A 57071-nucleotide genomic window follows, 5' to 3' on the forward strand; every position below is an offset into this window, starting at 1 on the left:
TCGGTGACGCAGGTGTCGTAGCCGCCGCATTCCTTGCGGGCCTGGAGGTAGGCGGCGTCGTTGTTGGACTGGTTGGCGCGTTTGGTGGTGGTCTTCATGGTGTCGGTTTTCGTGGTGGTGGTGGTCTTCTTGGGCGTGGTCCTGGTGCTGGTCGTGGTCTTCTTGGTGGTGGGTTGGTTCGTGGTGTTGCGGACGTTCTGTTGGCGCAGTTTGCGGGTGCGTTCGGTGACGCAGGTGTCGTAGCCGCCGCATTCCTTGCGGGCCTGGAGGTAGGCGGCGTCGTTGTTGGACTGGTTGGCGCGTTTGGTGGTGGTCTTCTTGGTGTCGGTTTTCGTGGTGGTGGTGGTCTTCTTGGGCGTGGTCCTGGTGCCGGTGGTGGTCTTCTTGGTGGTGGGTTGGTTCGTGGTGTTGCGGGCGTTCTGTTCGCGCAGTTTGCGGGTGCGTTCGGTGACGCAGGTGTCGTAGCCGCCGCACTCCTTGCGGGCCTGGAGGTAGGCGGGGTCGTTGTTGGAGCGGTCGGCCTGCTTCTTGAGCTTGGTGTCGAGTTCACGGAGCTTGCGGGTGCGCTCGGTGACGCAGGTGTCGTAGCCCCCGCAGTCCTGGCGGGCTCGCTGGTAGTTGGGATCGTTGTTGGACCGGTCGGCCTGCTTCTTCACCCTGGTGTTCAGTTCGCGGAGCTTGCGGGTGCGTTCGGTGACGCAGGTGTCGTAGCCGCCGCACTCGACGCGGGCCTGTCGGTACGCGGCGTCGTTGTTGGAGCGGTCGGCCTGCCTCTTGAGCTTGGTGTCGAGTTCACGAAGCTTGCGGGTGCGATCCGTGACGCAGGTGTCGTAGCCGCCGCAGTCCCGGTGCGCCTGGAGGTAGTTGCGGTCGTTCCTGGACCGCTCCGCGATGGTCTCGGCCTCCTGGTACTTGATCAGCGGCAGACCGATCCGCAGGGCCTCGGTCTGCCGGAAGCCCTTCGACGTGTCGAAGTCTCGCAGCGTCTTCTCCCACGGGCTGCGCTCGGCGTACTCCTTGTAGTCGTCGATGATGAGCCGGCGCAGCGCCGGATCCTCCATCGCACGGTGCAGCAGCTTCTCGTCGTTCACCCGGCCGTGCTCGCGGATCTCCTCGGCGATGCCCTGGCCGATCAGCTCGCTGGCCCCGCTGTCGACCCGCGGGCCGCGCGCCCGGAACACCGAGGGCAGGCGACGCGTGATCTTCGGGCCGACGGACCCCGAACGCTTCGGCTCGGTCCTGGTCGCGCCGGTCGGTGGCTTCTTCGGCCCCTTCGGTTCCTTGGGGCCACGGGCGGTGGTGCCGGAGGTGTCGCCGTCGTCGCCCCTGCGGCGGTCCCGGTCGGCCTTGTCCGCCTCGGCCTCGTCCAGTTCCGCCTGGGCGGCGTCGCGCTTCTTCGCCAGCTCCTTCTTCGCGCCCGGCAGCGCACCCCTCCGCTCGGCCTTGGCCAAGTCACGGTCCAGAGCCTTGACCGTGTTCCGCAGCCGCTTGATCTCGGCGTCGTGGTTGGGCTCGCCGGGCTTCGCCTTGAGGTAGTTCCGGCGAGCCTCCTCGAAGTTCTTCCGCTTCTGCGGCAGCTCGGCCGCGGCCCTGGCCCGCTCCTTCGCCGAGCGGGTCTTGTCGTTGGCGATCTTCGTCGCCTTCTGTAGCGCACGTTCGGCCTGTGTGAACGTCTTCTTCAAGCCCTTGAGGCTCTTCTGCGACTTACGGTGAACCTCTTCGAGGTCCTGGACCAGGGGGTAGACGTCCTTCCAACTGAAGCTGGTCTTGCCCTCCGCCACCCATCCCTGGATCCTCTTGATGGCCTGGTTCGCGATGATCTTCTTCGTGTAGTTCGGGTCGTCCGGAGCCGGCGAGCCCAGGGTCGAGACGTCGTAACCGAGTTGCGCGAGCATCCGCCGAGCGCGCGACATCGGGTCCCGGGAGTCGGCCGGGTCCGGCGTCGGGCTGGCCGCCGCCGGGCGCTCGTCCGGGTCTCCGGGGGCGGCCGACGCTGCCGAGGCCGGGGCGACGAGCATGAGGCTCGCCGCGACGGCCACCACCGCGACAAGTGGCACCAGCCACCCGCGCACCACCACCGCCCACCGCGCCAACAGCCATCCGGTCCGCGTGGAACGGCTTTCCGCACGCCTGGTACCCATCACTGTCCTCCACCTTTCGCCTGCCACGGTCACCCGCCGCCCAGTGGCGGCCGGCCCGGATCACCGGGCCGGTGGGCGTCGACATCGCGGCCGACGCTCACCCGTTCCATGACAGCCGTCCCCACCTCGTCCGAGAAGGGCAGCCGCGGGTCGGGACAGTCCCGGACAGCCCTGGACCGGGTACGCGGCAAGCGGGGGACAGGTAACGACGTGACCGGGTCAGACCCGGCGTCAGCGACCGTCGCGAGGGGCGAAGACGGCGAGCGCCTCGGCGTCGCTGTGCTGGGACCGCACGTACTCCTCGGCCCACTCGGCGGCGGCCGGGAAGGTCGATCCGGCGGCCACCCGGGCGCACGCGGCGTCGACATCGAAGCGGGTACGACGAAGCTGCACGCCGGGACCGAGCAGAGCCCAGTACGCCCCCGCGCCGCCGTACGGCATGCCGACGCTGCCCGGATTGACCACCAGACGTCGATCGACAAGCCGGGTGAAGGGCATGTGGGTGTGGCCGCACACCACTGTCGTCACCTCGGCCGGCACCTCGGCGAACACCTCCGCCCAGCGCTCCATCCGGGAGTCGACGAGAACGACCTCCTCGTCGTCGCGCGGAGTGGCGTGACAGAACAGCGTCGGCCCGAGGCCGTCGATCTCGAACGTCGCCGTCGCCGGCAGGGCCGCGAGACGGGCCACCTGGTCGTCGCGGAGCTGCCCGGCGGCCCAGTTCGACACCTCGATGGAGGCGGGGCGGCCGGCGCAGGCCTCGACGAGCTCCCGGTCGGCGTTGCCGCCTACCCAGCAGACCCGGTCGCCGAGATCAGTGAGCAGGTCCAGCACCTCGACCGGTTGTGGGCCGGCCGCGATGTCCCCGGTGAGCACGATCAGATCGGCGGTGGCGACGTCCGGCTCGGCCAGCACCGCCTCCAACGCGGGCAGTACGCCATGGATGTCGGACAGCACAGCAACGCGGTTCGCCATGGCCCCACCCTCACCGCTGGCGTTGCGCCGGGTCCAGGAAATCCGCCCTCGGCAGACAAGAACGTCCCCGCCTACCGTCGCTGACGGAAGGCGGGGACGGAGTGCTGTGCGGTCAGACGCGGGCGCGACGGGCCAGGCGCTCGGGGTCCAGGATGATGATGCTCTTGCCGTCCAGACGCAGCCAGCCACGTGAGGCGAAGTCGGCCAGCGCCTTGTTGACCGTCTCCCGGGAGGCGCCGACGAGCTGCGCGATCTCCTCCTGGGTGAGGTCGTGGGTCACCCGCAGGACGCCACCGTCGCGGGTGCCGAACCGGCCAGCCATCTGGAGCAGGTTCTTCGCGACCCGACCCGGCACGTCCGTGAAGATCAGGTCGGCGAGCGAGTCGTTCGTCCGTCGCAGCCGTCGGGCGAGCACCCGAAGCAGTTGCTCGGCGATCTCCGGGCGGTTGGCCAGCCAGGGCCGCAGCGCCTGCTTGCGCAGTCGTACGAGCCGGGTGTCCGTTACCGCGGTGGCGGTCGCCGTACGCGGACCCGGGTCGAAGAGCGACAGCTCGCCGACCATGTCCGACGGCCCCATCACCGCGATCAGGTTCTGTCGGCCGTCCGCTGCGCGGCGACCAACCTTGATCTTCCCGGACAGCAGGATATAGAGGCTGTCACCGGGCTCGCCCTCATTGAAAACGATCTCGCCCTTGCGGACCTCGATCGTCTCCATCTCCTTGGCAAGCGCCTCGGCAGCTTCCGGGTCGACACCCTGGAAGATCCCGCTGCGGGCCAGTACCTCGTCCATCGCGCACCTCCGGTTGCGCGTGCCGTCCGTCGGCCGGGGCCGCCGTCCGCTGATCCCCTCGCGCGCCGCCAAGTCTAGGCGCACGTGAGCTTGAATCAGAGGTCGGCCCTGGAATCTTGATCGTTGGGCGTAACCTGCCCGACGTGCTATGCGAGCCAACTCTGACCAGTCGCCCCGAGGGTGGGTGGGATATTCCGCTGCTCGTCTGGCACGCCGACGGACCCCTGCGAGCGGTCAGCAGCGGCCCACTGGGCGGCGGAATCGGAGTCCGGCACTGGGTGCTGAACGCGACCGTACCGATGTCGTACGACCGGGACGACCCGGCCGCCCACCTGGCCGGGCTGGCCGCCGACCTCGCCCTCGACGGACCCGGCGTTGGTCTGCTGACCGGCGTCGACGTGGCCGAGGTGGTCGCGCGGACCGACACCGGGGTGCGGGCCTGGGCGACGGTCGGGCTCGGCACGCCCGTGCTCGCGGCCGCGCCGGCGCCGGCCGGGCTCGTCCAGCGGGTCGGCACCGTCAACATCGTCGTGTACGTGCCGGCCCGACTCGCCGACTCGGCGCTGGTCAACGCGGTGGCCACGGCTACCGAGGCGAAGACCCAGGCGATCACCGAGCTCGGACTGCCCGGCACCGGCACCCCGACCGACGCGGTCACCGTGCTCTGCCCGGTCGACGGGCCGGAGGCCGCCTACGGCGGGCCCCGCTCCACCTGGGGCGCGCCGCTCGCCCGAGCGGTGCACGCCGCGGTGCTCGGCGGGGGCGCGCGGGCCGTCGTGCCCTGGTCAGAGCAGCTTCCCGACTGAACTTCCGACCGATCGGCTGTCGTCGGCGCGTTGACGGCCCGGTAGGGTCGCCAGCGATGTATGCTCCCGCCCCTCTCGTGTCCCGCCCGCGCCGCCGCGTCGTCCTCGGCCTCGCCGCGCTGCTTGCCGCCCTGCTCGTCGCGGGCTGCGGCGACCCCGGCGGCGAGGCCCCCGCGTGGGAGCCAGGCGCCGGGGGCGGTGGCACCGGCGCGCCGGTGACCACGGCCGGTCCGGAGGCCACCGGGTCGGCGGCCTCCGCCGAGGGCGGCGCGATCTCGCTCTCCGCCACCGGCGACATCATCATGGGCAACGCGCCGAGCCGGCTGCCCGCCGCCGGCGGCAAGGGCTTCTTCACCTCGGTCACCGAGGCGCTCAAGGCCGACCTGGTGATGGGCAACCTGGAGGAGCCGCTGACCGTGGACACCGGCACCGGCAAGTGCGGTGCCAACTCCACCCGCTGCTTCCAGTTCCGGGCCCCACCGGAGTACGCCGCACACCTGCGCGACGCCGGCTTCGACGTGCTCAACCAGGCCAACAACCACGGCTACGACTACGGGCCGAAGGGCTACGAGAACACCCAACGGGCGCTGGAGAAGTACGACCTGGAGCACACCGGCGCGCCGGACCAGATCACGGTCGTCGACGTCAAGGGCGTCAAGGTCGCGGTGGCCGGCTTCTCGTCGTACGTCTGGTCCAACAGCCTTGTCGACATCGCCAAGGCGAAGACCGTGGTCGCCAAGGCCGCCACCATGGCCGACCTGGTCGTGGTGCAGGTGCACATGGGCGGCGAGGGCGCGGAGAAGACCCGGGTCAAGCCGGGCACCGAGATGTTCCTGGGCGAAAACCGGGGCGACCCGGTCAAGTTCTCACACGCCATGATCGACGCGGGCGCCGACCTGATCGTCGGGCACGGGCCGCACGTGCTGCGCGGCATGGAGTTCTACCAGGGCCGGCTGATCGCGTACAGCCTCGGAAACTTCGCCGGCGGTGGCAACTCGCTGAGCAACGACGGCCGCCTCGGCTGGGGCGGGGTGCTGAAGGTGTCGCTGAAGCCGGACGGCAGTTGGGCCGGTGGCTCGTTCACCTCGACGTACATGAACGACGCCGGTAAGCCGACGATGGACCCGAACGGCCGGGGTCTGGGCCTGATCGGCGACCTGAGCCGCAGCGACTTCCCGAAGAGCGGCGCCCGGCTCGACGGGCAGGGCAGGATCTCCCCGCCGACGGGCGGCTGACCCGAGCAGGAACGTCCGGGGCGCGACGTAGGCTGACCGTCGTGACAAGTAGTCCCCCCGGCGCCGCCGAGACCGACCTCGGGCGCACACGCCGTGCCCGCAAGATCGGCCGGGTGCTGGCCGAGACGCATCCCGACGCGCACTGCGAACTGGACCACTCCAGCGCCCTGGAGTTGTCCGTCGCCACGATCCTCTCCGCGCAGTGCACCGACAAGAAGGTCAACGAGGTCACCCCGAAGCTCTTCGCCCGCTACCCGAGCGCCGCCGCGTACGCCGGGGCCGACCGTGGCGAGATGGAGGAGCTGATCCGGCCCACCGGCTTCTACCGGAACAAGACCGACTCGCTGATCAAGCTCGGCCAGGCTCTCCTCGACCGGTACGACGGCACCGTCCCCGGCCGGCTCGCCGACCTGGTGACGCTGCCCGGGATCGGCCGCAAGACCGCCAACGTGATCCTCGGCAACGCCTTCGACGTCCCCGGCATCACCGTCGACACGCACTTCCAGCGGCTGGTCCACCGGTGGGGGCTGACCGGCGAGACCGACCCGGTCAAGATCGAGCATGCGGTTGGGGCGTTGTACCCGAAGCGCGACTGGACCATGCTGTCGCATCGGATCATCTTCCACGGGCGGCGGGTCTGCCACGCCCGTAAACCGGCCTGTGGCGCGTGCACGCTCGCGAAGCTCTGCCCCTCGTACGGGACCGGCCCGACCGACCCAGCCGCCGCCGCGAAGCTGCTCAAGGGCCCTCGGGCGCGCGACCTCGCGGTGGCCGCCGGGGTCGACCCGGAGCTGGTGCCCGCCCAGGCGGTCGCCGCGGAGGTGCCGTGAACCGCGGTCCCGGCGCGGGTGCGGCGAGTCGGCGCCTCGCCCTGGTGATCCTGCCGCTGCTGCTGACCGTCGCCGCGTGCACAAGCGGCGCGGCCGACGACGATCCGGCTCCCCGCCGGGCCGCGGCTGAACGCCCATCGCCGTTCCGGGACTGCTCCACCCTGAGCGCCCCCGCCGCGGTCGCGTCGCCCGGCTCCGCCACGACTACCACCGGGTCGCCGCGCGCCACGGCTCCCGCCACACCCGGCGCGACGGCCCCCGCCGCCGGTGCCGCCACGACGGCCCCCGCCACCGGCGCCGGGACGACGGCTCCCCCCGCTGACGCCGCATCGACGGCCCCCGCCGCCGACGGTAAGGCGCTGCCGGAGCTGACGCTTGCCTGCTTCACCGGCGGCGCGCCCGTCGCCCTACGGGACGTGGCCGGGCCGGTGGTGATCAACGTGTGGGCCTCCTGGTGCCCGCCGTGCCAGAAGGAGCTGCCCGCCTTCCAACGCCTCAGCGAGCGGGCCGCCGGTCAGCTCCAGGTGCTCGGCGTCAACAGCCGGGACACCCGCAGCGCGGCCCAGTCCACAGGTGAGGACATCGGCATCCGGTTCCCGATCCTGGTCGACCAGGGTGAGGCCCTGCAACGGGAGCTGAAGCGCAATTTCTTCCCCATGACCATCTTCGTCGGCGCCGACGGTCGGATCCGACACATCGACGCCAGCGGTGCGCTCGACGACGCCCAGCTCGCCAAGCTGGTCCGCCAGCACCTCGGCCTGACGGTGCCGGCGTGACCCGTCGACCGCCCGAATGGATCGAGCCGTTGCTGACCCGGCTCGGCACCGCCCGCGCCGAGGACTTCACCCGGCTGACCACCCCGGCGGAGGGCGGTCGGGAGAGCGCCGTGCTGGTGCTGCTCGGCGAACAGCCCGGCGTCGGCCCCGACGTGCTGGTCCTGCAACGCGCCGCCACCCTGCGTACCCACGCCGGCCAGCCGGCCTTTCCCGGGGGTGCGGCCGACCCGGAGGACGCCGACGTCCGGGCCACCGCCCTGCGGGAGGCGAACGAGGAGGTCGGCCTCGACCCGAGCAGCGTGACAGTGCTGGCCGAACTGCCGAAACTGTGGATCCCGGTCAGCGACTTCGTGGTCACGCCGGTGCTGGCCTGGTGGCACGACCCGCACCCGGTGCACCCCCGGGAGCCGGCCGAGGTGGCGCACGTGGCCCGCCTGCCGGTGAGCGAGCTGGTCGACCCGGCCAACCGGCTGCGGGTCCGTCACCCGAGTGGTTGGATCGGTCCGGCGTTCTCGGCACGCGGGATGCTCGTCTGGGGCTTCACCGCCGGGGTTCTGGCCACCCTGTTGGAGATGGGCGGCTGGGCCCGTCCCTGGCCACGTGGTCGGGTGGTGGAACTGCCGCCGAGTGGAGCGACCCCAGCGCCGTCGGCGGGCACCGACGAGGCCGACGAGACAGCCCTGCGCTGACCGCACCCTCACTTTCCGCAGGCGACGGTCATCTGGCGGGCGCACTGCCCGTACGCTTGACCCGTGTCCGTCGTGGATCTGCTGCTGCTGCTGCTCATGCTCCTGTTCGCGATCAGCGGATACCGCCAGGGCTTCGCCATCGGCATCCTGTCGCTCGCCGGCTTCTTCCTGGGCCTCCTGCTCGGCCTTCAGCTCGGGCCGCTGCTCGCCCGGCAGTTCGTGGATCCCATCGCCCGGGTGCTGATCTCGCTGGTGGCGATCTTCGGGCTGGCCGTGGTCGGGCAGGCGCTCGCCGGCTGGCTCGGTTCACGGCTGCGCAAGACGATCACCAGTGAGGTGGGTAAGCGGGCCGACGACATCGGTGGGGCCGTCGTCTCACTGCTCGCGGTGCTCCTGTTCGCCTGGTTGATCGCCGTGCCGTTCGGTTCGTCCGCGGTGCCCTGGATCGCCTCCGCGGTACGCAACAGCGCGCTGATCACGGTGGTGAACCGGGCCCTGCCGAACCAGGCCCACGAGCTCACCACGGCGTTGCAGGACACGCTCGACACCGACGGGTTCCCGGACGTCTTCGGTGACCTCGCGCCCACGCGGGCCCGGCAGGTCGAGCCGCCCGATCCGGCGCTGGCCGGCTCCCAGGTGGTGGTCAACGGTCAGCGGTCGGTCGTCAAGGTGCTCGGCTCCGCGCCCAGCTGCTCACGCCGCATCGAGGGATCCGGCTTCGTGTACGCCGACGATCGGGTGATGACGAACGCGCACGTCGTCGCCGGGACCCGGTCGGTCGCGGTGGAGCTGGGCGGCGAGCGGTACGACGGCAAGGTGGTCGTCTACGACCCGGACCGGGACCTGGCCGTGCTGCTCGTGCCCGGGTTGCCCGGTCCGTCCCTGCGGTTCGCCGCCGGCAACGCGGGCAGCGGCTCGGACGCCATCGTGCTCGGGTTCCCCCTCGACGGCCCCTACAACGCGCAGTCGGCACGGGTCCGCGACGTCGATCGGATCAACGGGCCGGACATCTACTCCGCCAAGAAGGTGAACCGGGAGGTCTACACGATCCGGGCGCTGGTGCGCAGCGGCAACTCCGGCGGTCCGTTGCTCTCCGCCAACGGCCTGGTGCTCGGGGTGATCTTCGCGGCGGCGTCCGACAACCCGAACATCGGCTTCGCGGTGACCGCGGCCGAGGCCCGCCCGGTGGCGTTGGCCGGCGCCGAGCGCAACCGGCAGGTCGGCACCGGCGAGTGCACCTGACCGCCGCCGGTCAGCCGGTGGCCGGCGCGGCTCGTCGCGCCGTGGGCAGCTTCGCCCGTCCCCACCGCAGCCCGCGGTCCAGCACGGCGCGGGCCATGATCGCGACGCAGGTGCCGCCGTTGAGGAAGGACGCCACCACGTCGCTCGGGTGATGCATCCCCCGGTACATCCGGGTCAACGCCACCCCGAGCGGCACCATCAGCAGCAGCGTCCACCAGGCGACCTTCGCGCCCGTGCTGCGTGCCCGCAGTGCCATCAGCACGGCAATGCCGACGTAGAGCGCCACCGCGGCGGAGGTGTGCCCGGAGGGGAAGCTCGACGTGGGCGGCGAGACGTCCATGTGCTCCACCGCCGGCCGCTGCCTGTCGATCGCCAGCGTGGTCAGCAGGAAGACCAGCGCCTGGGCGGTCACGGCGGCGCACAGGAACAGCGGTTCCCGCCAGCGCTTCAGCCAGAGCCGCAGCGCCAACGCCACCAGGACGGTGACCACGACGATCATCTGGGTGCTGGCCAGGGTGCTGAACACCAGCGAGACGTTGTTCCAGCCGCCGGTACGGTCGCCGGCCAGTTCCCGGTTCACCGCGTCCTCGACGGTGAACGGCCAGGTCCGCTCGAAGACCCGGGTGACCAGCACCCCGAGCAGCACCATGACGCCGAACAGGAGGGACACCGGCAGCAGCACCCGCCGGATGATCTGGACCACGGTGTCGGACATGGCTGGGCCAGTACCCGGTGAGGCTTGTCGGCACGCCTCAGGCCGCGCCGGGGTGCCGTTCGACCTCGGGAGCGACACCGTCGCGGGCCGGCTGGACGGGCCGGAGACCGGCGTGCGCACGCCAACTGGTGAACGCGGCGGTGGTCGCGGCGACCACCGCCACGCCGAGCAGCCAGCCGCCCAGCACGTCACTCGTGAAGTGCACGCCGAGGGCCACCCGGCTCAACCCGGTCACCACGGTGAGCAGCAGCGCGGCGACCCAGAGCGCGACCCGTGCCACTCCCCGGCCGACGTACGGCAGAAACACCAGCAGCAGCACCCCGGCGGTCAGGGTGGCGTTCAGCGCGTGACCGGAGGGGAACGAATAGCCGGCGGCCCGCGCCACCGGGTCCAGCAGCTCCGGCCGGTCCCGGCCGACGAGCAGCTTCAGCAACGGGCCGAACAGCCCACCCACCACCATTGTCGTGGTGGCCCAGAGGGCCAGCCGGCGGGCTCCCCGGCGCAGCAACCAGATCACCACGAGCAGGGTGGCGGCCCGCAGCGGCATCGGCGCGAACACCTCGCTCCAGGCCCGCATCAGCACGACCCAGGCCGGGTGGTGGGCGGCGTAGCCGTGCAGGGACTCGGTGACCGACGTGTCCAGTCGGTGCAGCGGCGCCCAGGCGCCGAGCACCAGCAGCGCGAGCAGCGTGAAGGGCACCAGCACCAGGAACGCCGCCGTCGCGGCGAGGGTCAGCCGCAGGCCCAGCGAGTGGTCCGGGTCGAGTCGGCGGTGCCGCCAGGACGGGTGCCGGGCGGTGCCGAGGGTACGTGGGCCGGGCGCGCTCATGCGAACGGTTCTACCCCACCGGCCAACCCGTCAGGCCTGCCGGCGGACCTCGATCATCGGGACCGCTGGCGGAACCGGCGCACCAGCAGAGTGGCGCCGCCGGCCAGGGCGACGAGAAACATGAACCCGGTCCACAGTTGCTCCGGTGCCGACGTGTCCTGGCCACCTGCCGCCCGGGCCGTCCACCGGCTCTGCTGACGGGGAGCGGCGAGACCGAGCGGATTGCTGCCGGCCCCGGCCACCGAGTCGTCGGCCGAGCCGGGCGCCGGGCCGAAACCGGTCACCCCCGGGGACGTCTGATCGTCGAGCGGGTTCGCGGTCACCGGTGGCACCTCGGCGGTCAACGCGGCCACCGGGTCGACCATCCCGTACCCGAAGCGGTCGTCCCGCCCGGTCGGCCCGATGTCCCGGGCGGTCACCAGCAAACGGTTGACCACCTCACCCGCCGACATCTGTGGATAGCGGGACCGGACCAGCGCGGCGGTGGCCGCCACCAGCGGCGCGGCGAAGCTCGTGCCCTGCACCCGCCAGTACCCGTTCGGGGGTTTGGCGCCGACCAGCCCGGTGGCGGGAGCGCTGAGCACCGTCGCCCGGCCGGTGATCGACCCGGACCACAGGTCCTCGCTGCTGCGCTCCAGGCCGGCGACCGCGATCACCCCCGGCTCACGGGCCGGGTACCACACCTTCGTGCTGCTGGAGGTGGCCAGGTTGCCGGTGCAGGCGACCACGACCACGTCCCGGACGAACGCGTAGTCCAGGGCCGCCGCCAGGGCGGGGCTGTCGCCGCTGCCGCCCAACGACAGATTGATCACGCGGGCGCCGTGGTCGACAGCCCAGCGGACCCCCTGGGCCACGATCAGCGCGTCGTCGTAGCGGTTGTCCTCGTCGAGCACCCGGACCGGCAGGATCCGCGCATCCGGCGCGAGGCCGACCACGCCCCGCTTGTCGTCCTTGCGTCCGGCGATCAGGCCGGCGACGGTCGTGCCGTGCCCCACCGGATCCGGGCCCGCACCCCCGCTGACGCCGACGAGATCCTGACCGGGCAGCACCTGGCCGACCAGATCCGGATGGCTGCCGTCCACTCCGGAGTCGACCACCGCGACGGTCACGCCCCGGCCGGTCGAGCTGCGCCAGGCCGTCTCGGCCCGCAACTCGTCGAGCTGCCACTGTTCGTCGCGGACCTGATCGGTGCGAGCGACCGCGTCGCCGGGAGCGAACACCGTCGGCCCGCCGGCCAACTGCCCGCCCCGGCTGGGCGCGGCGACGGGCACGGCCGCCGCGGTCGGCGCGACGACGGCGAGTGCCGCGGCCACACCGAGCAGCGCCCGGACGGTCGCCCGTCGGGCCGCCGACGGACCGCTGTGCCGCACCCCTGTCACATCCCCAGCCATTCATCCCGACGGAACCATGACGATCGGAGATTACCGGTTTCCCCACCCGTCACGGGAAGAACCGGCGAGTCACGTCATTGCGGCGGCAATTGTGCGAGCTGAACGAGGCGTACGCCCTCCCGCCGGGTGACCAACCGACCACGCCCCGGCGGCAGCGGTCCCGGCCGCACCGGCCCGACCAGCGCACCCTCCTCCGGACTGCCCGCCATCACCAGACCGGCGGTGGACAGCTCCCGCAGCCGCTGCACGATCGGCTCGTACTGGGCCCGTCCCGCGCCACCGGACCGGCGGGCCAGCACCAGGTGGAACCCGACGTCGCGGGCGTGCGGCAGGTGCTCCTCCAGCGCCCGCAGCGGGTTGGCCGGCCCGGCCGCCACCAGGTCGTAGTCGTCCACGAGCACGAACAGCTCCGGCCCGGACCACCACGAGCGGTCCCGCAGTTGTTGTGGGGTGACCTCCGGCCCGGGGGCCCGCCGCTCCAGGTAACCGGCCGCCGACTCGACCAGGTCGGCGGTGTGCGCCGCGGCGGTGCCGTACCCGATCAGGTGCGGCGTCTCGATGGCGCCGAGCAGGCTGCGCCGGTAGTCGACGAGGATCACCCGGGCCTGCTCGGGGGTGAACCGGGTGATGATCGACGTGGCCAGCGCGCGCAGGAACGACGACTTGCCGCACTCCGAGTCCCCGAAGACCACGAAGTGTGGCTCGGTGGCGAAGTCGAGCAGCACCGGGCGCAGGTCCGCCTCCGCGATCCCGATCGGCAGCCGCAGCCCGGTCGTCGCGGACAGGTCCAGATCGGCGTACGGGAGCACCGGCGGGAGCAGCCGCACCCGGGGCGCCGACGGGCCACCCCAACTGCCGGCGACCCGTTTGACCAGATCGGCGGTGTCCACGTGGTCGGCGAGTTGGGGCAGCGCGGTGAGGAAGTGCAGGCCCTCCGCGGTCACGCCCCGACCGGAGCGCTCCGGCACGTTGGCGGCGGCACGCCGAGCCACGAGCGAGTCGGACGGATCACCGAGGCGCAGCTCCAGCCGGGAGCCGAACAGGTCCCGGATCGCCGGCCGGAAGTCCAGCCAGCGCAGCGCGGTGGCGACCACGTGCAGCCCGTACGACAGGCCCCGGGTGGCCAGGTCGGTGACAAGCGGTTCCAGGTCGTCGTACTCGCCCCGGACCGTGCTCCACCCGTCGATCACCAGGAACACGTCACCGAACGGGTCGGTGCCCGGCTGACTGCTCGTTCCCGCAGCGGCCCGGCGCTGCCGGTACGCGGCCATCGACTCCACGCCCAGCTCCGCGAAGCGGCGTTCCCGGTCGGCCAGCAGGGTGCTCATCTCGCCCACGGTGCGTCGGACGGCGGTCGGATCGGCCCGGCCGGTCACCCCGCCCACGTGCGGAAGCTCGCGCAGCGCGGCCAGCCCGCCGCCCCCGAAGTCCAGGCAGTAGACCTGCACCTCGACCGGGGTGTGGGTGAGCGCCAGCGCGCAGATCAGCGTGCGGAGCGCGGTGGACTTGCCGCTCTGCGGCGCGCCGACCACCGCGACGTGCCCGGCGGCCCCGTCCAGCGCCAGCCAGAGCAGGTCCCGGCGCTGCTCCAACGGCTTGTCCACGACGGCCAGTGGCACTCCGAGCGCGCCGTGCAGCTCCGGGTTGCCCACGGTGAGCCCGCGCCTCGGGTCCACCTCGACCGGACCGAGCAGCTCGTCCAGGGCCGGTGGCGGACCGAGCGGCGGGAGCCAGACCTGGTGTGCCGGCGGGCCCTGCCCGACGAGCCGGTCCACAAGCAGGTCGAGCAGTGTCTCCCGGCCCTCCTCCTCCGCCACGACGGGCACGACCGGGGTCACCGGCTCGGGCACCGGCACGACGTGCGTGGTGAAGGTGAGTAGCCGGGCGCCGCCCTCGGCGGGCGCGCCGGCCGGTACGGCCCGACGCCGGACGGCGCCGGAGACGTACGCGGCCTTGAACCGGGCCAGGGGGTCGGTGCCGGAGCGCAGGTAGCCGTGACCCGGCGAGCGGGGCAGCTCGTGGGCGTCGGCCACCCCGAGCACGGTGCGGGATTCCAGCGCGGAGAAGGTACGCAACCCGATCCGGTAGGACAGGTGGGTGTCCAGCCCGCGGAGCCGTCCCTCCTCCAGTCGCTGGCTGGCCAGCAGCAGGTGGACGCCGAGCGACCGACCCAACCGGCCGATCTGCACGAACAGGTCGATGAAGTCGGGTTTGGCGGAGAGCAGTTCGGAGAACTCGTCGCAGATCAGCAGCAGCGACGGCAGCGGGGCCAGTGGGCTGCCGGCCGCCCGCGCCCGCTCGTAGTCGCGCACGCTCGCGAAGTTGCCGGCGCGACGCAGCAGCTCCTGGCGGCGGACGAGTTCTCCGTTGATCGCGTCGACCATCCGGTCGACCAGGGGCAACGCGTCGGCCAGGTTCGTGATCACCGCCGCGGTGTGGGGCAGCCTGTCGAACGACGCGAAGGTGGCGCCACCCTTGAAGTCGACGAGCACGAAGTTGAGCTGCTCCGAGCTGTGCGTGGCGGCGAGCCCCAGCACCAGCGTGCGGAGCAGCTCGGACTTGCCGGAACCGGTCGCTCCGATGAGCAGGCCGTGCGGGCCCATCCCGTCCTGGGCGGACTCCTTGAGGTCCAGCTCGATGGCACCGCCGTCCACGCCGACCCCGATCGGCACCCGCAGCCGGTCGCGTGCCGAGCGCGGCAACCAGCCCTGCTCGGCCGTGAAGCTCTCCGGGTCGCCGAGCCCGAGCAACTCGGGAAGACCCAGGTCGGCCTGGAGCGGGGCGTCCGGCCCGCGGGCCGTGCCGGCGAGCCGCAGCGGCGCCAACCGTCGGGCGATCGCCTCGGCGTCGGCGAGGTCGAGCTGGTCGGCGGTGCCCACCTCGGCGTGCCCGTCGGACGACCACGAGTGCAGCCGCCGGCCGTGCAACTCCAACAGCAGCGCGTACCTGTCGAGCAGCCGGGGCGGCGGAGTGTCCAGGTCCACCACGGTGACCGCGTCGATGCCGCCGTCACCGGTCAGGTCACTGGCGCCGGTCAGGTCGCCGCCATCGAGCACCACCACCACGTGTGGCCCGTCGGTGGCCGGGCCGGCCGGGCTGAACCGCGACCGGCTGGCCAGCACGTCGGCGAGCAGCCGTTCCAGGTCGGCGGCGGAGCTGGTGACCAGCCGTACCGGGCCGAGCGCGTCGGTGCGGCTGGGGTGGTGGGCGTGCGGGAGCCATTTCACCCACTCCCAGCAGGTCCGGCGTTCCGGGCCGGCGCAGACCGCGACGAGCAGCTCGTCGGGGGCGTGGAAGACGGCGAGTTGGGTCAGCACCGCCCGGACCAGCGCCTGCGCCGCCGGGTCACCGGTGGGCGACCCACCCGTGGTCGGGGTGCCGCCCCCGCCGCGGCCGGCGGGCCGGACGTGCACCCGGGCGAAGCTGCGCAACGACAACGCCACCGGCAGGTCCGGCACCACGGAGTACGCGTCCAGAAAGCGGCGCAGCGCTCCCGCGGTCATCGGCTCCAGTTCCTCCAGCGGCCGGGTGACAGGTGGGACGAGCGGGGTGGCCAGGGTCTGCGGCCCGACGGCGACCCGCACCACCGCGAAGTCCGGGTCGGCGGGGCGTCGTTCCCAGACCCGGTGGCTGTCCACCGTCGACCAGAGCCCGCCCGGGTCCGGGTGCCGGTAGTAGAGCCCGGCCCGCTGCTGTCCCGCGGTCCGTCGGACCCGCCGCCGCAGCGTGGCCAGGTGCCGCAGGTACTCGCGGCGGGCGGCCATCATCTCGGACTTCTTCGGCGTGCCGGAGGCGCTGCCCCAGGAGGTCACCAGCATCGCCAACGAGGAGAGCCCGAACATCCCACCCACCACGTACGAGTAGGCGCCACCGCCCCGGCCGAACATCATCGCCATCGCCACGGTGCCGCCGAGCATGGGCAGCAGCATGAGCATCTGCTGCCACCGCCCGCCGGCCACCACGGGGATCTCCGGCGGCGCCTCGACCGGCAGTTCGCCGGCGGGGATTTCCGGCGCCGGTCTACGTGGCGGGCGCTTGATGACGACTGTCGACACTCGGCCTCCTGACAGCGGTAAGTAACCCGAGCCGGACTCATGGTAGGTAAAGTCCTGTCGTCCGCGCAGCCTCCGATCCCCCTCGATATGGAGTCCAGTCGATGACTACCGGTCTGGCCCGCGTCACGATCAGCGCGCCGCAACGACGGGTGGACGTCGCCCTGCCGGAGCAGGTGCCCCTGGCCGAGCTGCTGCCCGACGTACTCCGGCACGCCGGCGTCGGGCTGGCCGACGACGGCGAGCAGCACGGCGGCTGGGTTCTGCGCCGCACCGACGGCGCGCTGTTGGCGACCGCCCAGGCGCTGCTGCCACAGGGGGTCCGCGACGGTGAGGTGCTGCACCTCGTGCCGGCCCGCGCGCACTGGCCCGAGCTGGAGTACGACGACGTGGTCGAGGCGATCGCCGACGGTGCCCGCCGCCGCGGCGGCGCCTGGTCGCCCACCGCCACCCGGGCCGCCGGTCTGGCCGGTGCGGCCGTGCCACTCACCGTCGGGCTGCTCGCCCTGCTCGTCGGCGGCCCGACGTACCAGGCCGGCTGGCTGGCCGCCGCCGTGGTGGCGCTGCTGCTCACCGTGGCCGGCGCGGTCGCCTCCCGCGCCAACGGCGACGGCACCGCCGGGGCGGCACTCGGTGGCTACGCGCTGCCGTACGCGTTCACGGCCGGCGCCCTCGCGGTCGGCTCCGGCGACCCGGTCGGGCTGTTCGGGCCGGTCCGCTGGGTGGGCGCGCCCGAGCTGCTGGCCGGTTCCGTGGCGCTGTTGTTCGTGGCGCTGCTCGGCCTGCTGGGCGTGGCCAGCCGGCTACGGGTCTTCGTGGCCGGTGTCACGGTCGGCCTGATCGGCGCCGCTGCGGCGCTCGGTGGGCTGCTGCTGACCCCGGCCAGCACGGCGGCGGTGCTGCTCAGCGCACTGGTGTTCGCCATCGGCGTGATCCCGCTGTTGGCCATCCGGCTGGGCAAACTACCCCTGCCACCGATCACCCTGCCGACGTCGACCCCCACCGAAGGGCCGGAGCGGGCCCGGGACCTGCCGGACCGGAGCCGGGTACACGCCGCGGTGACCCGCACCGAGGAGGTGCTCACCGGGATGTTGATCGGCCACGCCCTGCTGGCGGTGGCCGCCGCGGTCGTACTCGGGGTTGCCGGGGCGACGGCCGGTCGGGTGCTGCTGGCGGTCACCTCGGCGGTGCTGCTGCTGCGGTCGCGGCTGTTCGTGGCGTTGCGGCACCGGGTCCCGACGGTGCTGGCCGGGCTGGCCGGCTACACCGTGCTGGGCGCGGTGCTCGTCGGCCGGGCCGACGACGTCGGGCGGCTGGCGCTGGTCCTGGGTGGTGCGGCGCTGGCGCTGGTGGCCGCCGCCAGCGGCACCGGATACGCCCGGCGGCCGGTCTCGCCGTACCTCGGTAGGGTCGCGGACCTCACCGACACGGCCCTGGCGGTCGCGGTGGTGCCGATCGCCTGTGCGGTGCTCGACCTGTACGACCGGGCCCGGGGGCTGCTCGGTTGAGCGGCCCCCGGGCCCGGTGCGTCAGCAGTCGTCAGTGCATGGATTCGCCGCGCGCCTCGGCGTCGCGGGCCCGCTTGTAGGAGGCGTGGATCTCGGCCTCGGCCTCGGTGCGGCCGACCCAGGTCGCGCCCTCCACCGACTTGCCGGGCTCCAGGTCCTTGTACACCTCGAAGAAGTGCTGGATCTCCAGCCGGTCGAACTCGCCGAGGTGGTGGATGTCGCGCAGGTGCTCCTGGCGAGGATCCTCGTAGGGCACGCAGAGGACCTTGTCGTCCCCGCCCTTCTCGTCGGTCATCCGGAACATGCCGATGGTGCGGCAGCGGATCAGGCAGCCCGGGAAGGTCGGCTCGGGGACCAGCACCAGCGCGTCCAGCGGGTCGCCGTCCTCGCCCAGAGTGCCCTCGATGAACCCGTAGTCGGCCGGGTACTGGGTAGAGGTGAAGAGGGTGCGGTCCAGCCTGATGCGGCCGGTCTTGTGGTCCACCTCGTACTTGTTCCGGTGACCTTTGGGGATCTCAACCGTCACGTCGAAATCCATCTGCACGCTCCCTCGTCTGCCCACGCTGGCTAACGGAACCACTGGCGGCCCCTCCGGACAGGTGAATGCCCACCCGCCGACTCCGGCCGCCGCATAGTCTTCGGACCGAAGTAGTGTCACCCAAGCCGATTTTCGCTGGGGGAGGAGGGGGTCGTGGGGAGGGAAGATTCACACTACCGCCCGGACGGGGGCTCCGCGCACGGTACCGGACGATCCGGCCCCGGCGGCGCCACGGGTCGGGTCCCCGTACCCGAGGCCCACCTGCCCCGGGCGCCCGAGCCGGGGACGCCGGCACCCGCGACACCGCCGCCACTGCCCTGGCGTCCGCCGGCCGGCTCACCCCCGAACAACCGTCGCTTCCCGGCGGTCGACGCTGACCGACCGACGAGCGGCCCACCGCGCGGCAGCGCGTCGGTTCCGGTGAGTCCGGCTCCGCCCGGCCCGGCCTCGGGTGGCCCGTCGCGCGGTAGCGCGTCGGTTCCGGCGGGCCCGGCTCCGTCCGGTCCGACCTCGGGTGGCCCGTCGCGCGGTACCGCGTCGGTCCCGGTGAGCCCGGCTCCGCCCGGTCCGTGGCCTGGCCCGAACGCCGCCCCCGGTGGCGTCCCGCCGCTGGGTCCGCCGATCTCCGCGCTGCCGTCGTCCGCCGGTGCCGCGCCGGCACCCACGCCCGACGCGCCACCTCGTCGGCGGCGGCTGCCGCTGGTGCTGGCCGTCGTGCTGCTGCTGGTGCTGGCCGGCGTCGGAGTCGTCGTCGCCCGACCCGGCCCGGTCGCCGGGTGGCTGGGCGACGATTCCGGGTCCGCCCCGAACGCCGCTGGCGTGCCCCCGGAGCCAAACCCGTCGGACGTGCTGCCCGGCCCGGACCCGAACGCTCCGATTCCCACCCCGGACGGGGTTCGTGCCGCTCTCGACCCGCTTGTCGGAGTCGCCGCCCTGGGCGATCGGGTGAACGTCTCGGTGGCCGACGTCATCTCCGGCCAGACGCTGTTCGGCAAGGGGGCGGACGACGGCACCGTGCCCGCCTCGGTGACCAAACTGGCGACCGCGGTGACGGCACTGGCAGCCCGAGGACCCGGCTACCGGATCCCCACCCGCGCGGTGGCCGGCACGAAGGCCGGCGAGGTGGTGATCATCGGCGGTGGCGATCCCACCCTCGCGATCGGCAAGAAGGGCTACTACCCGGGCGCGGCGCGGCTCGACGACCTGGCCGCCCAGGTGCGTACGGCGCTCGGCGGCACCACCCCGACAAGTGTCACCGTCGACGGTTCGGTCTACTCCGGCCCGGTCTACGGCCCGGGCTGGGACGACGACATCCCCACCGGTGGGTCTGGTGGCGCGGTGACGGCGCTGATGACCGACGGCGCTCGCCGGGACCCCAGTGTCCCGCACGGGGCCGCGGAGCGGTTCGCCGAGCCGGATCTGGCCGCCGGCAGGTCGTTCGCCCGGTTGCTCGGCGTGCCGGGCGACGCCGTGAAGCGTGGCACGGCGCCAGCGCCCGCCGCAGCCGGTGGCACGTCCGCGCCGGGTATCGAGCTGGGTGTGGTGCAGTCTCCGCCGATGATCCGTCTGGTCGACATCATGATCAGCGAGAGTGACAACCTGGTGGCCGAGGCGCTGGCCCGGCAGGTCGCGTTGGCCCGCAACCAGCCGGCGTCGTTCGACGGCGGCGCTGCCGCGATGGACGCGGAGGTGGCCGAGCTGGGTCTGCCGGCCGACGAGATCACCCTCTCCGACGGCAGCGGCCTGTCCCGCAACAATCGGATCAGCCCGTCGTTGCTGACCGACCTGCTCCGACTGGCGGCCAGCCCGGACCATCCGGAACTGGCCGGTGTCTTCGGAGGTCTGCCGGTGGGGGGCTGGTCCGGGACCCTGAACGAGCGCTACCGCACCGCCGCCGGTACCGCCGCCGGGGCGGGCAGCGTCCGGGCGAAGACCGGCACCCTGACCGCCGTGCACTCCATTGCGGGCCTGGTCACCACCGCTGACGGTCGGCTACTCACCTTCGCGGTGCTCACGGATCGGGTGCCTGGCGAAAAGGAAACCGCCCAACCGGCGCTGGATCGGATCACCGCCGCGTTGGCCGGCTGCGGCTGCCGCTGATCGAGGTCTCCGGCCCCCTTGTCGGGGCGGCCATCGCCGTCGATCGCGGACGCGAGCCCGGGCCGGGGTGTCGCGGCGCGGGTACGGTGGGTTCATGGCGCAGTTCGTGGACTGGGATCTGGCCGCCGCCACCGCGGGGGCGTTGAGCAAGTCGGGCCCTCGGGTGTCGTATGCCGAGGCCACCGACGTGGTCGGTGACCTGCGCCGGCTGACCGAAGAGGCGGCCGGGCACGTGGCCGACTACACGGGGCTGCGGGCGCAGGTGGCGCATCCGCCGGTCCGGGTGGTCGACCGGCGCGACTGGGCCGCGACGAACATCGCCGGCCTCCGCGAGGTGATCACTCCACTGGTGAGCCGGCTGTCCGGCGACAAGCAGCCGAGCGCGTTGACCGAGGCGGTCGGCTCCCGGCTGACCGGGGTGCAGGCCGGCACCGTGCTGGCGTACCTCTCCGGTCGGGTGCTCGGGCAGTACGAGGTCTTCTCGGCCGACCCCGGCCAGCTGCTGCTCGTCGCACCGAACATCGTCGAGGTGGAACGTAAGCTCGGTGCGGACCCGCGGGACTTCCGGCTCTGGGTGTGCCTGCACGAGGTCACCCACCGGACCCAGTTCACCGCCGTCCCGTGGATGCGGGCCTACTTCCTCGGCGAGGTGCAGGCGTTCGTCGACGCCTCGTCCAGCGGCAGCGAGCATCTCGTCGAGCGGCTGCGGCGCGGGGTGGCCACGCTGTCCGAGGCGGTCCGTGACCCGGAGAGCCGCACAAGCGTGCTGGACATCGTGCAGACCCCCGCGCAGCGGGCGGTGCTCGACCGGCTCACCGCGTTGATGACCCTGCTGGAGGGGCACGCCGAGTTCGTGATGGACGGCGTCGGTCCGCAGGTGATCCCGAGCGTGGAGCGGATCCGAGCGTCGTTCAACAGGCGTCGGGAGGCCGGCAACCCGCTGGAGAAGGCGATCCGCCGGCTGCTCGGGGTGGACGTCAAGATGCGCCAGTACGCCGAGGGGCGCAAGTTCGTGCACGGCGTGGTGGAGCGGGTCGGCATGGAGGGTTTCAACTCGATCTTCAACTCGCCACTCACGCTGCCCCGACTGTCCGAGTTGGGTGACCCGGATGCCTGGGTGGCCCGGGTGCACGGCCCGGCCGGCACCATCCCGGCCGCTGGCTGACCGCCCGCCGGTGGCCGCGCTCGCCCCACCACTGGCCGCGATCCGGGTCGCGGTGCGTCGCGCCCTGACCGCTCTGCCGTCCGGTGGGCCGGTGCTCGTGGCCTGCTCCGGCGGCGCCGACTCGCTCGCCCTCGCGGCGGCCACCGCGTTCGTGGCGCCTCGACTGGGCCGCGCCGCCGTGCTGGTCACGGTGGACCACGGATTGCAGGACGGCTCCGCCGAGCGTGCCGAGGCGGTGGCCACCTGGGCCGCCGGGTTCGGGTTCGCGTCGACGACAGTCGTGCGGGTGGAGGTGGCGGGGCGTCCGGGCGGGCCGGAGGCGGCCGCCCGGGAGGCCCGTTACCAGGCGTTGACCGAGGCGGCCCGGCAGCAGGACGCGGTCGCGGTGTTGACCGGGCACACCCGCGACGACCAGGCGGAGACGGTGCTGCTCGCGCTCGCCCGGGGCGCCGGCCCACGCGGGTTGGCCGGGATGCCCGCCCGGCGGGACCTGAACGGCGTGCCGCTGCTGCGTCCGCTGCTGGAGATCGGTCGGGAGCAGACGCGCGCCGCCTGTGCCGTGCTCGGGTTGAGCCCGTGGCAGGACCCGCACAACAGCGACCCGTCGTACGCCCGCTCCCGGGTCCGGGTCGACCTGCTGCCGGCGCTGGTGCGGGCGCTCGGGCCCGGCGTGGTGGACAACCTCGCGCGTACCGCCGGGCTGGTGGCGGCGGACAACGCCGCGCTCGACGAGTTGGCGGCGGCGGCGCTGGCCGGGGCACGGTGCCCCGACGGAGGGCTGTCCGTGCCCGCGCTTGCCGCTCTGGTTCCCGCGGTGCGCGGCCGGGTGTTGCACTCCTGGGTGCGTGAGGTGGGCGCCCGGCCGGGAGCGCTGTCGCACCGGCACGTCAACGCCCTGGACGCGCTTGTCACCGCCTGGCATGGCCAGGGCCCCACCGATCTGCCCGGTGGCGTCCGGGTGCTCCGCCGCGCCGACCGGCTGGCGGCGGTCACCCCCGCCTGACGCCGGTCCCACCGGCACCGGCCCGGATCTCAGCCGCTGTGCGCCCGGTCCCGGAAGGTGGTCCGGTAGCTGTGCGGGGTGGCGCCGACCCGGCGGGTGAAGTGGTGGCGGAGCGCCGCGGCGTCGCCGAAGCCGGACTGGTCGGCGACGGCCTCCACGCTCAACGGGGTCTCTTCGAGCAGTCGCCGGGCGAGCAGCACCCGTTGGTTGGTGAGCCAGTCGTGCGGGGTGGTGCCGGTCTCGGCGCGGAAGCGGCGGGCGAACGTCCGGGGCGCCATGCCGGCGCGCGCGGCCAACTCCTCCACGGTGGTCGTCCGGTCCAGGTGACCCATCAGCCACTCCAGCACCGGTTCCAGGGTCGGTGCCTCGGGCGCCTTCGGGATGGGTGCCTCGACGTACTGGGACTGGCCGCCGTCGCGGTGCGGCGGGACCACCATCCGCCGCGCCAGCCGGGTCGCGGTGGCCGAGCCGTGCTCCTGGCGGATCAGGTGCAGGCAGGCGTCGATGCCGGCCGCCGTGCCGGCGCTCGTGAGCAGCCGGCCGTCCTGGACGTAGAGCGAGTTGCAGCGCACCCGGGCGCGTGGGTGCCGGCGTTGCAGCTCGTCCACGTACCGCCAGTGGGTCGTGCACTCCCGGTCGTCGAGCAGGCCGGCCTCGCCGAGCAGGAAGGCGCCGGAGCAGACGCTGAACAGGTGCGCTCCGCGGGCGTCGGCCCGGCGCAGCGCGTCGAGCACCGGCCCGGGAACGGCGGTGCCCTGGCTGTGCGCGGGGACGGCCACCAGGTCGGCCTCCTCCAGGGGGCCGAGGTCGGCGTGCGGGGTGAGGTGGAAGCCGGACGACGTACGCACGGCCTCGCCGTCCGGGCTGCACAGCTGGAAGCGGTAGCCGGGGAAGCCGTCGGCGGTGCGGTCGGTGCCGAACACCTCGGCGAGTACGCCGAGCTCGAAGGGGGCGACCTGGTCGAGTGTGAGGACGGCGATGGACCGCAGCATGTGACGAGGGTAACCCGACAGGTGGCAGTAAATCGATGACCAATGGCATTGCTGCCACTGTCCGGTCGGCGCGGGAGGTCGCAGACTTGTCTCAGTCCGGTGCGCACCGGCGGCGAAACCGACAGCAATCATGCGAAAGCGAGCGCCGCCATGGAGTTCCTGCTCTTCCTCCTCTTCCTCGTCCTCCTCGTCGCCGCCTCGGCGGCCGGCCTGACCGTCGACAGTCACGATTCGGCGGACTGGAAGCCCAGCGACGACGGCCGCCGCTGGCGGTCGCGTACCAACTGATGTCATTAGCGCTGTTTGTGCGGAAAATCCCGGGCGGGACCGCGCCAAAAGGTGCGGCCCCGCCGACGGAGGCCATCGGACGTACGGCAGGCTAGGAGTCATGGCTGACGGCTCCTGGTACGACGCCGACATCGACCACGTGATCATTTCCGAGGCGCAGATTCGCGAGAAGACGGCGGAGCTCGCCAAGCAGGTCTCCGCCGACTACTCCCACGTGAACGACGGGCTACTGCTCGTGTGCGTGCTCAAGGGCGCGGTGATGTTCATGGCGGACTTCGCCCGGGCGCTGGGCCGCAACGGCCCCCCGGCCGAGCTCGACTTCATGGCCATCTCCTCCTACGGCCAGGGCACCACCTCGTCCGGGGTGGTCCGCATCCTCAAGGACCTGGACCGGGACATCGCCGGCCGGCACGTGGTGGTCGTCGAGGACATCGTCGACTCCGGGCTCACGCTCTCCTGGCTGCTGCGCTACCTGGAGTCCCGCTCGGCCGCGAGCGTCGAGGTCGTCGCGCTGTTCCGCAAACCGGACGCGGTAAAGGTGCCGGTCCCGGTCAAGTACGTCGGCTTCGACATCCCCACCGAGTTCGTGGTCGGCTACGGCCTGGACTTCGGTGAGCGTTACCGGGAGCTGCCGTACGTCGGGGTGCTCAAGCCCGAGGTCTACGCCCGCTCCTGACGCCTGTCGCGAGCCCGCCGGGGTGGCCCCGAAGGGGCGTGAGGTCGACTCGTATCGGCATTCATCGAGCCGACGTTCAGCGCGCTCTCAGCTCTTGCGGCTACCGTGGACCCGGTGGCCCGGAGGTTACTCCGCGCCCGACCCCCTCGGCCGCGTGATCGGGCTCGTCGGGTGGCCGGGTCGGACTCCCCGCCACGCCGGTTTCCACCCGGACCCGCCGTACGCGGGTCGCGGGGCTGGTGGGCCTGCCCACGGTGCGTGCCATCGATATGAAAGGTGCGCCCAGTGCGGGGCTCGCGAGCTCGCTCCTCGCGTACACGGTGTACCGTCGAATGACCGCGGCGCGGCAGTTTCAGCGTCTCGGGGTCGAGGCCGTCCCGCATGGCAGCTCCGACCGCCGCTCACCGCGGCGACACCAATCAGATGGTCAGGACGTCGATCAGGAGGATGCGGGCGCTCCGGCGCTCGACAACAGTATGGAACGTACGCGTTTCTTCCGCCGACCGGTGGTCTGGATCATCCTGGTCATCCTCGGCGCAGTTGTGCTCAGTCAACTGTTCACCGCTGGTCCCAGCTACCACCGCGTGGACACTTCCGTTGCGCTCGATCAGCTCCACACCGCCAAGATCAATAAGGTGGTCTTCCAGGACAAGGAGCAGACGCTCCAACTGGACCTGGCCCAGAAGACCAAGTTCGGCAAGACCGAGACCAACAAGATCGAGGCGCAGTTCCCGTACCAGGTCGGTGACGAGGTCTGGAACGAGGTGCTGGACGCCAAGGCGAACAACCGGGTCACCGGCCCGGCCGACGCCAAGGTCTCGTCGGACAGCATCTGGGTGAGCCTGCTGGTCAACCTGCTGCCGATCGCGCTGCTCGTCCTCCTGCTGCTGTTCTTCATGTCGCAGATGCAGGGTGGCGGCTCCCGGGTGCTCAACTTCGGCAAGTCCAAGGCGAAGATGATCACCAAGGACACTCCGAAGACGACCTTCGCGGACGTCGCGGGTGCCGAGGAGGCCGTCGAAGAGCTGTACGAGATCAAGGACTTCCTGCAGAACCCGGCGAAATACCAGGCCCTGGGCGCCAAGATCCCGAAGGGCGTGCTGCTCTTCGGCCCGCCCGGCACGGGTAAGACGCTGCTGGCCCGCGCGGTGGCCGGCGAGGCCGGGGTGCCCTTCTACTCGATCTCCGGCTCGGACTTCGTGGAGATGTTCGTCGGTGTCGGCGCCAGCCGCGTCCGTGACCTGTTCGAGCAGGCCAAGACGAACGCCCCGGCGATCGTCTTCGTCGACGAGATCGACGCCGTCGGCCGGCACCGTGGCGCCGGCATGGGTGGCGGTCACGACGAGCGCGAGCAGACGCTCAACCAGCTCCTCGTCGAGATGGACGGCTTCGACACCAAGGGCGGCGTGATCCTGATCGCCGCCACCAACCGGCCGGACATCCTCGACCCGGCGCTGCTGCGCCCGGGCCGGTTCGACCGGCAGATCCCGGTGGACGCCCCGGACATGGAGGGCCGCAAGGCCATCCTGCGGGTGCACGCCAAGGGCAAGCCGTTCACCCCCGACGTCGACCTCGACGCGGTGGCGCGACGCACCCCGGGCTTCAGTGGTGCGGACCTGGCCAACGTCATCAACGAGTCGGCCCTGCTCACCGCCCGCAAGGAGCAGCGGGCGATCAGCAACGACTCGCTCGAAGAGTCGATCGACCGGGTGGTCGCGGGACCGCAGCGACGGACCCGCGTCATGAGCGACAACGAAAAGAAGATCACCGCGTACCACGAGGGTGGGCACGCGCTCGTCGCCTGGGCGCTGCCGCACGCCGCGCCTGTGCACAAGGTGACGATCCTGTCCCGTGGTCGCTCGCTGGGCCACACCCTGGTGCTCCCCACCGAGGACAAGTACACCCAGACCCGCGCCGAAATGATCGACACCCTGGCGTACGCGCTGGGCGGCCGGGCCGCCGAGGAGCTTGTCTTCCACGAGCCCACCACGGGTGCCGGCAACGACATCGAGAAGGCCACCCAACTGGCCCGCGCGATGATCACCCAGTACGGCATGAGCTCCAAGCTCGGCGCGATCAAGTACGGCACCAGCGGAGACGAGCCGTTCCTCGGCCGCAACATGGGCCACGAGCGGGACTACTCGGACTCGGTGGCCGCCGAGATCGACGGCGAGATGCGGGCACTCGTCGAGCTGGCGCACGACGAGGCCTGGGAGATCCTGGTGGAATACCGGGACGTCCTGGACAACATCGTGCTCGAGCTGATGGAGAAGGAAACCCTCTCCACCGCCGACATGGCGCGGATCTGCTCGCGGGTGGTCAAGCGCCCGCCGCTGGCGCCGTACAACGGCTTCGGCAAGCGCCAGCCCTCCACCGAGCCGCCCGTGCTCACCCCCTCGGAGAAGGACAAGCTCAAGGCACAGGCCCAGGCCGACGGCGCGCAGGCGTCGGTTGGCGGTGGGGCACCGTCCAACAACTCGGACGGCACGCACTGAGCAACGACCCGACGGCCAGCTCCCCCCACCGGGAGCTGGCCGTCTCCGCGACCGAACCCGACGGCGACGACGAGCTCGACTACGTGGCCGCGCGGCTGATCAGCGGCAAGCTGACCGGCCGCCCGGTCGAGGACGCCGTCGACCTGGGCCGGATCGAGAAGGCCGTCCGCGAGATCCTGATCGCGGTCGGCGAGGACCCGGACCGCGACGGACTCCAGCAGACCCCGGCCCGGGTCGCCCGCGCGTACGCCGAACTCTTCGCCGGCCTGCGGGTCGACCCGGCCCAGGTGCTCAGCACCACCTTCGAGGCCAACCACGAAGAGCTGGTGATCGTCCGGGACATCGACGTGATGAGCCTCTGCGAGCACCACCTGCTGCCGTTCCGCGGCAGCGCGCACATCGGCTACATCCCCGGCCCCGACGGGCGGATCACCGGCCTGTCCAAGCTGGCCCGACTTGTCGAGGTCTTCGCCCGCCGGCCCCAGGTGCAGGAGCGGCTCACCTCGCAGGTCGCCGACCTGCTGATGAGCAAACTCGCACCCCGCGGCGTCGTCGTCGTGCTCGAGTGCGAGCACATGTGCATGGCGATGCGCGGCATCCAGAAATCCGGTGCCAAGACCATCACGTCGGCCGTGCGCGGCATCCTGCAGACGGACTCCAAGTCCCGTGCCGAGGCAATGGCCCTGATCATCCCCCGCTGACAACCCGACGTGCTCCGGCCGGCCGACCCCTGCGGGGGCCGGCCGGCCGTTGCCTTCCCGCCGTCCGCTCTCCTGCCCGGCGCCGACCAGCCGGGCAGGTCAGCCGGCGAGCAGGACCAGCAGCAGGCCCGCCGTCACCAGCACCGCCGGCACCAGGCACACAAGCGCGCCGAAGCGCACCGTGCGGTCCAGCCGCTCGGCGGGGCTCACCCGGAACAACCGTCCGATGCCCACCCAACCGGCGACGAACGCGACCGCCGGCATCGGCAACCCACAGATCAACGCGGCCACACTCGCCGCTCCCACTCCCGTCGCCGCATACACCGCCACCTGGATCAGCGGCACCACAAGCGCCAACGGCCCGTACACCAGAAGGTTGCGCAGCCGTGCCGGCCACGACCGGGGCCGCAAGCGGCGCCGCGCCGCCAGGGCCGCGTCCGCCGCCTCGGCCCGACCCCGCGCGGCCCGCAGCGCCGCCAGCACGGCCGCCGGACCGCCCGCCATCGACCGGGACGCCTCGGTCAGCTCCGGCGGTGACGGCACCAAAGACATCGCTGGTACGCCCAACTCGCGCAGCCGTTCCTGCTGGCTCGCCAGCCCGGTACGGACCACCGTCAGCTCCTCCCGGGCGGTCTCCGCCGACCGGGCCTGCTCCCCGGCGGCAGCGGCCGCACTGCGGCGTACCCCGTCCAGCTGGCGGGCTGCGGCCAGGTATTCCGCCCAAGCGGTGGTGGGCTCGGCCGCAGCCTGGGTGACGGCCCCGCTCGCCGCGGCGACCCGCTGCCGCCCCGGCCCGGTCACCGTCGCCTCCGGACTCATCTCGACACCCCCTGCCCGCGCCACCGGATCACCCGGCCTCGTCGGCGAACGGCACCAGGACCGTGCCCCGCTCGTCCGGACCGTCCCAGAGCACCGCCCGGTCCGGGCGGGCCCGCCACTCCACCGCCCGGCCGAAGACGGGGGTGAGCTGCGCGACCGGCACGTCCAGCACGACCACGGCGGCCAACTTGTCGACCTCGCCCGCCGGCTCGAACAGCGCGGCGAACGGGGGCACCGCACGCCACCAACCCAACAGGTGTCGCCCCGTCGGCGGCCCGTTACGCAGCAGCGCACGCAACCGCTCCACCGGCAACTCCCGGGGGCCCGGCCGGTCCAGCCCGAAGGCCACCAGATACGTCGGCAGCTCGTCGGCTGGGGCCGCGAGCAGCGTCGGCAGATCCACCAGCTCGGCCGGATGCCGGGCGGCCAACTCCGCGGTCAACGCCTCCGCCAGCGCCCGCGCGCCCGGGTCCGGCACCGCCACCAGGAAACGTGCGGTGCCCGGCGCGTGATGGTCCGCGGTGCTCCGGGCCGCCGTCGCCAGCAACCCGCCCGCCGCGGCACCCGAGCCGAGCACCGCGAGGTTGCGGCCCGCGGCCGGACCCAACGGTACGGCGACAGTCGAACGGGCCACGTCCACCGCGCGGCCCAGGAGGGCCGCCGGCCCGTGCGACTGCCCCGCCAACGCCGCCCGGTACCGCGGATCGTTGCCGAGCAGCGGGCGGGCATATCCGGCGAAGACGACCGGCGGCACCGACCCGGCCGGCCGTGCCGCCCACAGCTCTTGCCGCAGCCCCTCCACCACCGCCGGGTGGTCCTGCGGATCAGGGTGCCGGATCAGCCGTTCATGACCTCGGATCGCACCCCGGGGGCCTCCGAGCCCGCCTGCGGTGTTCACCACCGCGCTGCCCACCGGCAGCCCGGCGGCCGAGTCGTTCGTCGGCTCCAGCACCGGACTGCCGCCCGGCAGCGCCACCCGCACCGGAAACTGCCCGAGCACCGAATCCCGGTGACCCCCATCGGTACGGGCGCTCAACCCCAACTCGCCCGCACCGGCCAACACCAGGTGCACGCCGTACGCCCGACCAGCCCGAGCCAACCCGTCCAACTGGGCGGACACCTCGGCGGCCAGCCGGTCCCGCTCGGCGAAGAGCAACGGCACGTTGTCCAACACGCAGACGATCCGGGGCAGCGACCGGTGCTGACGCAGCTCGGCGAAGCGTTGACAACCGGCCCGCGCCCCAGCCTCCGTCCTCCGCTGCACCTCGGCCGTCAACTCGTCGAGCAGGTCCCGGACGTACTCCCGATCCGCGGCCATCGCGGCCGCGCGCACCTGCGGAATCCACGACCGGTCCCGCTCGGTCTGCAGAAACTCCACGAACGACTCACCGTCGCCGAGATCCACCAGGTAGAGCGTCAACTCGTCCGGTCCGTAGCGAGCGGCCAACCCCAGCAACGCGGTCGTCAGGAACGCCGCGCGACCAGCCGCGGACCGTCCACTGACCAGCCAGTGCGGGGTCAGCTCGGTGAAACCCAACGGCACCGACCGGCCCCCGGCATCACCGACAGTTGTGGTCAGCCCGTCCGCGGAATCCGACTCCCACAGATGCTCACCCGTCGGCGGCAGCAGAGCCGCCAACCCCAACCGCGAGCCGGCCTCCACCTGCTCGGCCAGCCGTCGACACACCGCGTCGACCAACTCGACCGGCGGGTCCGCCTCGACGAAGACCGGTGAGTTCAGTCCGCCCGGCGGATCCGCGCCCGGACCCGCGAAGGACGCGCTCGGCGGGTCACCGAGCAACGCGTACGCGTTGCGCAGCGCCAGCGATGTGGTGTGCGGCAGCGCGGCCCGGGTCGCGTACGGGCCGGCCGGAGGCCAGCCGGCCACCACCAGATGCAGACCCGCGGCGGGCCCCTGCTCGGCGAGCGCCTCGATGCGCGCCAGATCGGCCGGGCCCGTCGACTCCGGCAGAGCGGCGAACACGAGCAACAGCGTGCGGTCGTGCCGACGTCGTCCGCTGGCCCCCGGAGTCACCCACTGCTCCGCCTCCGTCAGCACCGCGCGCAGCCCCGCCACGTCCACCGCCGGCGGCGGCAGCAGGCCAGCATCAGCGAGCGCTCCGAACGGGGTCAGCACCGCACCCGTGGCATCCACCGCGCGAATCAACAGCGCACCCGCGGGCGTCGCCGCCAACAACCGCAGGAGTACGGCCCGGAGCAACCCGGCCACCCGTGGTTCCCGAGCGTCAGCGTCCACGCTCAGATGGCCGGTGCCCACGAGTGGCACCAACGCGGGAAAGCGGGCATCGTCCAACGGCGCCGCCGTGCCGACCCGGACGAACGGCGGCGGGCCGTCACCCGCCGGAGAGTCCACGGTGAGCGAGTCCAACGCGGCGCCCGCCCACCCCGGGGCCAACCGCGCGGCGGCCGTCCGAAGACGATCGGCCAGCTCGTACTGCCGGCGCTGGTCGGCAGGAGCTGGTCGCGTCTCGTCCAGAATGCCAGCGGCAGCGGTCGCGACGGCCGCCGCCCGGCGATGTAGGGCAGCGGCGCGGTTCGTGCGTGCCTTCGGACCGGCCACCGCATCCACCCCCTCTGCCCGAGGTTGGCAACCCCTCCCGAGCAGAGACGGTATCCCAGCCGAGGCCGCTCCTCCGGGAGGTGCCACGGCGCTGCGCCGGTGATGTCGTGGATCTCACCGATGGGTAGGGGTCCGTCACGATCCGCTGGATCTGGGGCATTGGCTCCGGGCCGTCCAGCCGATAGCGTCAGGAGGTGGAATCAGTGCAGCCCCCCGCCGGTTCCCAGGTCTCCCACGTACCGGCCCAACGGGCACCATCCGAGCAGTTGCCACCCGCCCCGGCGCCGCCGGCACCGCAGCCGCCGCGCCGCCGAACGCGGACGGTGCTCACGGTGGTCGCCGGTGTGCTTGCGCTGCTCTGCATCGGCGGGCTAACCATGGGCCTTGTGCTGTACCACCGCGCGTCCGCCCCGGACCGCAGCGCGCCTGACGTGGTGGTGGACAACTACCTGCGGGCGTTTCTCGTCGACCGCAACGATGCGAGAGCAGACCTTTTTACCTGTGGGGGCGATTCGCAACTGGAGTCGCTTCGCTCGCTACGAGCCGACCTACTGACTCGTGAGCAGGAACTTAACGTCACAATCTTGGTCAGCTGGGGCAGCCTCGAGGTCAAAGGCGAAGGCAATACCGCCTCTGTCGTAACGGTGATCCGGCGTAGCGCCACGGTCGATGGTATTCAGCAGAGCCTGACGGACAGGTGGCAGTTCGAGGTGAGGAAAGAGGATGACTGGCGGGTGTGTGGAGGGGTTGAAATAGGTTAATATCACTCAATCCACAGCAGATGGACCGGAACCTCCAGGGTGGTGGGCGACTGGCCACGCCAGGCCCAGCGGTACCACTCCACCTCCGGCGTGATCCGGACGCAGATGTCCCCCTCGGCACCCGAGTAGGTCTCGGTGACCGCCCGCAGATCCCGGCGCTCCTGACCGCCCTCGACGTGCACCACGCGGCGGCCGGTGACGGCGTCGGCCTCGAAGACGGGCGTGGGGGACCGGTGCGCCGGGCCGTCCAGCGAGACCAACCGGATGCCGCTCTCGCGAGGGCTGTCCGACTCCGGCCGGCTGCCAACGGTCTCCACCCAGACCCGTTCCACCGGCACCAGTGGCGCGAACACCTCGACCTGGTCGGCCTCGGCCCGGTACCACTCGTGCTCGGGAATCACCGGCACATAGGTCCGGGCGCTCTGCACCACCCGGTCGTCCGCGCGTAGGTCTCCTCGCCAACCCAACCCCGGCAGCCCGACCAGCACCCGTCGCCCGCGTAGCTCCACCCGCTCGGTGGCGGGAACCATTGCCAGCGGGCGGGGTGGCCGGGGCGCCCAGTCGGGCTGGTCGGCGAAGGGGTCCGGCATCGGTCCGGTCATGCCCGTGATGGCCTCACTCGGCGGCGCGCAGCGGGGCACCCCGCTCGCGCATGAACGGGATCGGATCGATGGCACCGCGGCTGGACCGGTCGCTCCGCAGGTGCACCTCGAAATGCAGGTGCGGGCCTGACGAGTTTCCGCTGCTGCCGACCTGCCCGATGACCTCGCCGGCCGGCACGATCTGGTCCGGTGCGACCCGAGGACGGACCACCATGTGGCAGTACCGGGTGATGTTGCCGCCGGCGTGTAGCAGGTCGACGAACCAGCCGCAGCCGCCCTTGCCGGGGTGCCCGTCCACGTCGCAGGTCCGCCGTCCCTGGTTGTCCGGGTCGCAACGAGCCACCAGCACCCGCCCGGCGGCCGCGGCTCGGATCTCGGTGCCCTTGGCCGCCCCGATGTCGACACCGTTGTGGCTGGGGCGCTCGGCGGTCCGGAATCCGGAACCGACGTCGCCGGGAATCGGGGCGGTCCAGCCGGAGGCGGCAATCTCGCCGTGCTCTGCCGCGTTGCACACCGCCTTGCCGTTGATCTCGACGGTGCGCGCCGCGCCGCCAGCAAGGGCGTCAACGATTTTGCTGGCCACCTCCTCGTGCTTGGCGTACGCGTCTGGATAGGCGCTGACCTGCACCTGCTGTGCCACCACGGTCAGCGGCCGGCGTTGCCAGCTCCGCACCTTGACGAGCTTCTCGTAGAACTTGCGAGCGGTGTACGCGGGTGTCATCCGCTCGGCGACCGACCCCCAGCCGGGCCGCTGCTGGAAAAGACCCAGCGAGTCGTGGTCGGCACCGACTCCCTCGTGTGGCAAGGCCAGAGACTCGGGAACGCCGCTGTTCGCCAGGTTGCGCAGGGCGGACTCCTGCATGGCGGTGGCCAGGGCGACCACCCAGCCCCGCGAGGGCACCCCCAGATCCTGGCCGACCTTGATGATGATCGCGGCGTTGCGGACCTGTGCGTCGCCGTACTCGGTGAACCTCGGCAACTCGCCGGCGATTTCCACCGGACGAATCGGGCCGCAGCCCCAACCAGCCAGTGTGTCCCCGTTCTCCGCGTCGCCACCGAGCCCGCTGAGGAAGAACGCGGCGGTGCCACCGGTGCAACAGAGCAGGAGCAGCACGCCGGTGAGGATCGTGGCGACCAACCCGATCCGCAGGGACCGGCGCGGAGTGGAGGCGCCACCGCCGACGGTCATTGCCGTTCCCAATCCACCACGTCGACCAGCCAGCCGTCGTCGACGACGACCAACTCCAGCCGGAGCCGACCGCTGTCGAGGGGCAGCAGCACCTCGACGAACGTCTGGGTGCGTGCCCGTACCTCCGGTGGCCCGGTCACCTTCTCGGCCGGAACCCCGCCGGGGTCGACGCCGGACAGCTTCTCGGTCAGCGCCGATGTCGACAGCGGGCGCAGGCCCGCCTGCCATTGTTCGGCGGCCATCCCGGGCTGGCCGAGCCAGGCCTTGGCGAACCGGTCGGCGGTCTGCTCGGGCGTGCGAGCCCCGGCCGGAGTGACCGGCGACGGCGGAGCTTCGGTGGCCTTCACGCCATCATCGCCGGCCGTCGGGTCCACGGTGGTGATCGGCCGCTCCGGTCGGTTGCTCAGCCCGTCCGCCGGACCGGGCGGACCGGAGACCAGGCGGGCGGCCCCGATCACGCCGAAGATGAGCACCGCGATCACCAACGCCACCCCCAGTCGGGACCGCAGCGCTCGGGTGAAGAGGAACTCCAGGGCCCGTCGCATCGCCGTCACCGGGCCTCTGAGCGCACCCGTGGTCCGGTACGGTCCGGCGCGCGCTCAGCGGAGCCCGGTCGGTAAACCACGAACGACGGGTTCTCGGCTGGCACGTCGGGTTCGGTCCAGGTCGCCGGCTGCCGCCGCCGAGGCTGGGGCGGAACCTTACGGCCCCGGCCACCGGTCTCCTCCGTTGCCTCATCGGCGCGTTCCTGACCGTCCGGGCGCGCGTTGCCGGTCCGCTGGGCCGCCACCGGAGCGGCCGGCGTCGGCACCGGGTCCTCCCTGCGCGCCTCCGGGCGCAGCCGGGTCTGCTCGGCGTCCGGCGACCGACGACGTCCGCCCACCGGCTCCGCAGTGCCGCCGGGCTCCACCACGTCGAGCCGCGCCGCGACCCGCATGTCCCGGAAGAACCGACGGTGCCAGGAGCCGGCCGAACTGACCGCTTCGCTGTTGTCCTTACCGCCGAGCTGGGTTATCCGCCGGTACGGACGCAGCAACAGCCAACCGACCACCCCGCAGAGCCAGACCAGCACCACCTGAAGCCAACCGGGCAGGGTGGGCGTGCTCATGATCAGATCCACGGCAAACAAGTAGATCGCGGCGCCGGTGCCGAAGATGGCGATGTTGAAGATTGCGGCGACTACGGCGTTCGCCAAGCGCCGTAGTCCAGCGCTGGCCGGCCGGAGCAGACCGACCGTGCCCAGGATGGGTGCCGCGATCACCGCCCACCGGAAGATCAGGAAGCCCAGCAGGACCAGCAGCGACGCGGTCAGGTCGAACATGGCGAAGAGCACCGAGGCCAGCACGGCGATAAACCCGGCGCCGACCCGGTCCATGTCCCGCACACCCTGGAGGTACTCGTAGGCCTCCGGATCCTCGGTCTTTATTTGTTCGGCCACCCGCGCCCACTGCTGCTGCTTCGCCTTGATAGTCGGTTCGCGGGTGGCCGGGTTGGCGCGCAGCTTCTCGACCTCGTCCCAGGACAACGCCTTGGCGTCGTAGAGTGCGGGGCCATATTTGCGAGCGGTCTCACTGTCGGCTGAGCCGAGTACCCCTCGCACCCAGTTCCGATAAAGCATCGTCTCGGTCGCGGTGTCGCTGGCTCGGACAGCAGGGGTTCTGAGATCCTTGCATCGGTCGGGATCGATGCATCTTCCGGGAGCAGGTTCCTTCGCCTGCGGGCCGACTGCGTCGTGCACCACCCCGAGACTGGTGACAAGTGCACCATCGGCGACATTGGCCGACTTGACCGGCCAGGCGGCCAGCGCCGTAACCGCGACCATGACCAGCAGGGCCCACCCTGCGGTGGTCATCGCATTGCTCATGTCCGACTGACGGGATCGCCATAGGAGGTACAGCCCCACTACGCACAGGGTGACGATCCCGAAGACACTGAATACCTTCTCGTACACGGCCTTCGTCGCTTGCTCCACCAGCGGGTCAGCCCAACCCCACATCGAACCGGGATCCCAGGCGCGCTCTCTGAGCGCGTTTGACGCACCGATGATGGCCGTGGCGGCCATGAACTCGCCGTTCGCGATCGTGGTGGTGAACTTGTAGTCCGGATGTAGCACGCTCGACGCGCAACCACCGTCTATGTCGTAGGTGTTGTAGCTGTAGCCCGCATATCCGTAGAGGCTGTAGCGACCAGCTACTCCGTTCGCAGCCTCTGTTGGTGGTGCGGCGGCGAACCAGCCGGCGAGGCCGGAGTCTGGCGTGCCCGGGGTCGGTGCGTTACGGCACTTGACCTCGTCCTCGCTGACCGCCTGCAGTTTCCCCACGCAGGCACGGAAGTCGGCCTGCCACTCCTTGGTCGTGCAGAGGTCGGCGCGGGCCTGGGCGACGGGCGGTGCGGCGGCTGCGGCCTCCGCGCCGATCAGCGGCCAGGAGAGGGTGGCCCCGGCCAGTACGCCGAGGGCGAGCAGGAACGACGCGATCCGTGCCCAAGCCCTCGCCATGTCACGCCTCCAGATCCGGCAGGGAGATGCTCGGTAGCACCCCGGCCGCCGCGGCGATCGCGGCGGGCGTGGTGTCGAGGTGGTCCAACAGCCCTTCGACGTACGAGACGTCGACGCGGACCTTCTGCACGCGGCCGTCGACGTCGCGCATGACGAACTCGCGGAAGCCGAGGCGGGTGGCCGAGCTGGTGTCGGCGGCGGAGAGCGAGGCGAGGGTGGCTTCGTACCCGTCGTTTACCGGCACCCGTAGCAGCCGTAGCGCTTCGGAGGCGATCTCGGCGTCTTCGGCGATCCGGCCGACGAAGACCGTGGAGACCAGGTTTTGCACGTCGAGGCCGAGGATGTCGCGCGGGTTCTGCGAGGCGACCAGGGCCGCGAGGTTCCATTTGCGGGAGTCCCGGGCGAGCCGGACGAGGAACGAACGCCCGGACCGCCAGCCCTCCATGAAGTGCGCCTCGTCGAGGCCGACGAGCTTGCGGGACGACATCGACCCGCCGTAGCAGCGGCGGACGGCGAGCCGGTGCGCGGTGTGCAGCATCGGCAGGGCCAGCGCCTCCTCGGCGGACCAGTACTCGCGTTCGATCTTGAGGTCGGGCAACCGCAGCCCAGCCATGGTGATCACGGTGAGTGCGGCGTCGGCACCGAGCAGCCCCTCGGGTGGCCTTCCGAAGAACAGCATGGCCAGTGGCATCTCGGCGGTGTCCAGCAGGAGGTTGGCCAGTTCCTTGCCGGCGTCGTCGTCGAGACGACCGAGGCAGCTCACCACGTCGTCCAGGGTGGACGTCTCCTCGGCGGGGACCTGTCGGACCGCGTGCCGGAACAGGGTGGCGGTCGACGCCTCGCGGGCCACCTGCGGCGGAACGAGCATCATGCAGATGTCCTGGACCAGCATCCGCCGCTCGGCCCGGGCGTTGGAGACCGCGATCTCGAACTCCCGGTCGCCGGCCGCGCCGGCAGCGAACTCGGTACGCAGTGGTGTGGGAATGAGTGAGTAGGGCGCCAGGGTGCCGTGCTCCGAACCGGTCAGGTTCAACACCCGGGAGTACGGTCGCAGCTCGGGCATCGCGCAGAGTCGGGCCAGCGGACCGGACGGGTCGAGCAGGGTCACCTGCACACCTCTGCGGGCTGCCAGGTAGCCCAGCGCGCCGAGCAGGGTCGACTTGCCGCCGCCTGGTTCCGCGACGAAGACCGCCAGCCCGGAGCGTTCGCGGACCTCCATGGGGAAGTGCAGGTCGAGGAAGACCGGCCGGCGGCAGGTGCCGGCGGTCCGGCCGATCAGGTCGCCCCGCCGGTCGCCCACGTTCGAGGCGGCCTGGGGGAGCGCCGCGGCGAGCAACGGCACCGGCATGCGGCGGACGTAGCCGGTGTTGGCGATCGGTTCGCCGGGGATGAACTCGCGGGCCAGCCAGTCCTGGTTCTTGGGGTGTTGCAGGGAGATGCGCAACTCCCGGGAGTAGAGCTGGATGAGCCGGCGGGCACGTTCCAGGCATTCCTCCCTGGTCCGGCCGCCGACGGCGATTCGGTGCCAGCCGTGCGCACGGGCCGAGTCGACCGGCAGGCCGGTGGTCATCTCGTCGCCGATCACCAGCGCGCGCTTGGCCAGTCGCTCCAGCTCCGGGGGTGCGTCGATGCCGTGCTCGGCGTAGTCGAGTTGCTGCGAGCGGATCATCCGCAGCCGGTGTTCGAGATTGCGGAAGGAGTCACCGGAGCCGAGGATGTCGACGCGGGTGGAGATCTCCATCGGCCACGGCAGCCGCTCGTGGAAGTGCAGCCAGGGCTCGTGCCGCTCGGGGATCTCCAGCGGCTCCATCCGGCCGACGGCGAGCACGGCCACGTGCCGTTCCTCGCCGGTCATCCGGTTGACGAGTTTCACCGTCGAGCCGTACGGGGTGCGGTAACGCTCCACCTGTTCGGTCAGGGCAAGCAGGTCACCGCGTTCCCAGTGCCCGTCGGTGACGGGGGAGAGGGTGCCGGGCGGGGACATGCACAGTGCCACCGAGCGGTAGAGCAACCACTCCAACTCCTGGGCGGTGACCCGCCGGCCGCGCATGCCGAACGCGCCGAGCACCTCGTCGAACTGTTCCACGGTGCGGCCCAGCTTGCGGCGTTCGCCGTCGGCGGTGCCCCGGCCGAAGGTGCGCAGCAGCCGCTCGGTGAGCGAGTCGCCCAGGGAGCGGCGGGCGAAGGTGACGCCCAGGTAGGTCTGGCCCTCGGCGTGGTTGACAGCCATCAGGTGCCGCTGGGCGGCGACCAGGTGGTCGGCCCAACCGGTGGTGCCGGCGACGTCGGCGAGCGGCGCGGGGGTGTGTGCGTCGATGGTGCGCGCCCACTCGTCGGCGGGGAACGGCCGGGTGGTGCGACGCAGGTGCAGCCGGAAGCCCGCCAGCCCGGCGTACTGCTCGGAGATGGCTGACAGCAGCGCTTCGCGTTCGGCGTCCGGCCGGAATGCCCAGCGGACCTCGGGCAGCCAGTACCAGGCGGTCACGGTGTTGGGGGTGAAGGTCAGGTGACCGGCGATCTCGGTGATGGCCAGCTCGACCGACGGGTCCCGATCGCCAAATTTGATCTTCGGAGCGCGGACCCGGGTCGGTTTGGTCGGTCGGCTCGTGGCCCGCTGCCGGGACGGGGCGATCTCCCGGCCGGTCGGCTGGGTGTCGGGGCCCTCGGGCCGGTCCGAGTCCGCGGCGCGCCGTGACGTGCGCTCCAGCGCCGGCCGTTCGGTGGGCCCGGTGTTGGGCGGCTGCTCAGCCGGGGCGGTCGGCCGGGCCGGTTGAGCTGCCGGTCGGCCCGTCTGCGTCGTTGACCGACCCTCCGGAGCGGGCGCCGGACGGCGGCTCGGTGTGGTGCTCGCCGGCCCGCTGACGCGACCGGGGCTTGCCTGTGGTGTGGTGGGGGTCCGGTCGGGCTCAGCCGATGGACGGAGCATCGGCAGCCGGTCGCCGGCCTGGTGCGGCACCCGGGACTCGCTGGCCGGGTGGCCACCGCCGTGGCGTGGCTCGACGGGCCGGCGGCCGCCGCGGGGCTGGTCGTCGGGCGTCCATGGTGGTTCCAGCTCGGGAACCGGACGGGCCGGCGCCGCGCCGACCTGCGGCGGTGCCTGCGGTGGGCTCGCCGGCTGCTCCTGGGTGCTCGGGCCGGCCGTGACAGCTCGCGCGGCACCGGGCCGTGCCCCACCGAAGAGGTCGAGGAAGGGAGAGTCGATGTCGGCGTTCTCGCCGGCCGACACCGCGCTGGGCTCGGCGGGTGGCGTCCGGCGGGGGATCGGCCGGGGCGCCTGGAACACGCCCACCGCCCCGTGACCGGGCGACGTCACGAGCGCGGGATCGAGCGCCACCTCGTCCTCGTCTTCGGCGTAGTCGAACGATTGCGCACGGTGACCGGCTGGCACGGCCGGGTGGCCGGCCGGAGAGCCCGGCGTGGACGAGCGACTCATGCGACCGCCTTAGGGACTGATTCAGAAGAACTGGCCGCCCTTGTGAAACAGCCCCTGGTGAAGGGCGGCAGGCTCGCACCCGCGTCGTGCGACGAACCGATCGACGTACGCCCGGTCATGCCAGCTCCTCCCGGATCCTGATCCGGCTGCCGACCAGGCGCGGGTCGCGCTGCTCGATCGCCGGCTCCCGGGTGCGCCGCCAGTCGGTCAGCGCGGTGCGGATGACCACCCGCGCCGGCCGATCGGGGTCGACGTGCCGGAAGATGAACGACGTGGTCACGATGGCGAGCGCGATCTCCCAGGCCGGGAAGAGCTCGACCGTAAACGTGAACAGCCAGTGGATGAACATGTAGAGGGGGACCAGCAGCATGAAGAGCCCGTACTGGGCGTAGGGCAGGTGGACCGGAAGGGTGTAACCGGGCGGCCCGAGGTAGACCAGGCGGGCCCGGTAGATGTCGTCGTCGGTGCGCAGCCGCATCTGGTGAACGCGCCTATTCGAAGATCAGGTCGATCAGGTAATCACCGACGAAGAAGAGTGTTGCCGCGCCGGCGATGAAGGCGAGCCCGACGATGGCGATCGCGGAGCTGGTCAGCACCTTGGAGATCTCGCCCCGGCTGGCTCGGCCGATGAAGATGACGCCCAGGACGGCGAGCAGGATCGGCGCGATCTTGCCGGCGAAGAATTTGACCACACCGTCGGTGTCGATCCCCTTCGGAGCCGGCTCCGCGAGCGGAGTCGACGCCAGGGTGGAGAGCGCGTGGGCGACGCCTGACGACGCCGTCTCCATGAGCTCGAAGGCGATCACTGGAACCTCCCCATAGCGCGGCCGGCGGTGCCGCGGCGGTGCGATAGGCAAGCCGGACGGGAAATCTGCGCCACAGGGCATGGCGTTCTTGACCCTGCGTTCGTTACTCACCACGGAGGGTGGCGAGGTTTGGGCGGATTTTCCCCGCTTCGGCCCTCCCTCCAAGCTTCGCCATCTCGATGCTGGCCAATTCCAAAGCGTACGGGCCGCCCCGGATTGCGACAAGCCGCGAAGGGACGGCCCGATCCTGCCTGAATGACCGATCGTACACCTGTTCTAATGAGCACGTCAGGGGTGGTCGGGTGAGTCGACCCGGGCCGGTTGGCGCCGCCGCCGCGACCGGTACCGTCTAGTCGTGACCGATCTGGTGCGGGCCTCGGGCCCGGTGGTGATGGGCGTCCTCAACGTCACACCGGACTCCTTCTCCGACGGCGGACGGTACGCCGACCTCGACTCGGCCGTCGGACACGGCGTCCGTCTGCGCGACGCCGGCGCACACCTGATCGACATCGGCGGTGAGTCCACACGTCCCGGCGCCGAACGGATCGACGCCGCGACCGAGGTCGCCCGGGTGTTGCCGGTCATCCGCGAGCTGACGGCCGCCGGCGTGGCGGTCAGCATCGACACCAGTCGCGCCCGGGTGGCGGAGGCCGCGCTGTCGGCCGGGGCGGCCGTGGTCAACGACGTCTCCGGCGGGCTGGCTGACCCCGACATGGCCCGCGTGGTCCGCGACGCGCGCTGCCCCTGGGTGTTGATGCACTGGCGGGGCCACTCCCGCGCGATGCGCGAGCTGGCCAGCTACGGCGACGTGGTGGCCGACGTCCGGGCCGAGCTGGCCCAACGGATCGACGCGGCGCTGGCCGCCGGAGTCGCCGCCGACCGGCTCATCGTCGACCCGGGGCTCGGTTTCGCCAAGACGGCCGCGCACAACTGGGAACTCAGCGCCCGCCTGCCGGAGCTGCTGGATCTCGGCTGTCCGCTGCTCTTCGGAGCCAGCCGCAAGTCGTACCTCGGTGGGTTGCTGGCCGCCCCGGACGGCACCCCACGACCGACCGCCCAGCGGGAGGCGGCCACGGTGGCCACCAGCCTGCTGGCGGTCGCCGCGGGAGCCTGGGGCGTACGCGTGCACGACGTACGGGCCACAGTCGACGCGCTGGCCGTCTGGGCCGCGACCGGCAGTCCGCGCCTGGCCCGGCCGTCGCGGGCCACGGAGCGCACGCACCACGATCACGAGCAGGGGGTACGGCGATGACGACGGACCGGATCCAGCTGACCGGCCTACGGGCGCACGGCCGGCACGGGGTGTACGACTTCGAACGCGAGCAGGGGCAGGACTTCGTGGTCGACGCCGTCCTGGAGCTGGACCTCGGCCCGGCGGCCGCCAGCGACGACGTCGCCGACACCGTCCACTACGGCGAGCTGGCCGAACGCCTGGTCGCGGTGGTGACCGGCGAGCCGGTGAACCTGATCGAGACGCTCGCCGATCGGCTCCTGATGGTCTGCCTGGCCGACGAGCGGGTGCGCACCGCCACCGTCACCGTGCACAAACCGGAGGCCCCGGTGCCGCACACCTTCACCGACGTGGCCGTCACCATGACCCGGACGCGGACCCGTTGACCAGGGCCGTGCTGTCGCTCGGCAGCAACCTGGGCGACCGGCTGGGCCACCTACGCACGGCCGTCGCCACGTTCGGCGACGCCGTACTCGTGCTCTCCGGGGTGTACGAGACTCCACCGTGGGGTGACGCCGACCAGCCCGCGTACCTGAACGCGGTGTTTCTCGCCCAGGACGCGACCGCGACCCCCCGCGACTGGCTGGAGCGGGCCCGCGACGCGGAGCGGGCAGCCGGCCGGGTCCGTGACCCGCGGCGCCGGTTCGGGCCGCGCACCCTCGACGTGGACGTGATCGCGGTCTGGGGTGACGACGACGAGCCGGTGATCAGCGAGGACGAGGAGCTGACCCTGCCGCACCCCCGGGCGCACCTGCGGGCCTTCGTGCTGCGGCCGTGGATCGACATCCAGCCGTACGGTCGGCTGCCCGGCCACGGCTGGCTGACCGACCTGCTCACCACCGGCCCCGCGGCCGACGACGCGCTGGAACTGCGTCCCCGGCCGGAGTTGGCGTTAGAGTCGACGGCATGACCGAGCGGAGTCGGCCGGCATGACGCAGGCGAAGTCCCCACCACCGGGCGGGTCGGGCCCGGACCGGTCCCGGATGGGCCCCACCCGGATTTCGACACTCGTCGTGGCCGCCCTGGCCGCGGCGGCGGTGGCCTGGCTGCTGATCAGCGGCCTCTACTACAGCGGCGTCCCCCGGCTGCCCTGGCTGCCGGTGGTGACGCTGGCCGGGCTCGCCGTGCTCGAGGGGTACGCCGCGATCAACACCCGGGGCCGGATCGAACGCAAGCCCGGCCGGGACGCGGTCGATCCACTGCTGGTGGCCCGCCTCGTGGTGTTGGCCAAGGCGTCGGCGCTGGCCGGGGCCATCTTCGCCGGCTTCTACGCGGGGCTCACCGGCTGGCTCTTCCTGGAGACCACACGCGCGGCACTGGACGATCGACCGGCCGCGGGTGGGGGTCTGCTCGCCTCGCTGGCTCTGGTGGGCGCCGCGCTGTGGTTGGAGCGCTCCTGTCGGGTGCCGGAGCGCCCGGACGACGACCACGAGCAGGACCCACGGGAGAGCCGCCCCGGCCAGCGCTGAGCAGGGGGTTACGCCCGGCTCCGAGCGCGGGTACGGTGCCTGCGATCGGAGAGCAAGGGCCGCCCACGGTCCGTCCGCGCGCCGGACCGGGACGGCCGGCCACTGGGGAGGCGGCGTGATGGGGTACGAAGAAGCGGGCCGGGACCGCTCGGCCGAGCCCTCGTCCGGGGTGCCGGTCGCCGTTCTGGAGAACGTCTTCGACGACCCCACCCACGGTGAGCCCGGCCGGGACCGGATCGGTGTGCAGCTGGGCTGGGAGCTCGTGCTGCTGGCCGCGCTGGCCACGGTGGGCTGGCTGCTCTGGCAGGAGGACCAGAACGCCGTGCGCGCCGACAACCTGCGCGCGCTGCTCGTCGACGCGGTCGGGTTGGGGCTGCTCGCCCTGGCCGCCGGGTTGAGCCTGCGGACGTCGGCGCCGAACCTGGCCGTCGGGCCGGTCGCGGTCGCCACCGCCCTGCACTACGCCGAGCAGGGTGATCGGGGCCTGCCGGCGTCGGTCGGCCCGGCCGTGGCGGTCGCCGCGCTGGGCGGGCTCGCGCTGGCGCTGACCGTGGTGGTGCTGCACGTGCCGGGCTGGGCTGCCAGCCTGGCCGGCGCGGCCGGTGTGGTGGTGTTCATCGAACGCCGTTCGGCGCCCGTGCTGGTGCAGGGCGACTACGACCCGGGGCGCAGCGCCGGATACCTGTTCGCCGGCTTCGCGGCGGTGGCCGTCCTCGGCGGGTTGTTCGGCGCGACCCGGGCGATCCGCCGGCTGGTCGGCAGGTACCGGCCGATCGCCGACCCGGCTCGCCGGCGGGGCGCGGTGGCCGCCGTGGTCACCGGGGCCGCGCTTGTCTTCTCCACCGTGCTGGCCGCCCTCGCCGGTGTCCTCGTCGCCGCCAACCACCCCGGCTCGGCCACCGACCCCGGGTCGGTCGCGCCCACCTCCGGGCTGGACTGGACGGTCCTCGCGATCGGGGTGGCACTGCTCGCCGGCACCAGCGCGTACGGGCGTCGCGGCGGCGTGTTCGGCACGCTGCTGGCGGTCAGCCTGGTCACCGTCTTCCAGGCGTACGCGCCGGAGCGTGGTTGGACGCTGAGCACCTGGGCGGTGGGTGGCGCCGCGCTCGGCGTCGGGTTGCTCGTCACCCGGCTGGTCGAGACGTTCGGCCGACCCCGACCGGGCAGCACCGACCGACCCGAGCCGGTCACCGACGGCACGATCAGCACGGGTTGGACCATGCCGCAGTCGCAGTCGGTGGAGAACTGGCCGCCGACGTTGCCGACGCCGGCCGCCCCGCAGCCGGTGGACCCGTGGCGGGATCCGCGTTGGGAGGACAGCCCGCGTCGGTGGGACGCCGACGAGCGGTGATCAGGGCGGCGTCCGCCGAGCCGGAGCTGATCTCGACCGTTAGGCTCGGCGCATGACCGACACACCTGCCGCCACCCCCGGCGGAACCTCGTTCGCCGAGCTCGACGCGCTGTCCACCGAGGAGCTGCGGGAGCGGGCGTTCGCCCTGGCCCGGGAGCGTCGCGACGTCAAGTTCTACTGGTCGGTGCTGCGGCACCTGCCGAACGCGGACGAGGCCACGGTGCTGGACGGCGCACCGAACTCGATCGGCCCGACCATCGACGAGGCCAACGCGCTGTGGCGGGAGCTGACCGGTCACGGTTACGAGGAGTCCGCGCCGCTGCTGCGGGCCGCCTTCATCGACTACCTGCTGAAGCACTGAACCGCTCGGGGCAGCCCAGGTCCGCCCGGACGACGGGTTCGGGGCCTGGGCGGATGGCGTCGCTCTTCCACCGCTCCGGTCCGGTCAGCCGCTACGGCACGGCCGCCGGCACCGGCGCCCTCGCCGTGTTGTTGCTGGTCGGGATCTGCGGCAGCCCGGCGTACACCGGTTGGGCCGCCACCCAGACCGACCCGGAGTCGGCCGGCGCCTTCTATCTGCGCCTGCTGGCGTGGCCGGCCTGGCGGCTCGACGCGGACGGGCAGGCCGGCGGCCTGTTCGCCGCCGACCTGCGGGCCGTGCTGCTCGTGGTGTTCGCGGTCGCCCTGCTCTACCTGTTGCCCGCCGCGCAGGTGGCCCGGGTGCCCGGCTCGGTCAGCCAATTCCTGTCCGGCTGGGCCGCCTACGTGCTCGCCGGCGGGCTCGCCGCCGTGCTGGCGGCGCTGCTCGGCCCGGATCCGTCGCTGTTGAAAGCCCTGCAGGACGCCAGCACCGGCGCCGGCTACGGCTTCCTCACCGGGTGGATCATCGGCACCGCCAGCCTCGGCGGCCGTGCCTGAGCTGGCCCGGCGTGGTCGCGCTTGAGCTGGCCCGGTTTGGTCGCGCTTGAGCTGGCCCGGCGTGGTCGCGCGTGAGCTGGCCCGGCGTGGTCGCGCTTGAGCTGGCCCGGCGCGGTCGCGCCTGGGGGGGTCGGGACCGGGCCGCCGGCGGCAGCCCGGTCGCCGTCAGGTCAGTTCGCCGGTCGGCCCAGGTCGAGCAGGCGGTGTCGGCTGAGCGTGCCCACCGGTCGGCCGGCGTCGGTCACCACGAGCTGGTCCCGTCCCGAGGTGAGCAGCACCGCCAGCGCGTCGTAGGCGGTGCCGTCAAGTGCCACGGTGGGCAGGTCCGCGGCGACGTCGCCGGGTACGGGCTCCAGCGACTCCCGGTCGAGTGGGGTCACCGCCAGCCGGCGGATGCCCCGGTCGGCGCCGACGAACTCGCGGACGAACGGCGTGGCGGGTGCGCCGAGCAGTGCGGCAGGCGTGTCGTACTGCTCCAGGTGCCCACCCTCGGAGAGGACCGCGATCCGGTCGCCGAGCCGGACCGCCTCGTCGAGGTCGTGGGTGACCAGGACCGTCGTCTTGCGGACCTCGGCCTGGAGGCGGAGGAACTCCTCCTGTAGGCGGGTCCGGACGATCGGGTCGACGGCCGAGAACGGCTCGTCCATCAGCAGCACCACCGGGTCGGCGGCGAGCGCGCGGGCCACCCCGACCCGTTGTCGCTGGCCACCGGAGAGCTCGTGCGGGTAGCGCCCGCCGAACTGGGCCGGGTCCAGGCCGACCAGGTCGAGCAACTCGTCGACCCGGTCGCGGGTCTGGCGCTTGGGCCAGCGGAGCAGGCCCGGCACGGTGGCCACGTTGGCCCGGACCGTCTGGTGTGGAAAGAGGCCGACGTTCTGGATCACGTATCCGATGCGGCGGCGCAGCCGCACCGGGTCGACGTCGGTGACGTCCTCGTCGCCGAGCGTGATCCGGCCGGCGGTCGGCTCGATCAGGCGATTGATCATGCGCAGCACGGTCGACTTGCCGCAGCCGGACGGGCCGATCAGCACCACCAACTCGCCGGCCCGGACGTCCAGGCTGAGGTCCCGGACGGCCTCGGTGCCGTTCGGGTAGCGCTTCTGGATGCCCTGTAGGGAGATCGACGCCGCGCGAGGGGATCGGGCCGCGTCGGCAGCCTTCGGGGTAACGTCCACGTATGTCCTTCCGCCTGAGCTACCGGGCCGACCCGGGTAACCCCTGGTTCTCCTGGCAGTACGTGCGGGACAACTCTGACACGATCCTCGCCGCCGTGCGCGAACACGCCTCCCTCACCGGGCGGGCGGTGCTGCTCGCGGTGTTGATCGCGCTGCCGTTGTCCGTGCTGGCGTACTGGTTCCGGCCGCTCGCCGGTCCGATCCTGGCTGTCAGCGGGGTCGTCTACACCATCCCGTCGTTGGCGCTCTTCGCGTTCATCGCCCCCTACCTGGGCACCGGCACCACCACAGTGCTTGTCGGGCTGGTCCTCTACGCGCTGCTGCTGATCGTCCGCAACGTGGTGGCCGGCCTCAACCAGGTGCCCCCGGAGGTCGGCGAGGCCGCCGAGGGCATGGGTTACGGCCGGTGGGGGCGGCTGTTCCGGATCGATCTGCCGCTGGCGCTCCCCGGCATCGTGACCGGCGTACGGCTGGCGACCGTCTCGACCGTGGCGTTGGTCACAGTCGGCGTGCTCGTCGGGCATGGCGGCCTCGGGCAGTTGATCTTCGCAGGCTTCCAGAACAACCTCTACAAGGCCGAGATCATGACCGCCGCGCTGCTCTGCGTGGCGCTCGCGCTCGTGCTCGATCTCCTGCTCGTCCTGGTCGCCCGGCTGGTGACCCCCTGGTCCGCCCGGAGGGCACGGTGACCGTCGCGGAGAATCCGATCGGCCAGGGGATCACCTGGATCAACGACCCACTCAACTGGACCAACCCCGGCGGCATGCTGGACCGGCTCGGTGAGCACCTGACCATCTCGGCCCTGGCGGTGGCGCTGGGCTGCCTGGTGGCCTGGCCACTCGGGCTCTGGCTGGGGCACCTCGGCCGGGGCGGTGGCCTGGTGGTGCTGGTGTCCAACGCCACCCTGGCCATCCCCACCCTGGCCCTGCTGACGATCCTGCCGGTGGCCTTCGCCAGCGGCTTCGGGCGGACGCCGGTCGTGGTGGCGCTTGCCGTCTTCGCCGTGCCGCCGCTGCTGGCCAACGCGTACACCGGAGTGCGGCAGGTGGACCCGGAGGCCCGCGACGCGGCCCGGGGGATGGGCCTGTCCGGCGGGCAGTTGCTGCGCCGCGTCGAGTTGCCGCTCGCGGTGCCCTACCTGGCGGCCGGCTTCCGGACCGCCGCGGTGCAGGTGATCGCGACCGCCGCACTTGCCTCGTTCGTCAACGGCGGAGGCCTCGGCCAGATCATCCGGACCGGCTTCGGCATCGGTATCGCGGCCGGTGGCGGGCAGATCGTCGCCGGCGGCGTGCTGGTGGCTGGCCTGGCGCTGCTGGCCGAGGTGGTCCTCGGCGGGGTCGAACGCCTGGTCACCCCCCGCCCGCTGCGACGCGGGCGACAGCGGCTGGGTCGGCCCCGCGCCGCGGACGCCACCGGGCGCGCCTGACCCGTCCGGGTGAGCCCCGCGTCAAGCCGGCCACCGACGCCGGTCCGATCGGTGACGATGAGGTGACGAAGTCCATCCCAGGTTGTCGGTCGGTTGCGGAGCATGTTGGGTGGATATTCGCGGGCGACCGACAGTCAGGATCGCCCGTCGGACACGCGGCCGGCCCGGGACGGGCCGCGCCGGGACACGGAAGGCGGGCACATGCGCGCACGTACACGTCTGGCGATCGGCGCGATAAGCGCCGTCGCCGGGGCAGCACTTCTCACCGGTTGCGGTGACGCCGGCTCGTCCGGCACCGACGCGCCCCAGTCGAGCGCCTCCGGCGCCGGCTGCGCCCCGGTGGCCGGCAAGCAGCTCATCGCTCTGCAGGACGACAAGAAGCTCCAGAACTCCGACAACGTCATTCCCGCGGTCAACAGCAAGGCGGCCAACCCGCAGTTGCTCGCCGCGCTGGACAAGGTCTCCGCCGTGCTCGACACCCCGAAGCTGGTCCAGCTCAACAAGGCGGTCAACGAGGACCGCAAGACCGCCAAGGTGGCGGCCGAGGAGTTCGCCAGCGCCAACAACGTCACCGCGGGCATCGCCAAGGGACCGGGCGGCGACATCGTGGTGGGCGCCGCCAACTTCGCCGAGAGTCAGATCCTGGGCGAGCTGTACCGGATCGCGCTCACGGCCGCCGGCTACCAGGTCAAGGTGCAGCAGATCGGCAACCGCGAGCTGTACGAGCCGGCGCTGGTGAAGGGCGAGATCCAGGTCGTCCCGGAGTACGCGGCGACGATGGCCGAGTTCCTCAACACCAAGGACAAGGGCGGCACTCCTCCGCCGATCTCCTCGCCCGACATCAACACCACGGTGACCGCGCTCAAGGCCGAGGGCGACAAGGTGGGCATCACCTTCGGCACCCCGGCCGCCGCCCAGGACCAGAACGCCTTCGCCGTCACCAAGGAGTTCGCCGACAAGTACGGCGTGCGGACCCTGTCCGAGTTCGCCGCCAAGTGCTCCGGCAGCGCGACGAAGCTGGGTGGCCCGCCGGAGTGCGAGCAGCGGGCCTTCTGCAAGCCGGGCCTGGAGAAGACGTACGGGCTGAAGGTCGGCTCGTTCTCCTCCCTGGACCAGGGTGGACCGCTCACCAAGAGCGGTCTGCGGGACGGCTCGATCAGCGTGGGCCTGATCTTCTCCTCGGACGGCGCGTTCGCCACCAGCTGAGCCCTGCCCCCGGGCGTGCCGCGGACGCCCCCGCCCCGACCGGGCGGGGGCGTCCGCGCATCCCGGGACCCCGTTCCCTCCGGTGAAGCTCGTCGGTAGGCTGCACATCCATGCCAGCCCCGGCCACCTCAGACGCCCGGCGTCGACCATCGCTGCTGACCGTGCTCTTCTGGGCGGGGGTCGCTCTCGCCCCGGTGGCGGCGCTGATCCTGCTCGTCGCCGACGGTAACGGCCCGCTGCGCTTCGCCGCGGTGCTCGCCATCGTCGCGGTGGTGCTGATCGGCCTGTCCATCGCGCTGCGGCCCGACGACGAGGGCGCGCGAGCCGACGAGCTGCTGGATGAGATCGAGGAGCTTCGCCGGGAGCTGCGGACCGAGATCGCCACCGCCACGCAGCGCGGTAGTCAGGCGCTCGACCAGGCGCACCGGGCGCAGGAGGGGATCGCCGCCGTCCGTCGCCGGCTGGACGCCAGCGGTGCCGCTCTCGCCGGTGCCGCCCCCGTCGGCGCTGCCGCCGCTCCCGTCGCCGCCGCCGCTCCCGTCGCGGAGCCGCCGGGCCCCGGCCGGGCGCGGGTGCCGAGTGTCGCGCCGCAGGTGGACAACGCGCCGGTGGCCCGTAGCCGCGTCCAGGTGCCGGGTGACGCGCCGCCGGTCCGTGCGCGAGCGGCCGGCCCGGACGACGCGTCCCGGTGGGGCCCTCCCGCGCACCCGGACGACGACGAGCCGGCCTACCCACGGGAGGCCGCCGCGCCGCGGGCGGCCGCGAGGACGTACGGCGCGGCGCGCCCAGCCGACACCGCGCACGGCTCAGCGCGTCCCCGGGAGCACGACCGTCCCGAGCCGGCGCACCGGCCGGGCGGCGTGGTCCGGCACACCGAGACCGTGCACGTCACCACCCGGCACACGGTGGTGGACGGCGGGCCGGCCGAGCCGACCGGGCGTTACGAGGGCGAGTACCCGGGCCGGTGGACGCCACCGGCGCAGGAGTGGACCCGGGGCGGCGGCGCGGACGAGCGTGGCCGTTCGGCCGGCCGATCGAGGGGCGAGCCGGTGGAGCACCCCCGAGCCGGGTACGACGCCGACCGGCGTCCCGGTGACGACCGGCTCCGCCCCGGCGACGACCGGGCACGCTCCGGCGATGACCGCGCGTGGGAGGCGTCGGGTCGGCGTGCCGACCGGAACGGTCCGGACGGCAACGAGGCGGGCTGGACGGGTCGCCGCGACGAGCCGGAGTGGACCGATCCACGCGACGCGTACGCCGAGCCCGACGAGCCCGGCCCGGCGGCCAGGTCGCACCACGCGCCGGAGCGGCCGACCTCGGGCTCCTGGGACAGCCCGGACGATCGCGGTTGGCCGGAACAGCGTGATCGGGCGGGTGCGGCCGCTCCCCAGCCCGGTCCGGCCCTGCGGGCCGACGACACGGGCGAGTACTGGTCGCAGCTGCGGGCCGGTGACCGGTGGGCCGCAGTCCGCGACGACGAGAACGGCCGTGAGCTGCGCGTCGGCGAGCGCCGGGCCGAGGTGCGCGCCGACGCCACCGGCACCGAGTACCGGGTGGCCGACCGTTGGGCCGAGGTCCGCCATGAGGAACCCCGCCAGCACGAGCAACCGCGCCGCTACGAGGAGCCGCGCCAGCACGCCGAGCCGCGCCGCCCTGAGGAGCCGCGCCGGCGCGAGGAGCCGCGCCGCTACGAGGAGCCGCGCCGCCCGGAGGAGCCGCGCCGCTACGGGGAGCCGCGCCGCCCGGAGGAGCCGCGCCGCTACGGGGAGCCGCGTCGGCACGAGGAGGGCGAGTCGTACCACCGGGCCGAGCCGACGGACCGGCCGGCGCTGCCGGTGGGCGGCGTCCCGGTGCCGGACGAGTGGCGCCCACCGCGCCCGCGCGGTCAGCAGGCCGAACCCGCGCCCGAGCGGGCCGGTAGGCGCCGGGTCGACGAGCGCTACGGCTACCCGCCGCAGGACGACGCGCCGCGCGCCGGCGGCACCCCGCCCGGCGACCGCTGGCGCTGACCGGTCAGCCGGCTCGCGTCACTTGTCGATGTCGCCGACCACGAAGAACATCGAACCGAGGATCGCGATCAGGTCCGGCACCAGGCAGCCGGGCAGCAGGGTGGCCAGCGCCTGCACGTTCGCGTACGAGGCGGTGCGCAGCTTCAATCGCCACGGCGTCTTCTCACCCCGGGACACCAGGTAGTAGCCGTTGATGCCGAGCGGGTTCTCGGTCCAGGCGTACGTGTGCCCCTCCGGCGCCTTGAGCACCTTCGGCAGTCGAGTGTTGATCGGCCCGGTGAGCTGGTCCACCCGGTCCAGGCATTGCTCGGCGAGGTCCAGCGACGCGTACACCTGGTCCAGCAGCACCTCGAAGCGGGCGTGGCAGTCCCCGGCGGTCTTGGTGACCACCGGCACGTCCAGCTCGTCGTACGCCAGGTAGGGGTCGTCGCGGCGCAGGTCCAGGTCGAGCCCGGAGGCGCGGGCCACCGGCCCGGACGCGCCGAACGCGGCGGCGTCGGCGGCGGAGAGCACACCCACGCCCACGGTACGGGCCAGGAAGATCTCGTTGCGCCGGATCAGGTGGTCCAGGTCGGGCAGCCGTCGGCGGACCTCGCCGATCGCCGCGCGGGCCCGACCGGTCCAGCCGTACGGCACCTCCTCCTTGAGGCCACCGACCCGGTTGAACATGTAGTGGATCCGGCCGCCGGAGACCTCCTCCATCACCGCCTGGATGGTCTCCCGTTCCCGGAAGGCGTAGAAGATGGGCGTGATCGCCCCGATCTCCAGCGGGTACGAGCCGAGGAACATCAGGTGGTTGAGCACCCGGTTCAACTCGGCGAGGGCCATCCGCAGCCAGGTGGCCCGCTCCGGCACCTCCATGCCCATCAGGCGTTCCACCGCGAGCACCACACCCAGCTCGTTGGAGAACGCCGAGAGCCAGTCGTGCCTGTTGGCCAGCACGATGATCTGCCGGTAGTCGCGCACCTCGAAGAGCTTCTCCGCCCCCCGGTGCATGTAACCGACGATCGGCTCGCAGGCGACCACCCGCTCGCCGTCGAGCACCAGCTTCAACCGCAGCACACCGTGCGTGGAGGGGTGCTGCGGGCCGATGTTCAGCACCATGTCGGTGCCGAGCTGCTGATCGCCGGTGCCGGCGACCAGGCCGGCCCCGGTGCCGACGGTCAGTTCACGGAGGTCCCCGGCGTCGGTGGTCATGCCCGTCATCGTGCCACGGCCGGGCCGAGCGGGATGCCGACCGGTTGGCGCAACCACAGGTGCCCACCGAGCCCGGCCGGATCGGTCAGCTCGGCGACCGCCGACGCGGCGGCCAGCGCCCGCACGTACCCCGCCGGGTCGGTGCCGGCCATGCTCAGCGGGGGTCGGCCGCCGTCGGCCCCGAGCGCCCGCAGCGCCTCGGCCTGCGAGACCAGGGAGTACGCACACCTGGCGACCGCCGCACCGGCGGAGGCGACGGAGTCCATGGCCACGTGGGCGGTCACGTCACTCGACCCGTCCGGCACCGGAGGCACCTGCCGCCCGGCCCGGTAACCGGTCAACGTCCCGTGCACGGGCCTGTTCTCCCGCAGGTGCCCGTAGTCGACCGCGACCGCCAGACCGCGTTCGATCCTGCCCATCGCGTCGGCCCACGCCTCATCTCTGCTGCGGCCGATCTCGGCTCGTAGGTGGTCACTGTGGGGGGTTTCGGGGCAGCCCGGCCGGCTCCGGGCGGTCAGGCTTGATCCCTGCGCCGGCCGGGCTGCCCCGAAACCCGACTCGCTTTCGCTGGTCGGGTCTGTCCCGGCCACCCCCGGACTCGGGTCACTGTCCGTGCTGGGCGGGCTCGCGGGGTTCAGCCACCACCTCGTCAGCCATTCAAGATCAGCGGGACTGACCGGGTCGCCGATCGTCTCTGTGCCACTCTCGGGGTCGACCAGTACGTATCGCCAGCCGTCCTCGGTGTGTGCCGCTATGTCCAGGGGGACGTTGTCCAGCCACTCGGTGGCCAGGAGCACTCCGGTGATCCTGGTGGGGATCTCGGCTGTCCAGTTGATCTCTTCGGGCAGGTTCTCGGGGCGGTGGGCGTACTCGACCGCTGTGAAGCGGACCCGCTGCGCAAGCGGCGGGCGGACGGCGACCGACGACGGCTCGTCGGGCGACGGACGGGCGGACGCCGTGGGAGTCGGGGTTTCCGGGGAGCCCGCCCGCGCAGGGATCAAGCCTGACCGCCCGGAGCGGGTGGGCTCCCCGGAAACCCCCACCGCGACCCCGACGGCCTGGTGGATCGCTCGCAGCAGTTCTCCTCGGCCCGCACCCACGTCGACCACGTCGAACCGTGGCGGGTGGCCGAGTGCCGAGTCCACCTGCGAGATCAGGCGCAGCAGGGCGCTCGTGAACGCGGGTGAGGCGTGCACGCTGGTGCGGAAGTGGTCGGCCGGCCCGGTGCCGGCGACGAAGAAGCCACCCGGCCCGTAGAGGGCTCTGCTCATGGCGTCCCGCCAGGCGATCGACATCCACCCACTCCGATTCCGGCCCCACGTCACGATCATCCGCGCCCCGCTCGGCAGCGGAGGGCGCGCGGTGATCAGTTGCTGAAAAGTAGGTCAGGAAAGCTCCCAGTACCTACTTTTCATCATTTGATCAAGGTGGGCTCCCCGGAAATGTGTTCAGGCCTGGAAGTAGTGCCCCTCGTCCAGGTCGGCGATCAGGTCGGGGTGGGTGGGGACCCAGCCCAGCAGTTCGCGTGTGAGCGCGGATGACGTCGGGTTGTCCATCTGCGCGAACGACCCGAGGAAGCCGAAGAAGTTGTCTGCCTCGTCGGGGCTGATGCTTCGGACCGGGATGTCCAGGTTGCGCCCGATGGCGGTGGCGATCTGCCGGAAGGAGACTCCTTCGTCGGCGGCTGCGTGCAGGCGTGCACCGGCCGGGGCCTTCTCCAGGGCGAGCCGGTAGAGCTCGGCCGCGTCGAGCGTGTGCACGGCCGGCCACCGGTTGGTGCCCTCGCCGACGTATGCGGCGTACCCGTGCTGCCGGGCGGCGGCGATGATGGCGGTGATGAAGCCGTAGTGGTCGAGCGTGCTGTGCACGGTGGGCGCGAGCCGGACGACGGAGGAGCGCACACCGCGGGCGGCGAGGTCGACGACGAAGTTCTCCGCGTCGATCCGGTAGCCGCTCGGGAAGGCGTCGCGCTCGGTGCCGGGGCGACCGACGATGCCGCCCATCGCGAGCATGGCTGTCCCGCTGGTGCCGACCAGGGGTTTGCCGGAGCCGTCCAGGCCGTCGGCGAGTGCCCCGAGGGCGGCCAGGTCGGTTTCGGCTGCGCCGGCCATGTCGCCGTTGATCATGAGGTCGTGGCGGAACGCCAGGTGGATCACCCCGTCGGAGGTGGCGGCTTCCTGGCGGAGCACGTCGAGGTCGGTGAGGTCGCCGCGGCGTACGTCGGCGCCGAGCTTCTCGATCGCGGCGGCGGACGTGTCCGAGCGGGCCAGGCCGACGACGTCGTGTCCGGCGGAGATCAGCTTCGGTACGACCGCGGAGCCGAGGTGGCCGGAGGCGCCGGTGACGAATACACGCATGGCAGTTCCTTTGCGAGGAGGGGATGTCGCCTTGTGACATCACCGTATCCCACGATGTCGCAAGGTGACATGGGTCAACGAAAATAATGTCGCAACGTGACATCGGATACCATCGCCGCATGGCCCGCTGGCAACCGGACGCGCGCGGCCGCCTGGAGGCGGCCGCCTTCGAGCTGTTCCGCGAGCGCGGCTTCGAGCAGACGACTGTCGCCGACATCGCCGCCCGGGCCGGCCTCGACAAACGCACCTTCTACCGGCTCTTCGGCGACAAACGCGAGGCGCTCTTCAGCGGCGGCGAGCAGTTGGAGGAGGTTCTGGTCAAGGCGGTGGCCGAGACGGACGCCGGGCCGTTCGAGGCGGTCGTCGCCGCCTTCCGCCAGGTGGGGGAGCAGATCTTCACCGACCGCCTCGAACTGGTCCGGATGCGCCAGTCGATCATTGCCAGTAGTCCCGAGTTGCAGGAGCGTGAGCTGGCCAAGACGAGCTCGCTGACGGCCGCGGTCACCGCCGCTCTGCGTGCCAAGGGCCTCAGCGAGACGACCGCCGCCCTGGCGACCGAGTCCGGCGTCATGGTCTTCCGGGTGGCGCTCGCCCGCTGGGTCGCACCCGAGAGCGAGGGCGGCTCGCTAGCCGACCTGATCGCCGAGGTGGCCACCGAACTACGCACGATCACGTCGGCCCCGGTCTGAGCCCGACCCGTCACCACCGGGCCTTTCCTTCGGTGGTGAACGTTTTCACACCTCCTGTTTCGGCCCGTGACGCGGGCGCATACTTGCGATCGACCGGTACCCCTTCTCGAGGACTGGATCGTCGTCATGAGCGCACCGTTGCGCCCGCGCCCGGCCGCCCCGTTTGGGCCCCCCGCATCGCGGGATCGCGCCGTCATCGGCGCCCCCTCCTCCCGTCTGCTCACCGTCGGCGTCGTCGGCGCCGGTCGGGTCGGTGCCGTCCTGGGCGCCGCGCTCGCCGCCGTCGGGCACCGGGTGGTGGCCGTGGCGGGCGACTCCGGGGCCAGCCGCGCTCGTCTCGCCCTGCTGCTGCCCGAGGTGCCGCGCAGCCCGGTCACCTCCGTCGCCCGCGCCGCCACCGACCTGCTGCTGATCGCGGTGCCGGACGACGCGCTGGCCGGAGTCGTCGCCGACCTCGCCGACCGGGGCGCCCTGCACCCGGGCCAGGTGGTCGCGCACACCTCCGGCGCGCACGGCCTGACCGTGCTGTCGCCGGCCGTCGCGGTCGGTGCCCGCCCGCTGGCCCTGCACCCCGCCATGACCTTCACCGGTACGCCGGACGACCTGCCCCGGTTGGCCGGCATCTCGTACGGGGTGACCGCCCCGGCGGAGCTGCGCCCGCTTGCTGCCCGGCTGGTCGCCGACCTGGGTGGCGTGCCGGAGTGGGTGGCCGAGTCGGACCGCCCGCTCTACCACGCCGCGCTGGCCCACGGCGCGAACCACCTGGTGACCCTCGTGAACGAGGCGACCGACCGGCTGCGCGACGCCGGGGTGGCCCGGCCGGAGAAGGTGCTCGCCCCGCTGCTGCGGGCCGCCCTGGAAAACGCGCTGCGGCTCGGTGACGACGCGTTGACCGGCCCGGTCTCCCGGGGCGACGCGGGCACCGTCCAGCGGCACCTGGCCCGGCTGGCCGCCACCGCGCCGGAATCCGTCCCCGCCTACCTCGCGTTGGCCCGGCGTACCGCCGACCGGGCGATCGCCGCCGGCCGGCTGCGGCCGGTGGACGCGCAGTCGTTGCTCGGCGTGCTCGCCGACACCGCCCGGGAGGTGGCCGCATGACACAGCTCGTCCACACGCGCGCCGAGCTGGCCGAGGCTCGGGCCGGGCTGAAGGGCACGGTCGGGGTCGTGATGACCATGGGCGCCCTGCACTCCGGGCACGAGACGCTGCTGCGTACGGCCCGGGAACAGGCCGACCACGTGCTGGTCACGGTCTTCGTGAACCCGTTGCAGTTCGGGCCGAACGAGGACTTCGACCGCTATCCGCGCACCCTCGACGCCGATCTGGAGGTGTGCCGGCGGGCGGGCGCGGATGTCGTCTTCGCCCCGTCGGTGGCGGACATGTACCCGGACGGCCAGCCCCGCGTACGCCTCGACCCG

At 72.4% G+C, this 57071-nt stretch carries 52 protein-coding genes (1 of these 52 running past the window's edge); 29 read left to right on the forward strand and 23 right to left on the reverse strand.

From position 1 onward, the window contains the following. From ACGFH8_RS20755 to ACGFH8_RS20765, 3 genes are all read right to left on the reverse strand, one after another. On the reverse strand, nucleotides 1-2141 hold a 2141-nt coding region (locus tag ACGFH8_RS20755), incomplete at its 3' end, for a hypothetical protein (protein ID WP_393369361.1). Between the two features lie 231 nt (nucleotides 2142-2372). Then, entirely contained in the window at nucleotides 2373-3116 is a 744-nt protein-coding gene (locus ACGFH8_RS20760) for a metallophosphoesterase family protein (RefSeq protein ID WP_393369364.1), read from the reverse strand. 112 nt (nucleotides 3117-3228) lie between these two features. Further along, on the reverse strand, nucleotides 3229-3906 hold the full coding sequence (locus ACGFH8_RS20765; protein WP_110563686.1) for a Crp/Fnr family transcriptional regulator: 678 nt from the start codon (nucleotides 3904-3906) through the stop codon (nucleotides 3229-3231). 143 nt (nucleotides 3907-4049) lie between these two features. Between ACGFH8_RS20765 and ACGFH8_RS20770 the strand changes: the two genes are divergently transcribed. The 6 genes from ACGFH8_RS20770 to ACGFH8_RS20795 all read left to right on the forward strand — a co-directional run bounded on the left by ACGFH8_RS20770 (nucleotide 4050) and on the right by ACGFH8_RS20795 (nucleotide 9484). Continuing rightward, nucleotides 4050-4712, forward strand: coding sequence for an adenosylcobinamide amidohydrolase (locus ACGFH8_RS20770; protein WP_393369367.1), 663 nt, complete (start codon nucleotides 4050-4052; stop codon nucleotides 4710-4712). 56 nt (nucleotides 4713-4768) lie between these two features. Further along, a complete protein-coding gene (locus tag ACGFH8_RS20775) occupies nucleotides 4769-5947 on the forward strand; it encodes a CapA family protein (protein ID WP_393369369.1) in 1179 nt (392 codons plus the stop codon). 41 nt (nucleotides 5948-5988) lie between these two features. Beyond that, entirely contained in the window at nucleotides 5989-6777 is a 789-nt protein-coding gene (nth, locus tag ACGFH8_RS20780; protein WP_393369372.1) for an endonuclease III, read from the forward strand. Next, nucleotides 6774-7553 carry a TlpA family protein disulfide reductase gene (locus ACGFH8_RS20785; protein WP_393369374.1) on the forward strand — a complete coding sequence of 260 codons (780 nt, stop codon included), beginning with the start codon at nucleotides 6774-6776 and terminating at the stop codon, nucleotides 7551-7553. Before nth ends, ACGFH8_RS20785 begins: the two co-directional genes overlap by 4 nt. Continuing rightward, nucleotides 7550-8242, forward strand: a complete 693-nt coding sequence (locus ACGFH8_RS20790; RefSeq protein WP_393369376.1) for an NUDIX hydrolase — start codon at nucleotides 7550-7552, stop codon at nucleotides 8240-8242. Before ACGFH8_RS20785 ends, ACGFH8_RS20790 begins: the two co-directional genes overlap by 4 nt. Nucleotides 8243-8305: 63 nt before the next feature. Further along, nucleotides 8306-9484, forward strand: a complete 1179-nt coding sequence (locus ACGFH8_RS20795) for a MarP family serine protease (protein ID WP_393369378.1) — start codon at nucleotides 8306-8308, stop codon at nucleotides 9482-9484. 10 nt (nucleotides 9485-9494) lie between these two features. Here ACGFH8_RS20795 and ACGFH8_RS20800 read toward each other — a convergent pair whose 3' ends face one another. The 4 genes from ACGFH8_RS20800 to eccCa form a co-directional block, all read right to left on the reverse strand. Then, a complete protein-coding gene (locus ACGFH8_RS20800; protein ID WP_393369380.1) occupies nucleotides 9495-10199 on the reverse strand; it encodes a phosphatase PAP2 family protein in 705 nt (234 codons plus the stop codon). Between the two features lie 37 nt (nucleotides 10200-10236). Then, a complete protein-coding gene (locus ACGFH8_RS20805) occupies nucleotides 10237-11028 on the reverse strand; it encodes a phosphatase PAP2 family protein (RefSeq protein WP_393369382.1) in 792 nt (263 codons plus the stop codon). Between the two features lie 53 nt (nucleotides 11029-11081). Next, nucleotides 11082-12419, reverse strand: a complete 1338-nt coding sequence (gene mycP, locus ACGFH8_RS20810; RefSeq protein WP_393369385.1) for a type VII secretion-associated serine protease mycosin — start codon at nucleotides 12417-12419, stop codon at nucleotides 11082-11084. Nucleotides 12420-12493: 74 nt separating this feature from the next. Then, entirely contained in the window at nucleotides 12494-16474 is a 3981-nt protein-coding gene (gene eccCa / locus ACGFH8_RS20815; protein WP_393369386.1) for a type VII secretion protein EccCa, read from the reverse strand. 101 nt (nucleotides 16475-16575) lie between these two features. Between eccCa and eccD the strand changes: the two genes are divergently transcribed. Then, nucleotides 16576-17979, forward strand: coding sequence for a type VII secretion integral membrane protein EccD (eccD, locus tag ACGFH8_RS20820; RefSeq protein WP_393369389.1), 1404 nt, complete (start codon nucleotides 16576-16578; stop codon nucleotides 17977-17979). Nucleotides 17980-18010: 31 nt separating this feature from the next. Here eccD and ACGFH8_RS20825 read toward each other — a convergent pair whose 3' ends face one another. After that, nucleotides 18011-18517, reverse strand: coding sequence for an inorganic diphosphatase (locus ACGFH8_RS20825; protein WP_099849144.1), 507 nt, complete (start codon nucleotides 18515-18517; stop codon nucleotides 18011-18013). A gap of 630 nt (nucleotides 18518-19147) precedes the next feature. Here ACGFH8_RS20825 and dacB point away from each other — a divergent pair. From dacB to tilS, 3 genes are all read left to right on the forward strand, one after another. Then, a complete protein-coding gene (dacB, locus tag ACGFH8_RS20830; protein ID WP_393370436.1) occupies nucleotides 19148-20617 on the forward strand; it encodes a D-alanyl-D-alanine carboxypeptidase/D-alanyl-D-alanine-endopeptidase in 1470 nt (489 codons plus the stop codon). A gap of 94 nt (nucleotides 20618-20711) precedes the next feature. Continuing rightward, a complete protein-coding gene (locus ACGFH8_RS20835) occupies nucleotides 20712-21782 on the forward strand; it encodes a zinc-dependent metalloprotease (protein ID WP_393369392.1) in 1071 nt (356 codons plus the stop codon). 10 nt (nucleotides 21783-21792) lie between these two features. After that, complete coding sequence (gene tilS / locus ACGFH8_RS20840) at nucleotides 21793-22785, forward strand: tRNA lysidine(34) synthetase TilS (protein WP_393369394.1); 993 nt, start codon at nucleotides 21793-21795, stop codon at nucleotides 22783-22785. Nucleotides 22786-22814: 29 nt separating this feature from the next. On the opposite strand, the gene ACGFH8_RS20845 is transcribed toward tilS, so the two are convergent. Further along, nucleotides 22815-23777: a GlxA family transcriptional regulator gene (locus ACGFH8_RS20845; protein ID WP_393369396.1), complete on the reverse strand. Its 963-nt coding sequence runs from the start codon at nucleotides 23775-23777 to the stop codon at nucleotides 22815-22817. Between the two features lie 150 nt (nucleotides 23778-23927). Here ACGFH8_RS20845 and ACGFH8_RS20850 point away from each other — a divergent pair, with 150 nt between their 5' ends. Together ACGFH8_RS20850 and hpt are read left to right on the forward strand one after the other, a co-directional pair. Then, entirely contained in the window at nucleotides 23928-24065 is a 138-nt protein-coding gene (locus ACGFH8_RS20850; RefSeq protein ID WP_238659545.1) for a hypothetical protein, read from the forward strand. A gap of 100 nt (nucleotides 24066-24165) precedes the next feature. Then, nucleotides 24166-24741, forward strand: a complete 576-nt coding sequence (gene hpt / locus ACGFH8_RS20855) for a hypoxanthine phosphoribosyltransferase (protein WP_357252898.1) — start codon at nucleotides 24166-24168, stop codon at nucleotides 24739-24741. A gap of 419 nt (nucleotides 24742-25160) precedes the next feature. On the opposite strand, the gene ACGFH8_RS20860 is transcribed toward hpt, so the two are convergent. Further along, nucleotides 25161-25358 carry a hypothetical protein gene (locus ACGFH8_RS20860; RefSeq protein WP_393370471.1) on the reverse strand — a complete coding sequence of 66 codons (198 nt, stop codon included), beginning with the start codon at nucleotides 25356-25358 and terminating at the stop codon, nucleotides 25161-25163. Here ACGFH8_RS20860 and ftsH point away from each other — a divergent pair. Together ftsH and folE are read left to right on the forward strand one after the other, a co-directional pair. After that, a complete protein-coding gene (gene ftsH / locus ACGFH8_RS20865) occupies nucleotides 25269-27236 on the forward strand; it encodes an ATP-dependent zinc metalloprotease FtsH (RefSeq protein ID WP_393370439.1) in 1968 nt (655 codons plus the stop codon). The two genes, ACGFH8_RS20860 and ftsH, sit on opposite strands and share 90 nt — an antisense overlap. 35 nt (nucleotides 27237-27271) lie before the next feature. Next, nucleotides 27272-27937, forward strand: coding sequence for a GTP cyclohydrolase I FolE (gene folE / locus ACGFH8_RS20870; RefSeq protein ID WP_030328001.1), 666 nt, complete (start codon nucleotides 27272-27274; stop codon nucleotides 27935-27937). 99 nt (nucleotides 27938-28036) lie between these two features. Here the strand turns inward: folE and ACGFH8_RS20875 are convergent, their stop codons facing one another. Both ACGFH8_RS20875 and ACGFH8_RS20880 read right to left on the reverse strand, forming a co-directional pair. Next, the gene (locus ACGFH8_RS20875; RefSeq protein WP_393369398.1) at nucleotides 28037-28756 is read right to left on the reverse strand and encodes a hypothetical protein; all 720 of its coding nucleotides are present in this window, start codon (nucleotides 28754-28756) and stop codon (nucleotides 28037-28039) included. Nucleotides 28757-28784: 28 nt separating this feature from the next. Further along, nucleotides 28785-31346 (reverse strand): FtsK/SpoIIIE domain-containing protein, encoded by a 2562-nt coding sequence (locus tag ACGFH8_RS20880; protein ID WP_393369400.1) that lies wholly within the window; start codon nucleotides 31344-31346, stop codon nucleotides 28785-28787. Nucleotides 31347-31540: 194 nt separating this feature from the next. Here ACGFH8_RS20880 and ACGFH8_RS20885 point away from each other — a divergent pair, with 194 nt between their 5' ends. After that, entirely contained in the window at nucleotides 31541-32098 is a 558-nt protein-coding gene (locus tag ACGFH8_RS20885; RefSeq protein ID WP_393370443.1) for a hypothetical protein, read from the forward strand. Nucleotides 32099-32100: 2 nt separating this feature from the next. On the opposite strand, the gene ACGFH8_RS20890 is transcribed toward ACGFH8_RS20885, so the two are convergent. The 7 genes from ACGFH8_RS20890 to ACGFH8_RS20920 all read right to left on the reverse strand — a co-directional run bounded on the left by ACGFH8_RS20890 (nucleotide 32101) and on the right by ACGFH8_RS20920 (nucleotide 40625). Next, entirely contained in the window at nucleotides 32101-32700 is a 600-nt protein-coding gene (locus ACGFH8_RS20890; RefSeq protein WP_393369403.1) for a hypothetical protein, read from the reverse strand. Between the two features lie 13 nt (nucleotides 32701-32713). Beyond that, on the reverse strand, nucleotides 32714-33889 hold the full coding sequence (locus ACGFH8_RS20895; RefSeq protein ID WP_393369406.1) for a M23 family metallopeptidase: 1176 nt from the start codon (nucleotides 33887-33889) through the stop codon (nucleotides 32714-32716). Further along, complete coding sequence (locus ACGFH8_RS20900; protein ID WP_393369409.1) at nucleotides 33886-34443, reverse strand: hypothetical protein; 558 nt, start codon at nucleotides 34441-34443, stop codon at nucleotides 33886-33888. Before ACGFH8_RS20900 ends, ACGFH8_RS20895 begins: the two co-directional genes overlap by 4 nt. Then, on the reverse strand, nucleotides 34440-36386 hold the full coding sequence (locus ACGFH8_RS20905) for an MFS transporter (RefSeq protein ID WP_393369412.1): 1947 nt from the start codon (nucleotides 36384-36386) through the stop codon (nucleotides 34440-34442). Before ACGFH8_RS20905 ends, ACGFH8_RS20900 begins: the two co-directional genes overlap by 4 nt. A 1-nt stretch (nucleotide 36387) precedes the next feature. Beyond that, nucleotides 36388-39819, reverse strand: a complete 3432-nt coding sequence (locus ACGFH8_RS20910) for an ATP-binding protein (protein ID WP_393369415.1) — start codon at nucleotides 39817-39819, stop codon at nucleotides 36388-36390. A gap of 115 nt (nucleotides 39820-39934) precedes the next feature. Then, nucleotides 39935-40297 (reverse strand): hypothetical protein, encoded by a 363-nt coding sequence (locus tag ACGFH8_RS20915; RefSeq protein WP_357252872.1) that lies wholly within the window; start codon nucleotides 40295-40297, stop codon nucleotides 39935-39937. A gap of 13 nt (nucleotides 40298-40310) precedes the next feature. Further along, on the reverse strand, nucleotides 40311-40625 hold the full coding sequence (locus tag ACGFH8_RS20920; RefSeq protein ID WP_393369418.1) for a hypothetical protein: 315 nt from the start codon (nucleotides 40623-40625) through the stop codon (nucleotides 40311-40313). Between the two features lie 355 nt (nucleotides 40626-40980). Here ACGFH8_RS20920 and folP point away from each other — a divergent pair, with 355 nt between their 5' ends. The 7 genes from folP (at nucleotide 40981) to ACGFH8_RS20955 (ending at nucleotide 45594) form a co-directional block, all read left to right on the forward strand. Further along, nucleotides 40981-41877, forward strand: coding sequence for a dihydropteroate synthase (folP, locus tag ACGFH8_RS20925; protein WP_393369421.1), 897 nt, complete (start codon nucleotides 40981-40983; stop codon nucleotides 41875-41877). Then, nucleotides 41874-42242: a dihydroneopterin aldolase gene (gene folB, locus ACGFH8_RS20930; protein ID WP_393369424.1), complete on the forward strand. Its 369-nt coding sequence runs from the start codon at nucleotides 41874-41876 to the stop codon at nucleotides 42240-42242. Before folP ends, folB begins: the two co-directional genes overlap by 4 nt. Then, complete coding sequence (gene folK / locus ACGFH8_RS20935) at nucleotides 42239-42766, forward strand: 2-amino-4-hydroxy-6-hydroxymethyldihydropteridine diphosphokinase (protein WP_393369427.1); 528 nt, start codon at nucleotides 42239-42241, stop codon at nucleotides 42764-42766. The genes folB and folK overlap by 4 nt, the downstream gene beginning before the upstream one ends. A gap of 19 nt (nucleotides 42767-42785) precedes the next feature. Continuing rightward, the gene (locus tag ACGFH8_RS20940; RefSeq protein WP_393369430.1) at nucleotides 42786-43325 is read left to right on the forward strand and encodes a DUF3180 domain-containing protein; all 540 of its coding nucleotides are present in this window, start codon (nucleotides 42786-42788) and stop codon (nucleotides 43323-43325) included. Between the two features lie 118 nt (nucleotides 43326-43443). Further along, nucleotides 43444-44676 (forward strand): ABC transporter permease, encoded by a 1233-nt coding sequence (locus tag ACGFH8_RS20945; protein ID WP_393369432.1) that lies wholly within the window; start codon nucleotides 43444-43446, stop codon nucleotides 44674-44676. A gap of 52 nt (nucleotides 44677-44728) precedes the next feature. Continuing rightward, entirely contained in the window at nucleotides 44729-45037 is a 309-nt protein-coding gene (locus ACGFH8_RS20950; protein ID WP_355032626.1) for a hypothetical protein, read from the forward strand. A 53-nt stretch (nucleotides 45038-45090) separates the two neighbouring features. Then, a complete protein-coding gene (locus ACGFH8_RS20955; RefSeq protein WP_393369436.1) occupies nucleotides 45091-45594 on the forward strand; it encodes a hypothetical protein in 504 nt (167 codons plus the stop codon). A gap of 170 nt (nucleotides 45595-45764) precedes the next feature. On the opposite strand, the gene ACGFH8_RS20960 is transcribed toward ACGFH8_RS20955, so the two are convergent. After that, nucleotides 45765-46769, reverse strand: a complete 1005-nt coding sequence (locus ACGFH8_RS20960) for an ABC transporter ATP-binding protein (protein WP_393369439.1) — start codon at nucleotides 46767-46769, stop codon at nucleotides 45765-45767. Nucleotides 46770-46771: 2 nt separating this feature from the next. On the opposite strand from ACGFH8_RS20960, the gene ACGFH8_RS20965 reads away from it, so the two are divergent. The 4 genes from ACGFH8_RS20965 (at nucleotide 46772) to ACGFH8_RS20980 (ending at nucleotide 51410) form a co-directional block, all read left to right on the forward strand. Continuing rightward, complete coding sequence (locus tag ACGFH8_RS20965; RefSeq protein ID WP_393369442.1) at nucleotides 46772-47458, forward strand: ABC transporter permease; 687 nt, start codon at nucleotides 46772-46774, stop codon at nucleotides 47456-47458. Continuing rightward, nucleotides 47455-48195: an ABC transporter permease gene (locus tag ACGFH8_RS20970; protein ID WP_393369445.1), complete on the forward strand. Its 741-nt coding sequence runs from the start codon at nucleotides 47455-47457 to the stop codon at nucleotides 48193-48195. Before ACGFH8_RS20965 ends, ACGFH8_RS20970 begins: the two co-directional genes overlap by 4 nt. Nucleotides 48196-48396: 201 nt before the next feature. Then, nucleotides 48397-49401 carry a glycine betaine ABC transporter substrate-binding protein gene (locus tag ACGFH8_RS20975; protein ID WP_393369448.1) on the forward strand — a complete coding sequence of 335 codons (1005 nt, stop codon included), beginning with the start codon at nucleotides 48397-48399 and terminating at the stop codon, nucleotides 49399-49401. Nucleotides 49402-49511: 110 nt separating this feature from the next. Further along, entirely contained in the window at nucleotides 49512-51410 is a 1899-nt protein-coding gene (locus tag ACGFH8_RS20980) for a hypothetical protein (RefSeq protein ID WP_393369450.1), read from the forward strand. Between the two features lie 18 nt (nucleotides 51411-51428). Here the strand turns inward: ACGFH8_RS20980 and ACGFH8_RS20985 are convergent, their stop codons facing one another. The 3 genes from ACGFH8_RS20985 to ACGFH8_RS20995 form a co-directional block, all read right to left on the reverse strand. Beyond that, the gene (locus tag ACGFH8_RS20985; protein WP_354882539.1) at nucleotides 51429-52616 is read right to left on the reverse strand and encodes an NADH-quinone oxidoreductase subunit D; all 1188 of its coding nucleotides are present in this window, start codon (nucleotides 52614-52616) and stop codon (nucleotides 51429-51431) included. Further along, a complete protein-coding gene (locus ACGFH8_RS20990; protein WP_393369452.1) occupies nucleotides 52613-53902 on the reverse strand; it encodes an SAM-dependent methyltransferase in 1290 nt (429 codons plus the stop codon). The genes ACGFH8_RS20985 and ACGFH8_RS20990 overlap by 4 nt, the downstream gene beginning before the upstream one ends. 153 nt (nucleotides 53903-54055) lie before the next feature. Beyond that, nucleotides 54056-54964, reverse strand: coding sequence for an SDR family oxidoreductase (locus ACGFH8_RS20995; RefSeq protein ID WP_393369455.1), 909 nt, complete (start codon nucleotides 54962-54964; stop codon nucleotides 54056-54058). A gap of 119 nt (nucleotides 54965-55083) precedes the next feature. On the opposite strand from ACGFH8_RS20995, the gene ACGFH8_RS21000 reads away from it, so the two are divergent. The 3 genes from ACGFH8_RS21000 to panC all read left to right on the forward strand — a co-directional run. Beyond that, on the forward strand, nucleotides 55084-55653 hold the full coding sequence (locus tag ACGFH8_RS21000; RefSeq protein ID WP_393369457.1) for a TetR family transcriptional regulator: 570 nt from the start codon (nucleotides 55084-55086) through the stop codon (nucleotides 55651-55653). A 126-nt stretch (nucleotides 55654-55779) separates the two neighbouring features. Further along, entirely contained in the window at nucleotides 55780-56751 is a 972-nt protein-coding gene (locus ACGFH8_RS21005) for a Rossmann-like and DUF2520 domain-containing protein (RefSeq protein WP_393369460.1), read from the forward strand. After that, on the forward strand, nucleotides 56748-57071 hold the 5' end (the start) of the coding sequence (panC, locus tag ACGFH8_RS21010) for a pantoate--beta-alanine ligase (protein WP_393369463.1). It continues 525 nt past the right edge of the window; the window shows 324 of its 849 coding nt (coding positions 1-324); the start codon lies at nucleotides 56748-56750; the stop codon falls past the right edge of the window. Before ACGFH8_RS21005 ends, panC begins: the two co-directional genes overlap by 4 nt.

This window comes from Micromonospora sp. NPDC049175 (genome assembly GCF_043197345.1).
Taxonomy (GTDB): Bacteria; Actinomycetota; Actinomycetes; order Mycobacteriales; family Micromonosporaceae; genus Micromonospora.

Bases quoted from the DNA above. Each gene is read 5' to 3' on its own strand.
- ACGFH8_RS20760 (WP_393369364.1), bottom strand. From the start codon at position 3,116: ATGGCGAACCGCGTTGCTGTGCTGTCCGACATCCATGGCGTACTGCCC.
- ACGFH8_RS20765 (WP_110563686.1), bottom strand. From the start codon at position 3,906: ATGGACGAGGTACTGGCCCGCAGCGGGATCTTCCAGGGTGTCGACCCG.
- ACGFH8_RS20775 (WP_393369369.1), top strand. From the start codon at position 4,769: ATGTATGCTCCCGCCCCTCTCGTGTCCCGCCCGCGCCGCCGCGTCGTC.
- ACGFH8_RS20800 (WP_393369380.1), bottom strand. From the start codon at position 10,199: ATGTCCGACACCGTGGTCCAGATCATCCGGCGGGTGCTGCTGCCGGTG.
- ACGFH8_RS20805 (WP_393369382.1), bottom strand. From the start codon at position 11,028: ATGAGCGCGCCCGGCCCACGTACCCTCGGCACCGCCCGGCACCCGTCC.
- mycP (WP_393369385.1), bottom strand. From the start codon at position 12,419: ATGGCTGGGGATGTGACAGGGGTGCGGCACAGCGGTCCGTCGGCGGCC.
- eccD (WP_393369389.1), top strand. From the start codon at position 16,576: ATGACTACCGGTCTGGCCCGCGTCACGATCAGCGCGCCGCAACGACGG.
- ACGFH8_RS20825 (WP_099849144.1), bottom strand. From the start codon at position 18,517: ATGGATTTCGACGTGACGGTTGAGATCCCCAAAGGTCACCGGAACAAG.
- ACGFH8_RS20835 (WP_393369392.1), top strand. From the start codon at position 20,712: ATGGCGCAGTTCGTGGACTGGGATCTGGCCGCCGCCACCGCGGGGGCG.
- ACGFH8_RS20845 (WP_393369396.1), bottom strand. From the start codon at position 23,777: ATGCTGCGGTCCATCGCCGTCCTCACACTCGACCAGGTCGCCCCCTTC.
- ACGFH8_RS20850 (WP_238659545.1), top strand. From the start codon at position 23,928: ATGGAGTTCCTGCTCTTCCTCCTCTTCCTCGTCCTCCTCGTCGCCGCC.
- hpt (WP_357252898.1), top strand. From the start codon at position 24,166: ATGGCTGACGGCTCCTGGTACGACGCCGACATCGACCACGTGATCATT.
- ACGFH8_RS20875 (WP_393369398.1), bottom strand. From the start codon at position 28,756: ATGAGTCCGGAGGCGACGGTGACCGGGCCGGGGCGGCAGCGGGTCGCC.
- ACGFH8_RS20890 (WP_393369403.1), bottom strand. From the start codon at position 32,700: ATGACCGGACCGATGCCGGACCCCTTCGCCGACCAGCCCGACTGGGCG.
- ACGFH8_RS20895 (WP_393369406.1), bottom strand. From the start codon at position 33,889: ATGACCGTCGGCGGTGGCGCCTCCACTCCGCGCCGGTCCCTGCGGATC.
- ACGFH8_RS20905 (WP_393369412.1), bottom strand. From the start codon at position 36,386: ATGGCGAGGGCTTGGGCACGGATCGCGTCGTTCCTGCTCGCCCTCGGC.
- ACGFH8_RS20910 (WP_393369415.1), bottom strand. From the start codon at position 39,819: ATGAGTCGCTCGTCCACGCCGGGCTCTCCGGCCGGCCACCCGGCCGTG.
- ACGFH8_RS20915 (WP_357252872.1), bottom strand. From the start codon at position 40,297: ATGCGGCTGCGCACCGACGACGACATCTACCGGGCCCGCCTGGTCTAC.
- folB (WP_393369424.1), top strand. From the start codon at position 41,874: ATGACGACGGACCGGATCCAGCTGACCGGCCTACGGGCGCACGGCCGG.
- ACGFH8_RS20940 (WP_393369430.1), top strand. From the start codon at position 42,786: ATGACGCAGGCGAAGTCCCCACCACCGGGCGGGTCGGGCCCGGACCGG.
- ACGFH8_RS20945 (WP_393369432.1), top strand. From the start codon at position 43,444: ATGGGGTACGAAGAAGCGGGCCGGGACCGCTCGGCCGAGCCCTCGTCC.
- ACGFH8_RS20950 (WP_355032626.1), top strand. From the start codon at position 44,729: ATGACCGACACACCTGCCGCCACCCCCGGCGGAACCTCGTTCGCCGAG.
- ACGFH8_RS20955 (WP_393369436.1), top strand. From the start codon at position 45,091: ATGGCGTCGCTCTTCCACCGCTCCGGTCCGGTCAGCCGCTACGGCACG.
- ACGFH8_RS20965 (WP_393369442.1), top strand. From the start codon at position 46,772: ATGTCCTTCCGCCTGAGCTACCGGGCCGACCCGGGTAACCCCTGGTTC.
- ACGFH8_RS20975 (WP_393369448.1), top strand. From the start codon at position 48,397: ATGCGCGCACGTACACGTCTGGCGATCGGCGCGATAAGCGCCGTCGCC.
- ACGFH8_RS20980 (WP_393369450.1), top strand. From the start codon at position 49,512: ATGCCAGCCCCGGCCACCTCAGACGCCCGGCGTCGACCATCGCTGCTG.
- ACGFH8_RS20985 (WP_354882539.1), bottom strand. From the start codon at position 52,616: ATGACGGGCATGACCACCGACGCCGGGGACCTCCGTGAACTGACCGTC.
- ACGFH8_RS20990 (WP_393369452.1), bottom strand. From the start codon at position 53,902: ATGTCGATCGCCTGGCGGGACGCCATGAGCAGAGCCCTCTACGGGCCG.
- ACGFH8_RS20995 (WP_393369455.1), bottom strand. From the start codon at position 54,964: ATGCGTGTATTCGTCACCGGCGCCTCCGGCCACCTCGGCTCCGCGGTC.
- ACGFH8_RS21000 (WP_393369457.1), top strand. From the start codon at position 55,084: ATGGCCCGCTGGCAACCGGACGCGCGCGGCCGCCTGGAGGCGGCCGCC.
- ACGFH8_RS21005 (WP_393369460.1), top strand. From the start codon at position 55,780: ATGAGCGCACCGTTGCGCCCGCGCCCGGCCGCCCCGTTTGGGCCCCCC.